The 54,998-nt window shown below is 72.0% G+C and carries 53 protein-coding genes and 1 pseudogene (2 of these 54 only partly in view); 23 read left to right on the plus strand and 31 right to left on the minus strand.

What is annotated here, in order from left to right; genetic code table 11:
- The 4 genes from LQ940_RS11660 to LQ940_RS11675 form a co-directional block, all read left to right on the plus strand.
- A protein-coding gene (locus LQ940_RS11660; protein WP_231243624.1) for an acyl-CoA dehydrogenase family protein crosses the window boundary here: on the plus strand, positions 1-767 show its 3' portion. 337 nt of this gene lie to the left of the window's left edge; 767 of the gene's 1,104 nt are visible here — the last part of the coding sequence; its start codon lies off the left edge, out of view; its stop codon occupies positions 765-767.
- Positions 768-778: 11 nt separating this feature from the next.
- Positions 779-2,338, plus strand: coding sequence for a long-chain-fatty-acid--CoA ligase (locus tag LQ940_RS11665; RefSeq protein ID WP_231243625.1), 1,560 nt, complete (start codon positions 779-781; stop codon positions 2,336-2,338).
- A gap of 803 nt (positions 2,339-3,141) precedes the next feature.
- On the plus strand, positions 3,142-4,443 hold the full coding sequence (locus tag LQ940_RS11670; protein WP_231243626.1) for an HNH endonuclease signature motif containing protein: 1,302 nt from the start codon (positions 3,142-3,144) through the stop codon (positions 4,441-4,443).
- A gap of 139 nt (positions 4,444-4,582) precedes the next feature.
- Complete coding sequence (locus LQ940_RS11675) at positions 4,583-5,650, plus strand: glycoside hydrolase family 6 protein (RefSeq protein ID WP_231243627.1); 1,068 nt, start codon at positions 4,583-4,585, stop codon at positions 5,648-5,650.
- 59 nt (positions 5,651-5,709) lie between these two features.
- On the opposite strand, the gene LQ940_RS11680 is transcribed toward LQ940_RS11675, so the two are convergent.
- Together LQ940_RS11680 and LQ940_RS11685 are read right to left on the minus strand one after the other, a co-directional pair.
- The gene (locus LQ940_RS11680; RefSeq protein ID WP_231243628.1) at positions 5,710-6,813 is read right to left on the minus strand and encodes an NAD(P)H-dependent flavin oxidoreductase; all 1,104 of its coding nucleotides are present in this window, start codon (positions 6,811-6,813) and stop codon (positions 5,710-5,712) included.
- A complete protein-coding gene (locus LQ940_RS11685) occupies positions 6,794-8,461 on the minus strand; it encodes an acyl-CoA synthetase (protein WP_231243629.1) in 1,668 nt (555 codons plus the stop codon). The genes LQ940_RS11680 and LQ940_RS11685 overlap by 20 nt, the downstream gene beginning before the upstream one ends.
- Before the next feature lie 45 nt (positions 8,462-8,506).
- On the opposite strand from LQ940_RS11685, the gene LQ940_RS11690 reads away from it, so the two are divergent.
- The gene (locus LQ940_RS11690) at positions 8,507-9,328 is read left to right on the plus strand and encodes a crotonase/enoyl-CoA hydratase family protein (protein ID WP_231243630.1); all 822 of its coding nucleotides are present in this window, start codon (positions 8,507-8,509) and stop codon (positions 9,326-9,328) included.
- Here LQ940_RS11690 and LQ940_RS11695 read toward each other — a convergent pair.
- Genes LQ940_RS11695 through LQ940_RS11715 form a run of 5 tightly spaced genes read right to left on the minus strand, consistent with a single transcriptional unit; the run spans position 9,315 to position 15,750 of the window.
- Positions 9,315-11,603 (minus strand): beta-glucosidase family protein, encoded by a 2,289-nt coding sequence (locus LQ940_RS11695; RefSeq protein WP_231243631.1) that lies wholly within the window; start codon positions 11,601-11,603, stop codon positions 9,315-9,317. The genes LQ940_RS11690 and LQ940_RS11695 overlap by 14 nt on opposite strands.
- Entirely contained in the window at positions 11,600-12,688 is a 1,089-nt protein-coding gene (locus LQ940_RS11700; RefSeq protein WP_231243632.1) for a LacI family DNA-binding transcriptional regulator, read from the minus strand. Before LQ940_RS11700 ends, LQ940_RS11695 begins: the two co-directional genes overlap by 4 nt.
- Entirely contained in the window at positions 12,685-13,524 is an 840-nt protein-coding gene (locus LQ940_RS11705) for a carbohydrate ABC transporter permease (RefSeq protein ID WP_231243633.1), read from the minus strand. Before LQ940_RS11705 ends, LQ940_RS11700 begins: the two co-directional genes overlap by 4 nt.
- Positions 13,525-13,559: 35 nt before the next feature.
- Positions 13,560-14,408 carry a carbohydrate ABC transporter permease gene (locus tag LQ940_RS11710; RefSeq protein WP_231243634.1) on the minus strand — a complete coding sequence of 283 codons (849 nt, stop codon included), beginning with the start codon at positions 14,406-14,408 and terminating at the stop codon, positions 13,560-13,562.
- Between the two features lie 52 nt (positions 14,409-14,460).
- The gene (locus LQ940_RS11715) at positions 14,461-15,750 is read right to left on the minus strand and encodes an ABC transporter substrate-binding protein (RefSeq protein WP_231243635.1); all 1,290 of its coding nucleotides are present in this window, start codon (positions 15,748-15,750) and stop codon (positions 14,461-14,463) included.
- A gap of 156 nt (positions 15,751-15,906) precedes the next feature.
- Here LQ940_RS11715 and LQ940_RS11720 point away from each other — a divergent pair, with 156 nt between their 5' ends.
- Both LQ940_RS11720 and LQ940_RS11725 read left to right on the plus strand, forming a co-directional pair.
- Entirely contained in the window at positions 15,907-16,602 is a 696-nt protein-coding gene (locus tag LQ940_RS11720; protein ID WP_231243636.1) for a DUF3137 domain-containing protein, read from the plus strand.
- Positions 16,602-17,159 (plus strand): LemA family protein, encoded by a 558-nt coding sequence (locus LQ940_RS11725; RefSeq protein ID WP_231243637.1) that lies wholly within the window; start codon positions 16,602-16,604, stop codon positions 17,157-17,159. The genes LQ940_RS11720 and LQ940_RS11725 overlap by 1 nt, the downstream gene beginning before the upstream one ends.
- A 10-nt stretch (positions 17,160-17,169) precedes the next feature.
- Here LQ940_RS11725 and LQ940_RS11730 read toward each other — a convergent pair whose 3' ends face one another.
- Both LQ940_RS11730 and fadD8 read right to left on the minus strand, forming a co-directional pair.
- On the minus strand, positions 17,170-18,393 hold the full coding sequence (locus tag LQ940_RS11730; protein ID WP_231243638.1) for a hypothetical protein: 1,224 nt from the start codon (positions 18,391-18,393) through the stop codon (positions 17,170-17,172).
- Complete coding sequence (gene fadD8, locus LQ940_RS11735) at positions 18,386-19,984, minus strand: fatty-acid--CoA ligase FadD8 (RefSeq protein ID WP_231243639.1); 1,599 nt, start codon at positions 19,982-19,984, stop codon at positions 18,386-18,388. Before fadD8 ends, LQ940_RS11730 begins: the two co-directional genes overlap by 8 nt.
- 76 nt (positions 19,985-20,060) lie before the next feature.
- Here fadD8 and LQ940_RS11740 point away from each other — a divergent pair, with 76 nt between their 5' ends.
- Positions 20,061-20,621: a hypothetical protein gene (locus tag LQ940_RS11740; protein WP_231243640.1), complete on the plus strand. Its 561-nt coding sequence runs from the start codon at positions 20,061-20,063 to the stop codon at positions 20,619-20,621.
- A gap of 170 nt (positions 20,622-20,791) precedes the next feature.
- On the opposite strand, the gene LQ940_RS11745 is transcribed toward LQ940_RS11740, so the two are convergent.
- On the minus strand, positions 20,792-21,595 hold the full coding sequence (locus LQ940_RS11745) for a hypothetical protein (RefSeq protein WP_231243641.1): 804 nt from the start codon (positions 21,593-21,595) through the stop codon (positions 20,792-20,794).
- Between the two features lie 131 nt (positions 21,596-21,726).
- Between LQ940_RS11745 and LQ940_RS11750 the strand changes: the two genes are divergently transcribed.
- Both LQ940_RS11750 and LQ940_RS11755 read left to right on the plus strand, forming a co-directional pair.
- The gene (locus LQ940_RS11750) at positions 21,727-22,860 is read left to right on the plus strand and encodes an SPFH domain-containing protein (RefSeq protein WP_231243642.1); all 1,134 of its coding nucleotides are present in this window, start codon (positions 21,727-21,729) and stop codon (positions 22,858-22,860) included.
- 2 nt (positions 22,861-22,862) lie between these two features.
- On the plus strand, positions 22,863-24,032 hold the full coding sequence (locus LQ940_RS11755; protein WP_231243643.1) for a hypothetical protein: 1,170 nt from the start codon (positions 22,863-22,865) through the stop codon (positions 24,030-24,032).
- 22 nt (positions 24,033-24,054) lie between these two features.
- Here LQ940_RS11755 and LQ940_RS11760 read toward each other — a convergent pair whose 3' ends face one another.
- The 5 genes from LQ940_RS11760 to LQ940_RS11780 all read right to left on the minus strand — a co-directional run bounded on the left by LQ940_RS11760 (position 24,055) and on the right by LQ940_RS11780 (position 28,024).
- Positions 24,055-24,927 (minus strand): alpha/beta fold hydrolase, encoded by an 873-nt coding sequence (locus tag LQ940_RS11760; protein ID WP_231243644.1) that lies wholly within the window; start codon positions 24,925-24,927, stop codon positions 24,055-24,057.
- A gap of 29 nt (positions 24,928-24,956) precedes the next feature.
- Positions 24,957-25,304, minus strand: coding sequence for a hypothetical protein (locus LQ940_RS11765; protein ID WP_231243645.1), 348 nt, complete (start codon positions 25,302-25,304; stop codon positions 24,957-24,959).
- 63 nt (positions 25,305-25,367) lie between these two features.
- On the minus strand, positions 25,368-25,880 hold the full coding sequence (locus LQ940_RS11770; RefSeq protein ID WP_231243646.1) for a VanZ family protein: 513 nt from the start codon (positions 25,878-25,880) through the stop codon (positions 25,368-25,370).
- 73 nt (positions 25,881-25,953) lie between these two features.
- Positions 25,954-26,973: a hypothetical protein gene (locus LQ940_RS11775; protein WP_231243647.1), complete on the minus strand. Its 1,020-nt coding sequence runs from the start codon at positions 26,971-26,973 to the stop codon at positions 25,954-25,956.
- Between the two features lie 22 nt (positions 26,974-26,995).
- Entirely contained in the window at positions 26,996-28,024 is a 1,029-nt protein-coding gene (locus LQ940_RS11780; RefSeq protein WP_231243648.1) for an Atu2307/SP_0267 family LLM class monooxygenase, read from the minus strand.
- Positions 28,025-28,103: 79 nt separating this feature from the next.
- Between LQ940_RS11780 and LQ940_RS11785 the strand changes: the two genes are divergently transcribed.
- On the plus strand, positions 28,104-28,646 hold the full coding sequence (locus tag LQ940_RS11785) for a hypothetical protein (protein WP_231243649.1): 543 nt from the start codon (positions 28,104-28,106) through the stop codon (positions 28,644-28,646).
- Here LQ940_RS11785 and LQ940_RS11790 read toward each other — a convergent pair.
- The 3 genes from LQ940_RS11790 to LQ940_RS11800 form a co-directional block, all read right to left on the minus strand.
- The gene (locus tag LQ940_RS11790; protein WP_231243650.1) at positions 28,643-29,524 is read right to left on the minus strand and encodes a hypothetical protein; all 882 of its coding nucleotides are present in this window, start codon (positions 29,522-29,524) and stop codon (positions 28,643-28,645) included. The two genes, LQ940_RS11785 and LQ940_RS11790, sit on opposite strands and share 4 nt — an antisense overlap.
- Positions 29,521-30,036: a SigE family RNA polymerase sigma factor gene (locus LQ940_RS11795; RefSeq protein ID WP_231243651.1), complete on the minus strand. Its 516-nt coding sequence runs from the start codon at positions 30,034-30,036 to the stop codon at positions 29,521-29,523. Before LQ940_RS11795 ends, LQ940_RS11790 begins: the two co-directional genes overlap by 4 nt.
- Before the next feature lie 106 nt (positions 30,037-30,142).
- Positions 30,143-31,186 carry an LLM class F420-dependent oxidoreductase gene (locus LQ940_RS11800; RefSeq protein WP_231243652.1) on the minus strand — a complete coding sequence of 348 codons (1,044 nt, stop codon included), beginning with the start codon at positions 31,184-31,186 and terminating at the stop codon, positions 30,143-30,145.
- 58 nt (positions 31,187-31,244) lie between these two features.
- On the opposite strand from LQ940_RS11800, the gene LQ940_RS11805 reads away from it, so the two are divergent.
- The 4 genes from LQ940_RS11805 to LQ940_RS11820 are packed head-to-tail and all read left to right on the plus strand — an operon-like array spanning position 31,245 to position 34,918.
- The gene (locus LQ940_RS11805; protein WP_231243653.1) at positions 31,245-32,303 is read left to right on the plus strand and encodes a Zn-ribbon domain-containing OB-fold protein; all 1,059 of its coding nucleotides are present in this window, start codon (positions 31,245-31,247) and stop codon (positions 32,301-32,303) included.
- Between the two features lie 10 nt (positions 32,304-32,313).
- Positions 32,314-33,381 (plus strand): thiolase domain-containing protein, encoded by a 1,068-nt coding sequence (locus LQ940_RS11810; RefSeq protein ID WP_231243654.1) that lies wholly within the window; start codon positions 32,314-32,316, stop codon positions 33,379-33,381.
- On the plus strand, positions 33,381-34,544 hold the full coding sequence (locus tag LQ940_RS11815; RefSeq protein ID WP_231243667.1) for a thiolase domain-containing protein: 1,164 nt from the start codon (positions 33,381-33,383) through the stop codon (positions 34,542-34,544). The genes LQ940_RS11810 and LQ940_RS11815 overlap by 1 nt, the downstream gene beginning before the upstream one ends.
- A gap of 59 nt (positions 34,545-34,603) precedes the next feature.
- Positions 34,604-34,918, plus strand: coding sequence for a helix-turn-helix domain-containing protein (locus LQ940_RS11820; RefSeq protein WP_231243655.1), 315 nt, complete (start codon positions 34,604-34,606; stop codon positions 34,916-34,918).
- Between the two features lie 39 nt (positions 34,919-34,957).
- On the opposite strand, the gene LQ940_RS11825 is transcribed toward LQ940_RS11820, so the two are convergent.
- Together LQ940_RS11825 and LQ940_RS11830 are read right to left on the minus strand one after the other, a co-directional pair.
- Complete coding sequence (locus LQ940_RS11825) at positions 34,958-35,566, minus strand: ClpP family protease (RefSeq protein ID WP_231243656.1); 609 nt, start codon at positions 35,564-35,566, stop codon at positions 34,958-34,960.
- Positions 35,563-36,183 (minus strand): ClpP family protease, encoded by a 621-nt coding sequence (locus tag LQ940_RS11830; protein ID WP_231243657.1) that lies wholly within the window; start codon positions 36,181-36,183, stop codon positions 35,563-35,565. The genes LQ940_RS11825 and LQ940_RS11830 overlap by 4 nt, the downstream gene beginning before the upstream one ends.
- Positions 36,184-36,274: 91 nt before the next feature.
- On the opposite strand from LQ940_RS11830, the gene map reads away from it, so the two are divergent.
- A complete protein-coding gene (gene map / locus LQ940_RS11835; protein WP_231243658.1) occupies positions 36,275-37,042 on the plus strand; it encodes a type I methionyl aminopeptidase in 768 nt (255 codons plus the stop codon).
- A 10-nt stretch (positions 37,043-37,052) separates the two neighbouring features.
- On the opposite strand, the gene recQ is transcribed toward map, so the two are convergent.
- Both recQ and LQ940_RS11845 read right to left on the minus strand, forming a co-directional pair.
- A complete protein-coding gene (recQ, locus tag LQ940_RS11840) occupies positions 37,053-38,867 on the minus strand; it encodes a DNA helicase RecQ (protein ID WP_231243659.1) in 1,815 nt (604 codons plus the stop codon).
- A gap of 162 nt (positions 38,868-39,029) precedes the next feature.
- Positions 39,030-40,271: a cytochrome P450 gene (locus LQ940_RS11845; RefSeq protein WP_231243660.1), complete on the minus strand. Its 1,242-nt coding sequence runs from the start codon at positions 40,269-40,271 to the stop codon at positions 39,030-39,032.
- Between the two features lie 158 nt (positions 40,272-40,429).
- Between LQ940_RS11845 and LQ940_RS11850 the strand changes: the two genes are divergently transcribed.
- Positions 40,430-41,593 carry a steroid 3-ketoacyl-CoA thiolase gene (locus tag LQ940_RS11850; RefSeq protein WP_231243661.1) on the plus strand — a complete coding sequence of 388 codons (1,164 nt, stop codon included), beginning with the start codon at positions 40,430-40,432 and terminating at the stop codon, positions 41,591-41,593.
- A 99-nt stretch (positions 41,594-41,692) separates the two neighbouring features.
- Here the strand turns inward: LQ940_RS11850 and LQ940_RS11855 are convergent, their stop codons facing one another.
- The 4 genes and pseudogenes from LQ940_RS11855 to LQ940_RS11870 form a co-directional block, all read right to left on the minus strand.
- A complete protein-coding gene (locus tag LQ940_RS11855; RefSeq protein WP_231243662.1) occupies positions 41,693-42,376 on the minus strand; it encodes a hypothetical protein in 684 nt (227 codons plus the stop codon).
- Positions 42,377-42,588: 212 nt separating this feature from the next.
- Positions 42,589-43,823 (minus strand): annotated as a pseudogene (locus tag LQ940_RS11860) (IS256 family transposase).
- A 368-nt stretch (positions 43,824-44,191) separates the two neighbouring features.
- The gene (locus tag LQ940_RS11865; protein WP_231242807.1) at positions 44,192-45,088 is read right to left on the minus strand and encodes an SDR family oxidoreductase; all 897 of its coding nucleotides are present in this window, start codon (positions 45,086-45,088) and stop codon (positions 44,192-44,194) included.
- Complete coding sequence (locus LQ940_RS11870; RefSeq protein WP_231242805.1) at positions 45,085-45,849, minus strand: SDR family oxidoreductase; 765 nt, start codon at positions 45,847-45,849, stop codon at positions 45,085-45,087. The genes LQ940_RS11865 and LQ940_RS11870 overlap by 4 nt, the downstream gene beginning before the upstream one ends.
- 45 nt (positions 45,850-45,894) lie before the next feature.
- Here LQ940_RS11870 and LQ940_RS11875 point away from each other — a divergent pair, with 45 nt between their 5' ends.
- From LQ940_RS11875 to LQ940_RS11890, 4 genes are read left to right on the plus strand one after another with little or no spacing between them, the layout of a single operon-like run.
- A complete protein-coding gene (locus tag LQ940_RS11875; protein WP_231242803.1) occupies positions 45,895-46,653 on the plus strand; it encodes an enoyl-CoA hydratase family protein in 759 nt (252 codons plus the stop codon).
- Entirely contained in the window at positions 46,650-47,531 is an 882-nt protein-coding gene (locus tag LQ940_RS11880) for a CoA transferase subunit A (protein ID WP_231242801.1), read from the plus strand. Before LQ940_RS11875 ends, LQ940_RS11880 begins: the two co-directional genes overlap by 4 nt.
- Positions 47,528-48,298 (plus strand): CoA-transferase subunit beta, encoded by a 771-nt coding sequence (locus LQ940_RS11885; protein WP_231242799.1) that lies wholly within the window; start codon positions 47,528-47,530, stop codon positions 48,296-48,298. Before LQ940_RS11880 ends, LQ940_RS11885 begins: the two co-directional genes overlap by 4 nt.
- Complete coding sequence (locus LQ940_RS11890; protein ID WP_231242797.1) at positions 48,295-49,362, plus strand: NAD(P)H-dependent flavin oxidoreductase; 1,068 nt, start codon at positions 48,295-48,297, stop codon at positions 49,360-49,362. Before LQ940_RS11885 ends, LQ940_RS11890 begins: the two co-directional genes overlap by 4 nt.
- Here LQ940_RS11890 and LQ940_RS11895 read toward each other — a convergent pair.
- A complete protein-coding gene (locus tag LQ940_RS11895) occupies positions 49,359-50,018 on the minus strand; it encodes a hypothetical protein (RefSeq protein WP_231242795.1) in 660 nt (219 codons plus the stop codon). The two genes, LQ940_RS11890 and LQ940_RS11895, sit on opposite strands and share 4 nt — an antisense overlap.
- A gap of 90 nt (positions 50,019-50,108) precedes the next feature.
- On the opposite strand from LQ940_RS11895, the gene LQ940_RS11900 reads away from it, so the two are divergent.
- Positions 50,109-50,969, plus strand: a complete 861-nt coding sequence (locus LQ940_RS11900) for a hypothetical protein (protein ID WP_231242792.1) — start codon at positions 50,109-50,111, stop codon at positions 50,967-50,969.
- Positions 50,970-51,016: 47 nt separating this feature from the next.
- The gene (locus LQ940_RS11905) at positions 51,017-51,367 is read left to right on the plus strand and encodes a hypothetical protein (RefSeq protein ID WP_231242790.1); all 351 of its coding nucleotides are present in this window, start codon (positions 51,017-51,019) and stop codon (positions 51,365-51,367) included.
- 41 nt (positions 51,368-51,408) lie between these two features.
- Here LQ940_RS11905 and LQ940_RS11910 read toward each other — a convergent pair whose 3' ends face one another.
- The 4 genes in view from LQ940_RS11910 to hsaA are tightly spaced (at most 43 nt apart) and all read right to left on the minus strand, a layout consistent with a single transcriptional unit that may run on beyond the window.
- On the minus strand, positions 51,409-52,041 hold the full coding sequence (locus LQ940_RS11910; protein WP_231242788.1) for a flavin reductase family protein: 633 nt from the start codon (positions 52,039-52,041) through the stop codon (positions 51,409-51,411).
- A 43-nt stretch (positions 52,042-52,084) separates the two neighbouring features.
- Positions 52,085-52,984, minus strand: coding sequence for an iron-dependent extradiol dioxygenase HsaC (gene hsaC / locus LQ940_RS11915; RefSeq protein WP_231242786.1), 900 nt, complete (start codon positions 52,982-52,984; stop codon positions 52,085-52,087).
- Positions 52,981-53,925 carry a 4,5:9,10-diseco-3-hydroxy-5,9,17-trioxoandrosta-1(10),2-diene-4-oate hydrolase gene (gene hsaD / locus LQ940_RS11920; protein WP_231242784.1) on the minus strand — a complete coding sequence of 315 codons (945 nt, stop codon included), beginning with the start codon at positions 53,923-53,925 and terminating at the stop codon, positions 52,981-52,983. Before hsaD ends, hsaC begins: the two co-directional genes overlap by 4 nt.
- A 3-nt stretch (positions 53,926-53,928) precedes the next feature.
- Positions 53,929-54,998 carry the 3' portion of a 3-hydroxy-9,10-secoandrosta-1,3,5(10)-triene-9,17-dione monooxygenase oxygenase subunit gene (hsaA, locus tag LQ940_RS11925; RefSeq protein WP_231242782.1) on the minus strand. The gene runs 97 nt beyond the window's last position, so only the last 1,070 of its 1,167 coding nucleotides appear in the window; its start codon lies beyond the right edge, outside the window — the gene reads right to left on this strand; its stop codon occupies positions 53,929-53,931.

Raw genomic sequence — 54,998 nt, forward strand, 5'->3', positions numbered from 1 at the left:
CCGCCACCGGCGAGACCGTGCTGAGCGCGGCCGTCGCCGAGGAGCGCGCGCACCTGCCCGCCCGGCCGACGGTGACGGCCACGCTCGACGGTGACGGCTGGACCCTGTCGGGCTCCAAGGCGATCGTGCGGGCCGGTCTCGCCGCGGCGGCGGTCCTGGTCACGGCCACGACCCCCGACGGCGTCGGCGTCTTCCTGGTGGAGCCGGGGGCGGGCGGCGTCGACCTCGTCGAGCAGCACACGAGCGACGGCGACGCGGTCGCGCGGCTCGACCTGGCGCGTGCGCCCGGCGCGCCGGTCGGCAGGGTGGACGGCACCGCCGCGCAGCGTCTCGGTCTGCTGCTGACGGTGTGCTCGGCCGCCGAGCAGCTGGGCGTCACCGAGGGCGCGCTGGCCCTGACGGCGGCGTACGCGAAGACCCGCGAGCAGTTCGGCCGGCCGATCGGCAGCTTCCAGGCGGTGTCGCAGCGGCTGGCCGACGGCTACATCGACGTCCTGGCCCAGCGGCTCACCCTGTGGAGCGCAGCGTGGCGGCTCTCCGAGGGCCTGCCGGCCGAGACCGAGGTCGCGACCGCGAAGCTCTGGGCGGCCGACGCCGGCCACCGGCTCGCCCACACGACCGTCCACGTGCACGGGGGCGTCGGCATCGACCTCGACGGCGAGGCGCACCGCTACTTCACCAGCGCGAAGCGCTTCGAGTTCCTCTTCGGGGGTGCCACCGAGCAGGCCCTGACCATCGGCCGCGCGCTCGCGACCGAGCCCGTCTGAGGGCGCCGGCGATGACCGAGGAGCAGCTGACCGTCCGCAACCAGCTCCTGGCGCGGCGCGGCGACACGCGCGCGGGGCTGCTGTTCGGTGACGACTCCTGGACCTGGGACGAGGTGGTGGCCGCCTCGTGCGTGCGGTCCGCGGTCGTCGCCTCGCTGCTGCCGGCCGGCGAGCCGCCGCACGTGGGCGTGCTGCTCGACAACACCCCGGAGTTCGCGTTCCTGCTCGGCGGCGCCGCGCTGGGCGGGCAGGTGGTGGTCGGGTTGAACCCGACCCGCCGCGGCCCGGCCCTCGCGGCCGACGTCGCGCGCGCGGACTGCCAGGTCGTGGTCGCGGACTCGACCTACGCGGGCCTGCTGGGCGACGTCGACGTGCCCGTGCTCCTGACCGACGGACCGGCGTGGGCGGGGCTGCTCGCGGAGCACGCGGGCGCCGGCGTACCCGACGTCGAGGTCGGGCAGGACGACCTGATGATGCTGATCTTCACCTCCGGCACGTCGGGCGAGCCCAAGGCCGTCAACATCACCCAGGTGAAGGTGGCATTCCCCGGCCTCTTCCTCGCCGACCGGTTCGGCCTGGGCCCCGGTCACGTCGCGTATCTGTCGATGCCGATGTTCCACTCCAACGCGATCATGGCCGGCTGGGCGCCGGCGCTCGCGTCCGGCACGACGATGGCGTTGGCGCCGCGGTTCAGCGCCTCCGGCTTCCTGGCCGACGTACGGCGCTACGGAGCGACGTACGCCAACTACGTCGGCAAGCCGCTCACCTACGTCATGGCCACGCCCGAGCGACCCGACGACGCGGACAACCCGCTGCGCATCGTCTTCGGCAACGAGGCCAACGAGCGCGACATCGACGCCTTCGGCCGGCGCTTCGGCTGCGTCGTCGTCGACTCCTACTCCTCGACCGAGAACGCCGTGGTCGTGCAGCGGGTGCCGGAGATGCCGCAGGGCTCGCTCGGGAGGCCCCTGGACGGGGTGAAGGTGCTCGACCCGGTGACGATGGAGGAGACGCCGGACGCGGAGTTCGGGCCGCACGGCGAGCTGCTCAACGCCGACGCGGCGACCGGAGAGCTGGTCAACGCCCAGGGCGCCGGCGCCTTCGCCGGGTACTACAAGGACCCCGACGCGGAGTCGGAGCGGATGCGCGGCGGCATCTACTGGTCCGGCGACCTGGCCTACCGCGACGCCGACGGCTTCGTCTACTTCGCCGGTCGCACCGCCGACTGGCTGCGCGTCGACGGCGAGAACCTCGCCGCCGCCCCCATCGAGCGGATCCTGCTGCGCCACCCGGCGATCTCCGAGGCGGCCGTCTACGCCGTCCCCGACGAGTCCGTGGGCGACCAGGTCATGGCCTCGCTGATCACCCTCTCCCCGCTGGGCCCCGACGACCTGGAGTCCTTCCTCGCCGACCAGCCCGACCTGTCGCCCAAGGCCTGGCCGCGCTACGTGAGGCTCGTCGACTCCCTCCCCCGTACCGCCACCAACAAGGTCCTCAAGCGCCAGCTGTCCGCCGCCGGCGCCGCCGACCCCACCTGGACCCGCGACCCCCGCGGCACCACCTACCGCTGACCGCCCGCATCTCGTCGGTCATCGAGGTGGAGCGGCGGCAGCGGCCTACTTTCGGTGGTCGAGGTGCGAGGAGCGCCAGCGCTTGTCCTGAGGTGCGAGCGCAGCGAGCCTCGAAGGGACGAGCCTCGAGACCGAGTGAGCCGACAAGCAGCCTGGGGTACGGCGGTCGGGTCGCCGCGGGGGTCTCGAGGCTCAGGCGTTGCACGCCTTCGCACCTCGACCACCGAACGGGGCGCACCACCTCGGTGGTCGAGGTGCGAGGAACGCCAGCGCTCGTCCTGAGGTGCGAGCGCAGCGAGCCTCGAAGGGACGAGCCTCGAGACCCGCGTCCTCTCGGTGGTCGAGGTGCGAGGAGCGCCAGCGACGAGCCTCGAGACCCAGTGAGCCGACAAGCGGCCCGGGGTACGGCCGTCAGGCCGCGGGTCTCGAGGCTCAGGCGTTGCACGCCTTCGCACCTCGACCACCGAGGCCCTCCGGTGGTCGAGGTGCGAGGAACGCCAGCGCTCGTCCTGAGGTGCGAGCGCAGCGAGCCTCGAAGGGACGAGCCTCGAGACCTGGTGAGCCGACAAGCAGCATGGGGTACGGCGGTCGGGTCGCCGCGGGGGTCTCGAGGCTCAGGCGCTGCACGCCTTCGCACCTCGACCACCGAAGGGGCGTTGCGTGCCTGCGCACCTCGACCACCGAAGGGGCGCGTTGCACGCCTTCGCACCTCGACCACCGAGACGCAAAAAGTTCTCAGAACCCTGTGGACAAAGGGCATTCTCGGGCGCTCGACTGTCGGTGGCGGGTGCTTGAGTAGACCCATGAGCACCCCCGGACCCGACCAGAGCAGGCAGCTGCTCGACGGTGTCCGCGCCGAGACCCGAGCAGCCACCGACGCCGAGCTGCGACGCCTCCACCTCGTCCACGACTGGTGCGCCCTCCACGAGACCCACGACGATGCCGACGCCGCGTTCGGCGACCACGGCATCCCGCTCGCCGGCCCCGGGGCACCCATGATCAGCGAGTTCGCGGTCATGGAGCTCGGCGCCGCCCTGGGCATGTCGACCGACTCCGCCAAGCGCTACGTCGGCGCCGCCCTCGAGATCAAGTACCGCCTCCCCAGGATCTGGGCCCGCGTCGAAGCCGGTCAGCTCGGGTTCTGGAAAGCCCGCTGGATCGCCGAGCACACCAAGTGCCTACCCGCGGCCGGCGCCGCGTTCGTCGACGCCCGGGTCGCCTACTGCGCGCACAAGGTCTCCTACGCCGAGGTCGAACGACAGATCACCACCGCGATCGCCAGGTTCGACCCCGAGCAGGCCGAGAAGCTACGCCGCCAAGCCGCCGACGGCCGCAAGCTCGACATCCACACCGAGGCCATGTCCCTCGAAGGCACCATCGAGATCAACGGCACCCTGGACGCCCAGGACGCCCTCGACCTCGATGCCGCGATCAGCCGGCTCGCCGCCGACCGGAAGGCGGCGGGGTCGAGCGAGTCGTTGGATGTGCGACGCGCGCAGGCCGCCGGTGATCTGGCGCGGGGACAGGAGACGCTGTCCTTGGGTGATCAGGACGGTGGGGGTGGTTTCGAGGCTCGCTTCGCTCGCACCTCAACCACCGAGAAGAGCATCAAGATCACCCGGGTCATCGACCTGCACGTCCACGAAGCCGGCGTCTTCGGCGACCCGAACGCCACCCTCGGCAGATGCGGCCGCAAGCCGGTGCTCGTCGAGACGATCCGCGAGTGGTGCGCCGCACCCGACACCACGGTCATCAACGTCAAGCCCGTGCGCGACCTGGCCGAGCACGTCCACGTCGCCGGCTACGAGCACCCCGACCGCCTCATCGAGCAGGACGACCTGGTCGACCACCACTGCGTGTTCCCCTGGTGCACCCGACCCGCCGAACGCTGCGACCACGACCACGTCACCCCCTACAACAAGGGCGGACCAACGTGCTCCTGCAACTCAGCACCCCTGTGTCGCGGACACCATCGCCTGAAAACGCACGGCCGCTGGACCTACGACGTCCTGGACCGCGGCACGTATGTCTGGCACTCACCCCACGGCGACGCCTACCGCCGCGACCACACCGGCACCGAACCACTCCAACACCAGAGACCCTGACCGCCCCACACCCCGCCACCCGCGGGGCCACCGGCGTGTCCGCCCGGCGTCCGCGCTTGTGATGCGCGACCCCGGGTTGCCGGCTGTGCTCAGAGTCCAAACCCGAGACTGGCGCACGCCGAGCCCCTACCCTGATCCGGTGATCCGCCGCGCGCTCGTCGTCCTCGTGACGCTGGCGGCCGCCCTGACGCTGGCGGCGCCAGCACCAGCGCCGGCCTCCCCCCGCATCGAGGACACCAACCCGCTCGCCGGCCGCGCCTGGGGCGTGTACGGCGGTCGGGCCGAGCTGGCGTGGGAGCCGTACGTGCGCGCGACCGGCTGGCGCAAGAAGCTGCTCGCCAAGATCGCGCTCCGGCCTAAGGCCAAGTGGTTCGGCGGCTGGATCCCCGACGACAAGATCGCGGGCAAGGTGCGCGAGTACGTCGCCAACGCGACAGGGGGCGACCCCGAGGTCATGGTGTCGATGAGCGTCTTCCGGATGCGGCCGTGGGAGCGCACGGCGTGCCAGCGGCTGCCGACGAAGGAGGAGAAGGCCAGCTACCGGCGCTGGATCAACCGCTTCGCCCGCGCGCTCGGCGACACCCACACGATGCTGGTCCTGCAGCCCGACGGCCCCTTCGCGCTCTGTGCGCCGGGCGGCTCGAAGGTCCCCAGCCGGCTGATCGCGTGGAGCGCGCGGGTCCTCAGCGCGCTGCCCAACACCCACGTCTACCTCGAGGCGGGCGCCTCCGACTGGCTGCGCGTCGACGAGGCCGTGCAGCTGCTGGTCGACATGGGCGTGGGGCACACCCGCGGGCTCGCGCTCAACACCACCCACTACGACTCCCCCGAGGCCAACATCCGCTACGGCGCCGAGGTCGCCGACCGGCTCGCGGCGCGCGGCATGCCTGGCAAGAAGGTCGTCGTGGACACCTCCCAGAGCGGCCGGCCGTTCACGTACCAGGACTGGAGGAGAAACCCCCAGGACCGCGACTACGCCAACGCCGCGCCGTGCCGCAACCGCACCCAGGTCCGCTGCGTCACCCTCGGCATCCCGCCGACCGCCGACGTCACCGACCCGGCGACCGGTCTCTCCGCCGAGGTGCGCGAGCTCGCGGGTCACTACGTCGACGCGTTCGTGTGGTCGGGCCGGCCGTGGCTGTTCATGCAGACCGAGCCGTTCCTGCTCAGGCGCGCGCTCAACATCGCCCGCACGACGCCGTACTGAAGGTTGCGGGGTCTCGAGGCTCGGGCCTGGCGGCCCTCACACCTCGACCACCGAAGGGGTCAGATCTCGCCGAGCCTGCGGACGGTCTCCTCGAACTCGGCCACCAGGTCGGCCATGACGTCGGCCACCGGGCGGACGTCGTTCATGCGGCCCACGATCTGGCCGATCGGCATCGAGATGACGTCGGGGTCGTTGGCGGCGCTGATCCGGTGGTGGGCCTGGGCGACGAGCAGGTTCTGCAGCGGCATCGGGAGCGGCGCGGGCGCGCCCTCCTCCTCCCAGGCCTGAGTCCACTTGGTCTTGAGCAGGCGGGCCGGCTTGCCGGTGTAGACCCGGGTGCGCACGGTGTCGCTGCTGGTGGCGCGCGTGAACGCCGTCTCCCAGGCCTCGCTGTTGGCGGCGCCCATGAGCTGGTACTCCTGGGTGCCGAGCCAGATCGAGCCCATCCAGACGCCCTGCGACCCCAGCGCGAGCGAGGCGGCGACCTGGCGCCCGGAGCCGATGCCGCCGGCGCCGAGCACGGGTACGTCGGGCCCGACGGCGTCGACGATGTCGGGCTGCAGCACCATGCTGGCGACCTCGCCGGTGTGGCCGCCCGCCTCGTAGCCCTGCGCGACGATGATGTCGACGCCGTTGGCGACGTGGCTGAGCGCGTGCTTGGCGGCGCCGGCGAGCGCGGCGACCTTGATGCCGTGCTCGTGGCACTTCTCGATGACGTCGACCGGCGGCGAGCCCAGCGCGTTGGCGATCAGCACCGGCCGGTGCTGCAGCGCGACGTCGAGGTGCGAGCGGGCCACGGAGTGCAGCCAGCCGAGCACGCCCTCGCGGTCCTCGCCCTCGGGCAGCGGCGGCACGCCGAGCTTGAGCAGCGTCTGGTCGACGAACTGCCGGTGCTCCTCGGGGATCATCGCCCCGAGGTCCATCGAGGTGCCCTCGGTCGGGATCGTCATCGGCATGACGATGTCGACGCCGTACGGCTTGCCTTCGGTGTGGTCGTCGAGCCAGGTGAGGACCCGCTCGAGATCCTCGGCGTCGTTGAAGCGCACGCAGCCCAGCACGCCCAAGCCGCCCGCGCGAGAGACCGCGGCGGCGACGTGCTCGGAGGGCGTGAAGGCGAAGATCGGGTACTCGATCCCGAACTCCTCACACAGCGGCGTCCGCATCAGGCACCTCCGCCGTCTGCCCCGACCGGGTAGCCAGGGCCATCTGCTTCGCCTTGGGGTACTGCGCCTTGCCCGTCGCGTTGCGGGGGATCTCGGGCACCAGCGTCAGTGCCCGCGGCAGCTTGTAGCCCGACAGCGACGCGCGCAGGAACGCGCGCAGGTCCTCCAGCTCGACCGTCTCGCCCTCACGCGGCTGCACGACGGCGGCGACCGCCTGGCCGTACTTGTCGTCGGGGATGCCCACCACGAGGCAGTCGTAGACGGCGGGGTGGCCCTTGATCGCCATCTCCACCTCCTCGGGGTAGACCTTCTCGCCGCCGGTGTTGACGCAGTTGGAGCCGCGACCGAGCAGCGTGACCCGGCCGTCGGTCTCGATGCGCGCGAAGTCGCCCGGCACGGAGTAGCGCTCGCCGTCGATCTCCAGGAAGGTCTTGGCCGACTTCTCGGGGTCCTTGTAGTAGCCCACGGGCACCGACCCGCCGCGGCCGAGGCGCCCGATCCGGCCCACGTTCGTCGCCAGGTCCAGCACGTGGTCGTCGTCGCCGATGACCACGCTGGCCGGCCCGAGGCCGACGACCGGGCCGTCGTGGCTGATCGCGTTCCGGTCCTGCATCCCCATGCCCTGGAAGCCGGTCTCCGAGGCCCCCACCGAGTCGGTGAAGACGCTGTTCGGGAACGCCGCCATCCACCGCTCCTTCACCGGCGGGCTGAAGATCGCGGCACTGCTGGAGATCGCGAACAGGCTGGACCCGTCGTACGGCGTACCGGTCGCGGCCTTGCGCTCGTACTCCTCGATCAACGGGCGGGCCATCGCGTCGCCGGTCATGAAGATCAGCTGCACCTGCTCGCGCTCGATGATCTCCCAGGTACGCCGCGCGTCGAACTTCGGCTCGAGCACCGTCAGGTGCCCGGCGAAGAGGTGCATGAGCAGCCCGGCCTGCGCGCCGCCGTGCATCAGCGGGCTGAGCGGGAAGGTCACCATCCGGGGCTCGGTGGCCTGCTTCGACTGGTCGTACTCCGCCAGCGGCTCACCGGTGTAGAAGTCGATGCCGCCGCCGAGCACCCGCCAGAAGTCCTCGTGGCGCCACATGACGCCCTTGGGGAAGCCTGTGGTGCCGCCGGTGTAGATGATGTGGAGGTCGTCGGGGCTGCGCTCGCCGAAGTCGCGCTCCTCGCTCTGCCCCTCCAGGGCGGCCTCGATGGTCACGCCGCCGAACGGCGAGAGGTCGGCGACGTTGTCGGGGTCGAGCGCGTCGGGGATGGCGACGAAGGTCGTGAGCTTCTCGTGGTTCGGCGCGCAAGCGGCCACCAGCGGCGCGTAGGTGCGCTCGTGGATCAGCGCCACGACGTCGGCGTTGTCGAAGAGGTAGTTGAGCTCGCCCTCGACGTAGCGGTAGTTGACGTTGATGTTGACCGCGCGCACCTTGACCACGGCCAGGACCGCGACGACGTGCTCGACACTGTTCTTCGCGTAGACGGCGACGTGGTCGCCGGCCCCGATGCCTCGCGAAGCCAGGTAGTGCGCCAGCCTGTTGGCGTCGCGCTCCAGCTCGCCGTACGTGACGACTCGCTCCCCCACCTTCAGGGCGCGGTTGTCGGGCGCGGCGTCGACGGCGTGCTCGAAGAGGTCGGCGATGTTCAGGGCCACGCCGCGAGACTAGAACACGTTCTTGTTTTTCGCTAGCCTCGCGTCATGAGCAGCCAGGACGTCACCCGCGAGTCCACCGAGCCCGCCCCGCACTGCCTCGTCGAGCAGGTCGGCCACACCCTGGTGGTCACGATGAACCGCCCCGAGGCCCGCAACGCGCTGTCCGGCGAGATGCTCGCGATCATGGGTGAGGCGTGGGACCGGGTGAACTCCGACGACTCGGTGCGCGTCTGCATCCTCACCGGAGCCGGCGGCTACTTCTGCGCCGGCGCCGACCTCAAGGCCATGGACTCCCGACCCCCGTCGGCCAGCTTCGACTCCGGCGACTTCGACCCCTCGGTGATCAAGCCCCTGCTCAAGGGGTTCCGCCTCACCAAGCCGCTCATCGCCGCGGTCGAGGGCCCGGCCGTCGCCGGTGGCACCGAGATCCTCCAGGGCACCGACATCCGCGTGGCCGGCGCGTCCGCCAGGTTCGGCGTCACCGAGGCCCGCTGGAGCCTCTACCCGCTGGGCGGCTCCGCCGTGCGCCTGATCCGGCAGCTGCCCTACACCGTCGCCGCCGAGCTGCTCCTCACCGGCCGCACCATGACCGCTTCCGAGGCCAAGGAGGTCGGCCTGATCGGCCACGTCGTCCCCGACGGCACCGCCCTAGCCAAGGCGCACGAGCTCGCCGACCTCATCGCCGCCAACGGCCCGCTCGCCGTCCAGGCGATCCTGCGGACCATGCGCGACTCCGAGGGCAAACACGAGGACGACTGCTGGGCCGACGACGCCCGCGTCGGCGCCGCCGTCTTCGCCTCGAACGACGCCAAGGAGGGCCCCCGCGCGTTCGCCGAGAAGCGCGCGCCGCAGTTCACTGGGACCTGAGGCTCACCGTCGGCTCGAGCACCCGGTCGTGGCCGACCTGGCGCGAGGAGCCGACGAGGTCGAGGGCGACGACGCCGCGGATGTCCTCACTGGACGCACCGACCCGCAGCTCGACCGCTCCCGGCTCGACCACCCGCACGAGGTCGCGGCCGGTGAGGGAGGTGAGGTCCGCGTGGAGATCGAGGCGCACCCGGGCCCGCTCCCCCGGCGCCAGGTCGACCCGGACGGCCCCGATCAGCTGCTGGACGGGGCGGACCACCGACGAGACCGGATCGTGCAGGTAGACCTGGACGACCTCGGAGACGTCACGGTCGGCGTCGTTGGCCAGCTCGACCTCGACGGCGGTGGTGCCGTCGGTGTCCCAGCGCGATCCGGACGTGCCGCTGACGGAGACCCAGGTGGCGCAGGCGTAGGACAGGCCGTGACCGAAGGGGTAGAGCGGCGTGGGGTCGACGCTGCTCACGTCGGTGAGGCGGGCCAGGGTCGGCGAGAGGTAGGTCCACGGCTGGGTCGAGCCGGCGTCGGGGAAGCTCACGGGCAGCCGGCCGGACGGGTTGACCCGGCCGGACAGCACGTCCGCGATCGCCTGGGCGCCCTCCTCGCCGGGGAAGAAGCCGCACACCAGCCCCGCCAGCCGCGGCGCGAACGCGCTGACGTCGTACGGGCGGCCGACCAGCAGCACCGCCACGACGGGGGTGCCGGTCTCCAGCAGCGCCCCGAGCAGCTCCTCCTGGCGGCCCGGGAGCCGCAGGTCGGGTACGTCGCAGCCCTCGCCGGAGGTGCCGCGGCCGAAGAGCCCGGCCTGGTCACCCAGGACGACGACGCAGACATCGGCCGCCGCCGCCGTCGCCGCGGCCGCCGCCAGGTCGGCGTCGTCGCCGCCGAGCACCGGGCAGCCGAGCTCGTAGGAGATGTCGTAGGTGTCGGCCAGCGCCTCGCGCACCGTCCGGATGACGACACCGTCCTCGACCTCGGGGTGGTGCACGAGCACGTGCATCGGGAAGGCGTAGCAGCCTTGCATCGCCTGCGGGGTGTCCGCGCGCGGGCCGACGACGGCGACCCGGACGCCGTCGCGCAACGGCAGCACGCCGTCGTTGGCGAGCAGCACGACCGAGCGCTGCGCGACCTCGAGCGCCACCGCGCGGGACTCGGGCCGGTCGAGGTCCACGTCGGCCGGCTCGGGCGGCGCCCAGCCGGGGTCGAGGAGCCCGAGCTCGCACTTCTGCCGCAGCACCCGCGACAGCGCGCGGTCGACGACCTTCTCGTCCACCTGCCCCTCGGTGACCGCCGCCCGGAGCGGCTCGTCGTAGGCCTTGGGCGAGGGCAGCTCGATGTCGATTCCCGCCTCCAGCGCGAGGCGAGCGGCCTCGCCGAGGTCGCCGGCGACGCGGTGCAGGCTCTCGAGGAACGCGACCGAGAAGTAGTCGGCGGCGACCGTGCCCTCGAAGCCCAGCTGGTCGCGCAGCAGGGTCGTGAACAGCTCGGGGTCGGCGGCGGCGGGCACGCCGTCGATGTCGGTGTAGGAGTTCATCACCGAGCGGGCCCCGGCGCGCAGGGCCATCTCGAAGGGCGGCAGGAACACGTCGGCCAGCTCGCGCGGGCCCGCGGACACGGGCGCCAGGTTGCGTGCGGCGCGGGAGGCGGAGTAGCTCAGGAAGTGCTTGAGCGTGGCCACCACTCCCCCGGACTCGAGCCCGCGCACGTAGGCGCTGCCGACGAGCCCCACCAGGAACGGATCCTCGCCCAGCGTCTCCTCCACGCGCCCCCAGCGCGCGTCACGCACGACGTCGAGCACCGGAGCCAGGCCCTGGTGCACCCCGAGGTCGCGCATGGACGCGGCGATCTGCCCGGCCATGCGCTCGACGAGCGGGGGGTCGAAGGTCGCCGCCCAGCACAGAGGCGAGGGGTAGATGGTCGCGCCCCAGACGGCCAGGCCGGTCAGGCACTCCTCGTGCGCCTGGGCCGGGATGCCGAAGCGGTTGGCGGCGACGACGTCACGCTGGCGCTGGGCCAGCAGCTCCAGCCCCTCACGGGGGGCCAGGGGCCCGGTGCCGAAGGTGCGGGTCAGCTGGCCCAGGCCGTCCTCGATCAGCTCGTCCCAGTCGGGCTGGGGCCCCAAGGTCTCGCGCAGCATCGGCGCCATCCCGCCGGCCTCGGGGTCGAGCCACCAGATGCCGGAGAGCTGGCTCACCTTCTCGCGCAGGGTCATCCGCGGCATCAGGTCCGCGACGCGGGCGTCGGTGCTCGCGGTCGGGTCGCGCCAGAGCTCGGTCATGAAGTGCCTCCCGGGGCGGCGGTGGAGTGACGTCGGACGAGCGTCGTCTCGAGGGTCACGTGCGTGTGGGCGAGCTCCTCACCGGCGACCAGCGCCACCAGCATCTCGACCGCGTCGTGGCCCATCTGTCGGATCGGCTGCTGCACCGTCGTGAGCGGCGGGCGCGACAGCGCGGAGTCGGGGATGTTGTCGAACCCCACGACCGAGAGCCGCTCCGGCACCTCTATCCCGAGCTGCGCGGCGACCTCCAGGGTGGCCAAGGCGGAGGCGTCGTTGGCCGCGAAGATCGCGGTGGGCGGCTGCGGCAGTGCCAGCAGCTCGCGGGCCGCGTCGCCGGCCTGGTCGGCCTCGAACGCGCCCAGGCGCAGCAGCGACTCGTCGACGGGCACGCCGGCGGCCGCGTGCGCCTCGCGGTAGCCGCGCTCGCGCAGGCGGGCCGAGATCAGGTCGGGGCGGCCGGTGACCATGCCGATGCGCCGGTGCCCCAGCTGCAGGAGGTGGTCGACGCCGAGCCGCGCGCCCTGCAGGTTGTCCGCGGTGACGGTCGGCAGGCTGGAGCGCCCGGTGTGCGGGTCGACCGCGACGATCGGCCCGTCGTACTGCACGTCGGTGACGGTGGGCGTCACCAGCACCGCGCCGTCGACCAGGGTGCCCATGACCCGCGACAGGTAGCGCCGCTCCCAGCCGACGTGCTCGTCGACCCGGCCGCCGGCGGAGTAGGCGACCAGCTCGAAGCCGGTGCCGCGGATGGCGTCGGCGGCCCCCTTGAGCACCTCGGTGCTGAACGGCTCGAAGTCGGCGACCAGCACGCCGAGCACGTTGGTGCGGCTGTTGCGCAGGCTGCGGGCGACCAGGCTGGCCTCGTAGCCGAGGCGGTTGACGACCTCGAACACCTGGGCCGAGGTGCCGCTCGCGACGCCGTAGCGGCCGTTGATCACCTTGGAGACCGTCGACACCGAGACGCCCGCCTCCGATGCCACCTGCTGCATCGTGACCCGACCGTTGCTCGAGCGGCGCTCCGTCATCTCGTCCTCTCCGCGGCCGTCCGTCTGGCCGTTCGTCTGGCCGTTCGTCTGGCCGGTCATCCCTTCACCGCGCCCTGCAGACCGCCGACGATCCGCCGCTGCAGCGCCAGGAACAGCACCAGGGCGGGGATCATCGCGATCGAGGTGAAGGCCAGGACGCCGGCCGTGTCCGCCGAGTGCTCGGTGGAGTAGTCGGCGACGCCGAGGGGCAGCGTACGCATGTCCTGCTGCAGGAGCAGGAGCGGCAGCAGGTAGGCGTTCCATGAGCCGACGAAGGCCAGGACGGCCACGGTCACGAGCCCGGGCCGGGACAGGGGCAGCATCAGCCACCAGAAGATGCCGACCCGCGAGGCGCCGTCCATCAGGGCGGCCTCCTCGAGCTCCTTGGGGATCGCCATCAGGAACGGGCGCAGGATCACCACGGTGATCGGCAGCCAGAAGGCCGCCTGCGGCAGCGCCACGCCCCACCAGGTGTTGCCCATCTCCAGGTCGCGGGTGACCAGGATGAACAGCGGGATGATCGCCACCGCCGCCGGGAACAGCAGCCCCAGCACGAACACCATGAACAGCGGCTCGCGCAGCCGGAACTGATAGCGCGCCAGCGGGTAGGCCGCCATCACCCCGCAGACAACGGCGACGACGGTGGTGATGACCGCGATGGCCGTGGAGTTGAGGGCGTAGCGCCAGAAGTCGGGGTTGGCGAAGACGCCGTTGTAGTTCTTCAGCAGCCAGGGGTCCGGCAGCCCGGCGGGGTCGGTGGCCAGCTGCTCGTTGCTGCGGAAGCCGCCCAGGGCGCCGTAGACGACCGGTCCCAGCGTCAGGGCGACGACCACCAGCGCGATGCCGTAGGTCAGCGGCCCACCGGCACCGAAGGGGCGCATCCGACGAGTCGACATCTTCTCCCTGTCCGTTGCGGGCCTGAACGCCGGGCTCATCGTTCGACCACCGTGTCCCGCCGCAGGATCAGCAGCTGGTAGGCCAGCGCCATCACGAAGCTCACCAGGAACAGCACGACCGAGGCCGCCCCGGCGATCCCGTAGTTGTGGCGCTGGGTGCCCTGGTTGATCAGGTACGTCGCCATCGTCGTCGTCGCGTTGGCCGGGCCGCCGCCGGTCAGCACCCACACCATGTCGAACTGCTGCAGCGAGCCGATCATCGACAAGAACAGCCAGGTGCGGATGGTCGGCCCGAGCAGGGGCAGCGCCACCCGGAGCTGGGTCCGCCACCAGCTGGCCCCGTCGAGCTGCGCCGCCTCGTACAGCTCGTCGGGCACTCCCTGCAGCCCGGCGAGGAAGAGCAGCACCGCCAGTCCGAGGTACTTCCACGTGAGGACGACGAAGAGGGTCGGCAGCGCCAGCTCCGGCGTGCCCAGGAACCCCTGCTCCGGTGGGGTGAGACCGACGAGCTCGATCAAGCCGTCGACGACGCCGTACTCGGGCTGGAGGAGCTGGAACCAGATCACGGCCGCGATGACCTCGGCCATGACGTAGGGGACGAAGACGACGGTGCGCAGCAGCCCGCGTAACCGGATGTTGCGGTTGAGCAGCATCGCGATCGCCAGGCCCAGGGGCAGCTGCACCACGACGGAGGCGATGACGATGACGAAGTTGTGCGCGACCGCGTCGCGGAACACGTCGTCGCCGAGGACCCGCCCGTAGTTGCGCAGGCCGACGAAGTCCTCCATCGGGCCGAAGCCCTTCCAGCGGTAGAAGGACATGCGCACCGCGGACACGATCGGCCACACGACGAACACGCCCATGAGAGCGAGGGCCGGCGTCACGAAGAGGAGGATCTCCAGTCGTTGACGCCAGCCCCCGCGAGTCACGCTCAGCTCAACCCTCGTCGTCGGCGGCCGACTGCGTGGCGGACACGACGTCCTCCGGCGTGGCCTGACCGGCGAACAGCAGGGCGATCTCGTCGTTCATCGCGCCTCCGATGGACTCTCCGAACGCCGTGTCGAAGTAGAGCTGGACGTACGGCGCCTCGTCGCGCACCTTGAGGAGCTCGGCGAGGGACGGGTTGGCCAGGGAGTCGAAGGCGGCCGGGTTGGTCGGCAGCCCCATGTCCTTCTCGGCGAAGCCCTGCTGCACCTCGTCGGAGAGCAGGTACTTGGCGAGGTCGACCGCGACGTCGGGGGCACCCTCCGGCACCGCCCACGCGTCGCCGCCACCGAGCTGGGCAGCCGGGTCGCCCTCGCCGCCCTCGACGGCCGGGAAGGGGAACCAGCCGGTCTTGTCGCCCAGCCCCAAGCCGTCGTCGGTGAGCCCCTGCATGACACCGGGCTCCCACTGTCCCTGCATCTCCATCGCCACCTTGCCCGTGGCCAGGAGGCCGGACGCCGAGCTCGCGCCCTCCTGCGCGGGGGTGCTCAGGAAGCCCGCGTGGAACGGCTCGGTCTCGAGGATGTCCTCGACGACCTCGCCCGCCTTCACGAAGCAGGGGTCGGAGAAGTCGCGGCTGGAGACGGCCTCGGTGATGGTGTCCGGGGAGCATGCGCGCACCGCGGTGTAGTACCAGTAGTGCGCAGCCGGCCACTTGTCACCGGCGCCCACGGACAGGGGCGTGAGGTCGGCGGCCTTGAGCTTGTCGATCACGTCGTAGAGCCCGTCCATGGTGGTCGGGGTCTCGGTGATGCCGGCCTGCTCGAACAGCTCGGTGTTGTACCAGAAGCCCACGACGCCCAGCGAGAACGGCAGCGCGTAGCTGGTGTCGTCGACCTGCCAGCCGGCCATCGCGACGTCGCCGATCTTCTCGATCTCCTCCGACGCGTCCTCGCTGAGGTCACGGACTAGTCCGGCCTCGACGTGGTCGGCCAGCTCGCCGCCTCCGCGCTCCATGTAGACGTCGGGCAGGTCGCCGCTCTGGAAGGCGGCGGCCAGCTTGTCGACCATGTCCTCGTGGGCCATGGCGCTGATCTCGACGTTGACGCCGGGGTTGTCGGCCTCGAAGTCCTTGGCGACCTGCTCGTAGTAGGCCTTGCCGGGGTCGTTGTTCGAGTTGTGCCACCAGGTGATGGTGTCCTCGTCCGCCTCGGACGAGTCGTCGCCGCCGCAGGCCGCTGCGAGCAGCAGCACTCCGGCGCTGAGCGCGGCGAGGGCCGCGCGTCGGGTCTTCGACCTCATGGGGTTCCTCCGTCCCGCCCCAACGCTCGTTGAGACGTTCGTCACACGGCAAGGTGTCACCGGAGACGGCACTTGTCAATCGTTGTCGATAACGTTTTCCAGATCGGCATTCCGGAAGTCCGGGTGGTCTGGTCCGGGCTCCTCTAGCCTGCTCCCGTGCTCACGTCAGTCTTCGGCGGCAGCTTCGGGCTGCTCTTCCTCGGCTTCATCGCGCTGGTCGTGGTGGTGTTCGTCGTCAGCATGGTTCAGGCCAAGCGGCGGCGCGAGGGGATGACGGCGTTCGCGGCGGCGCGCGGCTGGACCTACCGGGAGTCCGACGGCTCCCTGGTCACCCGCTTCAGCGGCGACCCGTTCGGGACCGGCAGCAGCCGGCGGGCGACCAACTGCCTGTACGGCGCCCACGACGGGCGCCCGATGGTGGCGTTCGACTACCGCTACACGACCAGCAGCGGCAGCGGCGAGAACAGCTCCACGGAGACCCACACCTACTCGGTCGTCGCCATGTCGCTCGGCCTGCCCGTGCCGCCGCTCGCGGTGTCGCCCGAGGGGCCCGTGGGTCGCTTCTTCGGGCGCCTGACCAACCGCGACATCGAGCTGGAGTCGGAGGACTTCAACCGGGCGTTCACGGTGCTCGCCCACGACCGGAGGTTCGCCTCCGACGTGCTGCACCCGCAGATGATGCAGATGCTGCTGCAGTGGCCGGCGCTCGGGTGGCGCTTCGAGGGCGACTCGATGCTCATGGTGCGCGCCGGACACCACGAGCCGCACGAGGTCGACGCCACGCTGGCCGTGATGGACGCGATCCTCGACCGGGTGCCCGAGCACGTGTGGCGCACCCTGCGGGGGCAGTGATGGTCGTCCTCGTCCTGGCGTGCCTGGCCGTGGCGCTGGTCCTCCTGCTGTCCGTGGTGGTGATGTACAACCGCTTCGTGCGCCAGCGCACCCTCGTGGACGAGTCCTGGGGCGGCATCGACGTCGAGCTGACCCGCCGCCACGACCTGATCCCCAACCTGGTCGAGACGGTGCGCGGGTACGCCGCCCACGAGCAGGCGCTGCTGCAGCAGCTCGTCGTCGCCCGCGAGGCCGCCACGGCGCACTCGCGCGACCAGCCCGCGCAGCGTGAGTCCTACGAGGACACCCTCGGCGGCGCGATCGCCTCCGTGCTCGTGCGCGCCGAGGCCTACCCCGACCTCAAGGCCCACAACGGCTTCCTGCAGCTGCAGCGCGAGCTCACCCACACCGAGGACCGGATCGCGGCGGCGAGGCGCTTCTACAACGGCAACGTCCGCGCCTACAACACCCGCATCCGCACCTTCCCCTCCAACCTGGTCGCGGGGATGTTCGGCTTCACCGCTCGCGACTTCTTCGAGCTGCACGACCCGGCCGCCAGGGCCGTGCCACAGGTCTGAGGCCTCCGGCTCAGACCGGGGTGATCGGCAGCGACCGGCGCGGCTGGAAGGCGAAGGTCGCACCCGTGCTGAAGCGGGTGACCGCGACCTCGCCCGCCTCCGGGGCGGCGACCTCACGCCGTACGACGTGGGCGGTGAAGGCCTCGTCGCCGCCGACGACCTCGACGTCCAGACAGGGGTCGACGGCGCGCACGATCGCCTGGAGCGACTCGGGGCTCTCGGGCCCGAGAAGCGCGGCCCAACCCCCGTCGGCGGAGGCCGGGGAGGGGCCGACGGTCACGGACGCCTCCCCCACGACCGCGTCGTGGTAGGCCGCCGGGTTGAGCAGCGGGTGCAGCTCGAGGACCCGCATCGCGCCGGGGATCCCCTCGGGCAGCCGCAGCGCGCGGTGCAGGCGCTCGGCCGCGAGCCCGGCGATGCCGATGAGCTGCTTGGTGCAGATCTCGCGCGCCATCGCCTCGCTGGTGGCACGCTTTCGCACCGCCACTTCGAACGACAGGTTCAGCAGGTGCATCTGCAGGCACACCTCGTCGGCGATGCGCACCATCGCGGAGTGCGAGAACGCGGCGAAGTCGAGGTCGGAGAGCAGCGGCCCGGAGTAGTCGGAGAGGCCCGCGTCGGCGGGGTCGATCGGGTCGAGCGCGACCGTGGCGGCGTACGTGAGCGCCACCTCGTCGTAGGCCGGCAGTGGCGCGACGGGCGGGAACGACTCGTCGATGGTGACCGTCCAGCGGCAGTGCGGGTGCTCCTGGGGCGAGGACCGGGGCGGACGGTGCACGGGGCGCACCTGCGCCCGGGGGTTGGTCGCGACCGCGGTGGCGTCGAAGGTGGGGTCCTCGATGTCGTGGCACATCGACACGACGTACGGCTCCCCCATCGGCTCCACGTCTATCAGCGCGCCGCAGTGGTCGAGGTGGAACTCGCCGTGCCAGGGATCGTGCACGGTGTAGCGGAAGTCCATGAACTGCGGCGGCGCTCCGATGTCGAGCTGCAGTCCCTTGAAGATCGTGACCACGTCGGTGCCCCGGTAGCCGAGCGCGTCCTGCATGCGGCGCGTGTAGACGGGCGAGGCGCCGGACCACTCCTCGATGGCGACCTGCGCCATCTCCTCGCGTCCCCAGGCCGAGATGCACCAGGCCATGCCGGAGCGGTCGATCAGCTGCCCGATGAGCAGCAGCTCGGGCACCAGCGTCGCGAGCTCCTGCCGGGACAGCGAGGCGTAGCGGCTAGCCAACGGAGCGCTCGCCCGTCCAGTACTGCGCCCGCAGGGCCTTCTTGTCCAGCTTGCCGAGCCCGGTGAGCGGCAGCGCGTCGGCGATAATGATCTGCTTGGGGGCGTGGACGGCGCCCTTGCGCTCCTTGACCAGCTGCGTGATCTCGGCCCGGACCTCGCCGGTCAGCTCCGCTCCCGGACGGAGCACGACGACGGCCGTGACGGCCTCACCCCACTTCTCGTCCGGCGTCCCGATGACGCCCACCTGGGCGACCGCGGGGTGCTCGGCGACGACGTCCTCAACCTCGCGGGGGAACACGTTGAACCCGCCGGTGACGATCATGTCCTTGGTGCGGTCGACGATGTACCAGAAGCCGTCCTCGTCCTCGCGTGCCACGTCGCCGGTGTGCATCCAGCCGTCGCGGAAGGTCTCGGCGGTCTCGTCGGGGAGGTTCCAGTAGCCGCCGGCCAGCAGCGACCCGGACACGCAGATCTCGCCGGGCTCCCCCACCGGCACCGGTCGGCCGTCCTCGCCCAGCAGCGCCGTACGCAGGAAGGCCGACGGCCGCCCGCACGACGACAGCCGGCGGTCGTCGCCGGTCGCGTGGTCGGACTTCGACAGGTAGCTGATCACCATGGGTGCCTCGGACTGGCCGTAGTACTGGGCGAAGATCGGCCCGAACCGCTCGATCGCCTCCTTGAGCCGCACCGGGTTGATCGCCGAGGCGCCGTAGTAGACGGTCTCCAGCGACGACAGGTCGCGGGTGTGCGAGTCCGGGTGGTCCATGAGCGCGTAGAGCATCGACGGCACCAGCATCGTGGCCGTGATCCGCTGCTCCTCGATCGTCCGGAGCACCTCGGCCGGGTCGAATCGCGAGAGCACGTGCAGCGACCCGCCCTTGATCACGGTCGGCACGAAGAACGCCGCGCCGGCGTGGCTCAGCGGCGTGCACATCAAGAAGCGGGGGCGCTGCGGCCACTCCCACTCGGCGAGCTGGACCTGCGTCATCGTCGCCATCGCCGCCGCCGTCCCGATGACGCCCTTGGGCTTGCCGGTCGTGCCCCCGGTGTAGGTGATCGAGACGATGTGGTCGGGCGGCAGCACCGGGGACTGGAGCGGCTGCGCGTCGAACGTGGCGGCCGCCGCCACCAGGTCGGTACCGACGTGCTCGAGCTCCTGCGGCACCGGGCCGATGGTGAGCACCCGGGTGAGGCCCGGGCACTTCTCGAGCAGCGCCAGCGCACGCTCGGTGAAGTAGGGGTCGATGACCAAGGTCGTGATGCCCGCGTCGTTGATGACGTAGGCGTGGTCGTCGGCGGAGCCCAGCGGGTGCAGCGACGTACGCCGGTAGCCCTGCGTCTGGCCGGCGCCCAGGACGAACAGCACCTCCGGCCGGTTCAGCGCCAGCAACGCGGCCGACGTACCCGCCCCGGCGCCGAGCGCCTCGAACGCCTGCACGTAGCGCGACATCTGCTCGGCCACCTCGCCGCCCGTGAGCGTCGTGTCGCCGAGGTGCATGACGTCCTGGTCGCGGTGGCGCTTGAGCGCGGCCACCATCAGGTTGCCGTTGTGGGTCCCGGTGCGCAGGCTGTCCGTCGCGGTGGAGGTCACCGGAGCAGACTAGAACGCGTTCTAGATTGGGGCAACGGGGGTTGTGCCGGGTGCGGGCGACACCGAGGCTCTCCCCATGACCCGCTACGTCGACCTGGCGCCCGAGGGCGCGTCCGTCGGCCGCTGCGTGGTGCTGCCCGGGCGGCAGTACACCGCCGACGGCCCGCTGCTCTTCTTCGCCACCCAGGTCGCGCTCGACCGTGGCTGGGACGTGCGCCAGGTGTGGTGGGAGGCGCCGGCCCGGGGCGGCGGCGCCGACGAGATCACGTGGGTCGGCGACCAGCTCGACGCGGCCGTCGGCGGCTACGACGGACGGGTGCTCGTCGTCGGCAAGTCGCTGGGCACCCTGGCCGCCGCACGCGCGGCAGCACGCGGGTACGACGCCGCGTGGCTCACCCCGCTGCTCAACGAGCCCGACGCCGCCGCACCGCTGCTCACCTACCCGGCCGCGCAGCTCGTCGTCATCGGTTCGGAGGACCCGTACCTCAGCCGGGACGTGCTCGACGCCCTTCCGGGCGAGCGCCGCGTCGTCGCGGGCGACCACGTCCTCCGGGTCCCCGGCGACGTCGCGGCTTCGGTGGCGAGCCACGGGCTCGTCGCCCGGATGTTCGACGCCTGGCTGGCGGGCCTGGGGTGACCGACGATCGCTCCGGCGCGTTGCCGGTCCTCGCTGGCGAAGGGGCGAGCCGGCCGAGCCGCGGACGCCGTACTCCGCGGGCGATCCTGGCGCTTGTCAGGGGTTGCAACCCCTGACAAGCGACGGGATACCCGGCTGACCGGGTATCCATCCCGGGTCAGCCGCCTCGGCTAGAACCCGCCGAAGTCGAAGCCGCCGCCGTCGAAGCCGCCCGCGTCGCCACCGCCGTCGAAGCCCCCGCCGGAGTCACCGCCGTCGCCCCCGCCACCGTCACCGCCGCCGTCACCACCGTCACCACCGCCGTACCCGCCGTCGCCGAAGCCGCCGAACATCATGCCGCCCATGAACATCCAGGTCAGGGGGCCGAAGGCGCCGAAGTAGCCGGCGGCATAGGGCTCGTAGGCGCGGCCGCCCTGGTAGTACGGCACCCGCTGGGCGCCGACCATCACCTTGCGGGTGTCGGGGTCGGCGCCGGCGCGCACCCGCTCGGCGTCCAGGGCGCACGCGGGGACGTCCCGCTCCACCCCGTCGGGCGGGACGTAGGGCACGTCGGTCACCGACGGCCCGTGGCGCGGGTCGAAGAAGCACGGCGCGCGGCGCGTCGGCAGCGGCGCGCCGACGACCCGGGCGCGCACGCAGGAGATCGCGTAGCGGCCGTCCTCGATGATCTCGGTGACGTGGCGGACGTCCTCGGGCCGGGTCAGCGCGTCGCCGGCCGCCTTGGCCGACTCGTAGGAGTCGAGGGCCCGCTGGTAGTCGGCGTTGGCGCCGGCGTCCAGCTCGTGCCCGGCCATCTCCGCATCGAGCTGGCGCAGGTCCTCGCCCAGCGCGGTGATGTCCTCGAAGGCGAGCTTGCGGACCGGGGCGAGCTCCGTCTCGCGGCGGGTGAGCTCACCGGACTGCTTGCGCCGCTCGGCCACGAGCCACACCGCGGCGACCGCCGCGACCACCAGCAACAACAGGATCAGGTCCATCCCCGGATCCTACGTCGGCGTGCCAGCGCGTCCGGGTCCTGCCGACGCTCGCGACGCGCCGAGCGGGTGCACCGAAGGCCGTACGCGGGTCCGGCGCCGACGGTAGCGTGGGGCCGCCGACGGCACACCAGGTGTCGCAGACGAAGGAGCACGACCGGATGAGCTTCATGGACAAGGTGCGCGGTCAGTTCATCGACATCGTCGAGTTCCTCGACGACAGTCGCGACACGATCGTGTGGCGGTTCCCCCGCCAGGGCAACGAGATCAAGAACGGTGCCCAGCTGATCGTCCGCGAGGGTCAGACGGCGGTGTTCGTGAGCGAGGGCCAGATCGCCGACGTCTTCACCCCGGGCACCTTCGAGCTCACCACCCAGAACCTGCCCATCCTCAGCACGCTCAAGGGCTGGAAGTACGGCTTCAACTCGCCGTTCAAGGCCGAGGTCTACTTCGTCGGCACTCGGCAGTACACCGACCTGAAGTGGGGCACCCAGAACCCCTTCACCGTGCGCGACGCGGAGTTCGGCATGGTGCGCCTGCGCGCCTTCGGCACGTACGCGCTGCGGGTCACCGACGCCGCGGTCCTGCTGCGGCAGCTCGTGGGGACCGACCCGGACTTCCGCACCGACGAGGTGTCGGAGTTCCTGCGCCAGAACATCGTCGCGGCGGTCACCTCGGCGCTCGCCACGGCCAACGTCCCGATGCTGGACCTGGCCGCGAACCAGCAGGCGATCTCGCAGCAGCTCGTCGGGACGTTGAGCGCCAGCCTGGCGGAGTTCGGCATCGCGCTGCCGCGCTTCGTCATCGAGAACATCTCGGTGCCGCCCGAGGTCGAGGAGGCGCTGGACAAGCGCAGCCAGATGGGCATCCTCGGCAACCTCGACCAGTACACGAAGTTCCAGGCCGCCAACGCGCTGGAGGACGCCGCCAACAACCCGGGGGCCGCCGGGCAGGGCACCGGCATGGTCGTGGGGATGGGTCTGGGACAGGCGGCGGCCGGTGCCGTCGCCGGCGCCCAGCAGGCCGCCCCGGCCAGCCCCCCGCCGCTCCCGGGCGGGGGTGGTACGCAGTGGTACATCGCCGTCAACGGTCAGCAGGCAGGCCCCTTCGCGGCCTCCGCGCTGCCCGCCAAGGTCGCCGCCGAGCAGCTGAGCCGCGAGACGCTGGTGTGGTGTGAGGCGATGTCCTCCTGGCAGCCCGCCGGCGAGGTGCCGGAGCTGGCCGGGCTCTTCGCGAGCACCCCGCCGCCGCTTCCCCCGGAGGCATGAGCATGTCCAGCACGCCTCCCCCGCTCACGCCGAGCGAGGCGCTGTTCGCGTCCTGCCCGACGTGTGGCTCCCAGGTGACCTACGCCCCGGGCACGACGCTCCTTCGCTGTGGCGCGTGCGGTGCCGAGCACAGCATCGAGGCCGGCGCCGACACCACCGTCGACGAGCACTCCTTCGACGAGTGGATGGCGCGCAACTCCCACGCCAAGGTGGCACTGCTCGGCAAGCAGGTCCTGCGCTGCCAGGGATGCGGGGCGCAGGTCGAGACCTTCGACCTGGCCGAGACCTGCCAGTTCTGCAGTGGCCACCTGATCGCGCTCTCGACGCCCGACGGGGTGGTGGCCCCCGAGGCGGTGGTCCCGTTCGAGGTCGACAGCGGCGCCGCCCAGAAGGCCTTCAAGGGCTGGATCGGCTCGCGGTGGTTCGCACCCAACGCACTGAAGAAGATCGGCTCGACCGAGTCGCTGGTCGGCACCTACGTCCCCCACTGGACCTTCGACGCTCGGACCGCGACGGACTACCGGGGCGAGCGTGGGGAGCACTACTACGTCACCAAGACCCGGCAGGTCTCCGACGGCAAGGGCGGCACCCGCACCGAGACCTACCAGGAGCGGCACACCCGGTGGTACGACGCCCAGGGGCACGTCACGCGCGCCTTCGACGACGTGCTCGTCCCGGCGACCGAGCGCCTACCGCAGAAGCGCCTCGACGAGATGGGGCCCTGGCGCCTCGAGACGGCCGTCGCCTACCAGCCCGAGTACCTCTCGGGCTACTCCGCACTGCGCTACGACGTCGAGCCGCAGGACGGCTCGACCCAGGCTCGGGAGGAGATGCGCGGCACCATCGAGCAGGACGTGCGCAGCGACATCGGCGGCGACGAGCAGCGCGTGCACCACCTGGACGTGACCTACGCCCAGGTGCTGTTCAAGCTGGTGCTGCTGCCGCTGTGGCTGGCGACGTACCTGCACGCGGGCAAGCAGTGGCAGGTGATGGTCAACGCCCACACCGGCAAGGTCACCGGCGACCGCCCCTACTCCGCGGTGAAGATCACCCTCGCGGTCCTGGTCGCCCTGGTCGTGATCGCCCTGGTGGTGCTCCTGGTGATGAACGCCCGGGACTCCTCGGCCACCGGGGCGATCGGCGCAGCGATCGGCGGCCTGTCACCGGGGTAGCGCCGGCCCGTCAGCCGGCCCGTCAGCCAGCACCGTCCAAGACGGCTCGCAGCCTGGCGGCGAAGGCCTCCGGCTGTCCGGCGTACCCGTGCTCGCCGCCGAGGAACCCGCCGTGGTGGCTGGGGAACACGGTCGCCTCCTGGCCGAGCAGCGCGGCGGTCGCGAGGGACGTGCGTCCGGTGAAGGTGCCGGCCGACTCCTCCCCCACGGCGACCACGACCCGGGTGGGCGCGGCCGCCAGGGCTGCCGCGTCCGGCCGGTACCCGCTGACGGCCCACGAGCGGTCCGAGAGCAGGGGGTCGTCACGGGTGCCGTCGTCCTCGCTCGGCAGCCCGAAGGACGCCGGGTCCGGCGCGGGGCGCGCGAAGTACTCGTCGGTGTACTCCCCCTGCCAGGAGGTCATCGCGATGAAGGTCGCCATGCCCGCGCCCATCCCGCTGGCCTCGTAGGCGTCGCGCACGGCCGCGCGGGCGCGCTCGGCGGCCTCGGCGTCGGGCAGCACCGGGATCAGCGGCGGCTCGTGCGCGACCAGCGCGAGCACGTCGCCGGGGTACGCCGTGACGAGCGCGAGGCCGGTCACCGCGCCGCCGCTGCTGCCGAACAGGTCCACGGGGCCGGCTCCGAGCGCCTCCACGAGCGCGTGCAGGTCCTCGGCCTGCGACTCCGGCGTGTGGTCGAGCCGTCCGTCCTTGCGGGTGCTGCGGCCCAGGCCGCGGGGGTCGTAGGTGACCACCGTGCGGTCCGGGAGCAGCGAGGCCAGCGTGGCGAACCCGCCGGCGTCCATCGGCTGGCCGACGAGGAGCAGCGGGGGTCGTCCGTCGGCGCTGGGCAGCGGGCCGTAGACGTCGTAGGCGAGGTCGACCTCGGGGGTCTCGAGCACGTGGGTGGTGGGCATGCACGATGGACCGGGGCCGCCTGGCAAACTCATCGCTCCCGGGCGCGGACCAACCAGGCGCACAGGCCCCACAGCGCGACGAACATGGCGTTGACGCCCAGGACGTCGACGACCGAGGAACCCTCCGGCGGCAGGCCTGTGGCGAGGGCCGCGGCGGTGACCGCGGCCTGGGTGGCGGCGGTGGCGAGCAGCGTGAGCGCCATCCCGGGCGACCGGAGCCGGGAGAGGGCGGCGCCGAGCACCAGGACGGCGAGGACGGCGGCGTAGACCCGGTCGGGGCGTCCCCCGGGCCCCAGAATGCCGAGGGCGCCCGAGGCGAGCACCAGGAAGAGCGCCGTCGCGCCGGTGAGGGCGAGACCGAGCCGGTGGCGGGTCATCGGTCCACGTTCGCTGCGAAGGTCATGCGTCCGACGCTAGGGACGGCGCCGGTGAGGAGGTGGTCAGGACGTGTGGAGGTCCTGTGCAGGTTGCCGCACGTGGCGCCACTCGCGGGCGAGGTGGAGTGCCAGCAGTCCGAGTACGGCACCGATCACCGACCCGACGCTGTTGGCCAGCCAGTCGTTGGTCGAGCACGAGCGCCCCAACGCGGGCAGCAGCGCCTGGACGGCCTCCACCGCCGCCGAGAGGCCGGTGCCGAAGGCCAGGGCCAGCGCCGGGCTCCGCGTCGCCACCGCAGCGAGCAGCACCGGCGCGACGAAGAGGACGACGTTGGCGGCCAGCTCGACCCGCGCGATCGTGGGCACGCTCCAGGCCACCTCGCAGCGTGAGTACAGCTGCCGGTCCACCGGCACCAGGGTCAGCAGCGCCACCGGGACGAGCGAGGCGCAGGTGAGCGCCCAGGCCAGCCCCCGCCGGGTGCTCAGCCAGGCCCCCGCGAACGGTCCGACGACCAGCAGCAGCGTGAGCGCCGCCGGGGACAGCCACGGGTGCTCGATGAGGATGGTGGTGATCACGAGTCGAGCCTAGGATCCGCCTCCGGGCGCGGCCTCCACCCTGGGTACCGACGCGTGGCCCGCAGGTGCCTGCTCAGCCCAGGAGCCGGCGCACCTCGGGCGAGGAGTAGAACGGCTCGAGCCGGGCGCGCACCAGCCGCTCGAGGTCGCCGGCCTCCCGCAGCGCGTCCACGACGCCGGGCGCGAGCCGCACCAGGTCGGCGACCAGCTCGTCCCGGTCCAGGTCGAGCTCGTCGAGCAGCTCCGGTGCCGTGTAGCCGCCGAAGCGCTCCAGGAGGGCGTCCACGACGGCGTCGCCGAGGCGCGCGACCTCCTCGTGGGCGAGGGTGGAGACGACGAGCTCGTGCACGGCGTCGACCAGCCCGGCGAGCTCCTTGCGCGTCGCCGGGTCCTCGACCCCGACGACCGGTCGCTCGGCCGCGAGGTCCCAGACCTGCAGGACCGCCGCGCGGGTCGTCGGGTCGCGCAGCGTCTCGATCACGATCCGGTTGAGGCGGCCCACGGCGAAGGAGCCGCCCTTGCCGACGGTGTCGCCGATCAGGCCCTCGAACTGCTTGTCGGCGGCGCCCATCATCCGCGACGCCGCGCTCGTCCCGAACGACATCAGGCTGCCCAGGCCCGGCACCTTGTCGGCGACGGCCTTGTTGGCCTGCAGCACCTCGCCGACGATGCGGCCCATGAAGCGCGAGGCCATCGTCCCCACCAGAGGGCTGGCCGTCAGCCGTGCCAGGCCGCGCTCCAACGCCGGCGTGAGCGCCAGGAGCTCGTCGAGCACGGCCGCGACCTGGTCGCGGTCGACGAGGTCGCCGAGCGGGTACGCCGCCGCCGGTCCGTCGTACACGACCTGGGCGGCGAGCTCGACGAAGCCGCCGACGGCCGCGCTGCCGGGCACCGTCGCGAGCGAGCGCGCGACGATCTCCTTGACGGCGTCGGCGTCGACCAGGTCCCCGATCGGGTGCCGGCCGGCGGCCTCGAGGGCATCCTGCGCCAGCCGGGTGACGGTCTCGGCCAGCCGGTCACCGCTCAGGTGCTCGAGGTGGAAGGCGACCTGGGCGTCGAGGAGCTGCTGCGCGAGGGACTCACTGGTGGGCACGGCATGACCGTACGGGAGCGGGTCAGACGTCGGCGACCAGCGGGACCACCTCGGTGCCGAGGAGCTCGATGCCGCGCAGCAGGTCCGCGTGGGCCAGTCGCGGGTTGGTCATCTGCAGCGAGAGCCGGTCCACGCCGCCCAGCTGGTCGGCGACGCGCCGGATCTTGTCCGCCACGGTCTGCGGGTCACCCATGAAGAACGCGCCGTCGGGGCCCGACGTCGCGTCGAACTGCGCGCGCGTGGGGCGCGGGAACCCGCGCTCGCGAGAGACCTTGGTGAACATCTCCTCCCAGCCCGGGTAGATGGTGTCGGCGGCCGCCCGGGTGCTCTCGGCCACGAAGCCGAACACGTGCAGCCCGACCTGGAGCCGCTCGGGCGGGTGGCCGGCCTGCGCGCCCGCACGCCGGTAGAGGTCGACGAGCGGGGCGAACTGGCGCGGCTCCCCACCGATGATCGCGACCATCAGCGGCAGGCCGAGCAGCCCCGCCCTGGCGAACGACTCCGGGGTGCCGCCGACACCGACCCAGATCGGGAGCGGGTCCTGGAGCGGTCGCGGATAGACCCGCTGCCGGTCCAGGGCCGGGCGGTGCCGCCCGGACCAGGTGACCTCCTCGTCGTCGCGCAGGCGCAGCAGCAGCTCGAGCTTCTCGGTGAAGAGCGAGTCGTAGTCGGCCAGGTCCAGCCCGAACAGGGGGAACGCCTCGGTGAACGAGCCGCGGCCCACAACCAGGTCGATCCGGCCCTTCGAGAGCAGGTCGAGGGTGGCGAACTGCTGGAAGACCCGCACCGGGTCGGCCGCGCTCAGCACGGTCACGGCGCTGCCGAGCCGGATCCGCTCGGTGCGGGCGGCCGCGGCGGCGAGGATCACCGGGGGCGCGGAGTCGTAGTACTCGCTGCGGTGGTGCTCCCCGATCCCGAACGAGTACAGGCCGACCCGGTCGGCGAGCGCGATCTCCTCGAGGAGGTGCTCCAGGCGCTCCGCGGGGCCGACGACGTGGCCCGTCCTCGGGTCGGTGACCGTGGACACGAAGCTGTCGACGCCGAGATGCATGCTGCGATTCAACCAGCATGCAACGATTCGGGCCGCCCGAGCGTCGTAGCGGGTAGACCTGGGGAGGGGCTCGATGCACGTGAGGTGTGCCGCACTCGCGGCGACGCTGGTCCTGGCGCTGTCCGCGTGCACCGGCCACGAGAACGGGCCGCCGTCACCCGCGGCCGCCGACCGGGCGGCCGCCGCGGCCGACGCCGCCGCCGCGTTCGTCGCCTTCGCCCAGGGCGAGGAGTCGCAGGTGCGGTGGGCGGGCGTCGTCCGCTACTACGTGCACGGCGCCCTGGTGGCGGAGTTCGTGCCCTCCTTCGCCGACGACCCCGACACCTGGGACGGCTGCCACGCCGGCGATACGACGTACGAGGGACGCGACTGCCCGGTCTCCCCGCTCTCGACCATCGGCCAGGACGAGGCGCCCGGCGCCGGACCGGTGGTGGAGGAGGCGGCCCCGCAGACGGTGGGGTGCACAGCCGACCTGCCGCGAGCCGACGTGGACGCGACCCCGCTGGCGTGGATCCGGCCGGACCCGGACCTGCGCGACTGCTTCAGCGACTACGCGGTGACGCTGTACCTCGACGACGACGAGCGGGTGAGCGCCGTCGACCTCGTGCTCAGCGGGCCCTAGCAGCATCCCGGCTCGGGTCCCTCGCCCGCGGACAGTCGGGTGACCACGGCGCCCGCAGGCGCCGACCTCGGGCGGGTGCCGTCCGAGGTGCCGGACAGGCGCCAGGCGCCCACCCCGTCGAAGATGCCGGGCCAGGGGGTCTCGTCGACCACCACGGAGGCTCCCTCCCCGCCACCCACGACCGTGCCGGGGTAGGCGGCGTGCAGCCGCTGCCAGCTGTCGCCGAGGCGGAGCCCAGAGCCGGCCAGGCTCACGTCGAGGCGGGTGGCGGCCTTCGCGGAGTCCTCGGTGGCCGCCCATCGCCGCCTGTCCGACAGCTCCCAGCCGCGCAACGCCAGCGCGCCCGCCTCGTCCCCGCCGAAGACCAGGCACAGCTGCCCCCAGCAGGCCACCGAGACCACGGGGTACCCCCAGCTCAGGGAGGTCGGGTCGTCGGCCTGCTCGAACCAGCCGTCGCTGCCCGGGATCTTGGCGTAGGAGATCGGGCCGACCGTGAGGTCGGGCTCGCCGAGCCGGGTCGTGACCGCGGCCAGCACGCCCTCGGCGGGGGCGCCGAACGCCTGGTCCCCGACGCCGTTGCCCGAGACGCGGACCGGGCGCTGGACCACGCTCTGGTCCGAGGTCGGCGCGGAGGTGGGCGCCGAGGTGGCCCGATCGGCGGGGTCCGGAGCCCCACCCCGCCCCTCGTCGCCGAGCCGGGAGGCGACGCCGATCCCTCCGATCGCCACCGCCACGGACGCCGCCACCGCGAGCACGCCTCGGGTGCGGTGGGAGCGGCGGCGGCGCCGGCCGTCCTGGAGGATCGCGTGGACGGGGGGCAGTGGGACATCGAGGTGCTGAGCCTCGTCGCGGAGCAGGTGCCGGAGCTGGTCGGTCATGACGGCGTCCCTTCGGTGCTGAAGTCGATGGAGTCGCCGAGGAGCGCCCGGAGCCTGCCGAGCCCCGCGGAGGTCTGGCTCTTGACGGTGCCCTCGCTGCACCCCAGGACCCGGGCGGCCTCGGCGACGCTCAGGTCCTCGTAGAAGCGGAGCACCACGACCGCGCGCTGCCGGGGCGGCAGGTCGCCCAGCGCGGCCATCAACGCCGGCCGCACCGAGTGGTCGGGTGAGTACGGCGTCTCCGGGAGGACGTCGGTCAGGTGCTCGGGGCGACGGGCCCGGCTGCGGAACCAGGACATGGCGGCGCGCACGACCGCGGTCCGCGCGTAGGCCCGGGCCGCGCCCAGGTCCCGCACCCGGTGCCACGAGACGTAGGTGTTGGTCAGCGCGGTCTGCACGAGGTCCTCGGCCAGGGCATGGTTGCCGACCAGGAGGTACGCCGTGCGGTACAGCGGCCCCCACGCCGCCGTCACGAGCGCGGCGTACTCCTCGTCCGTGCGCCGGCTGCTCACGGCGTCTCCCTCATGTTCACACCACTGAGGACGCCGGCGGAGCGGGTCCGGTTGGGCGGCGCACCCCAGGAGATCTCCGAGACGGCATCCCCATGGGCCACGGGCGTCAGGCCAGCACCTCGGCGATGGCGCGGACCTCTGCGGCGTCGCGGCAGCTGAGCAGCAGCGTGGTCACGCCGGTCTCCTCCCACTGCGCGGCGCGCTCCCTGACCTCGGAGGCGGTGCCGATGATGTGCATGTCGTCGACGAGGTCGTCGGGGATCAGCGCGACCGCTCGGTCCTTCTCCCCCTCGAGGTAGAGCCGCTGCACCTCGTCGGCGAGCGCCTCGTGGCCCATCCGCTCGAAGACCTGCTTGTGGAAGTTCTGGGCCTTGGCGCCCATGCCTCCCATGTAGAGGGCGACCACCGGCTTCATCCCCGCGAGCACCGCGGCCTTCTCCTCGGACCCGGAGACGATCTGTACGTGGCAGGTGGCGGCGATCTCGAAGTCGTCGCGCGTACGACGGGCGCCCGGCCGCGCGAAGCCCTCGTCGAGCCAGGGCTGGTACATCGCCGCGGAGCCGGGTGTGTAGAAGATCGGGATCCAGCCGTCGGCGATCTCGGCCGTCTGCGCGACGTTCTTGGGCCCCTCGGCGCCGAGCCAGATCGGGATGTCGGCGCGCAGCGGGTGCACGATCGGCTTGAGCGGCTTGCCCAGGCCGACCGAGCCGGGGCCGGCGTACGGCAGCGGGTAGTGCGGCCCGTCGTTGGTGACCTTCTCCTCACGGGCCAGGACCTGCCGGATGATGTCGACGACCTCGCGGGTGCGCGCCAGCGGCTTGGAGAACGGCTGGCCGTACCAGCCCTCGACGACCTGGGGCCCGCTCACGCCCATGCCCAGCACGACCCGCCCGCCACTGAGGTGGTCGAGGGTCAGCGCATGCATCGCGATGGAGGTCGGAGTGCGGCCGGACATCTGGACGATCGAGGTCCCGAGGCGCAGCCTCGAGGTCTCGCGACCCCACCAGGCCAGGGGCGTGAACGCGTCGGAGCCCCACGCCTCGGCGGTGAAGATCGCGTCGAAACCGGCGTCCTCGGCCGCCGCGACCAGCTCCGCGGTCCCCGTCGGGGGCTGCGCGCCCCAGTAGCCGAGCTGCAGTCCGAGTTTCATGGCGCCCACCCTTCCAAACGCTTGCCCCGAAATCTAGAACGTGTTTCACTTTCGAACCATGTCCCGCACTCTGTCCGCGCCGGTCACGGTCGCCTTCGACTACACCAGATCCACCGGGCCGGTGCTCGGCCGGTTCCTCACCGGGCTGCGCGACGGGGTGCTCGTGGGCGCTCGCACCTCGCAGGGCGAGGTGGTCGTCCCACCGCTGGAGTACGACCCCGTGACCCACGAGCAGACGGCCGACTTCGTGGAGGTCGAGCCGGTCGGGACGGTCACGTCGTGGTCCTGGGTCCCGGAGCCGGTCGCGGGACAGCCCTTCGACCGGCCGTTCGCCTTCGCGCTGGTCACCCTCGACGGCGCGACGAGGCCGATGCTGCACGCCGTCGACGTCGCCTCCCCCGCCGAGATCCGCACCGGGATGCGGGTGCAGGTGCGCTGGGCCGAGGAGCGGGTCGGGCACATCACCGACATCGCATGCTTTGAGCCCGAAGCCGGCCGCGACGAAGGAGCGGACGGCGCCACGGAGCTGTCGAGACCCGGTGAGGCGGACGCGGACGGTGGTTTCGAGGCTCCCTTCGAGGCTCGCGGGCTCGCACCTCAGGACGAGCGCTCCGCTCGCACCTCAACCACCGAGGGCGACGTGACCGGGGTGGTCACCCCGGTCTCGCTCGACTACGTGTACGCCGCCTCGCCTGAGGAGTCGACGTTCTACCGCGGTCTCGACGAGGGCCGGATCCTGGCCCAGCGCTGCCCGACCTGCGACAAGGTCTACGTGCCGCCGCGCAGCGCCTGCCCCACCGACGGGACGCCGACCGAGGGCGAGGTCGAGCTCAGTGGGCTGGGCACGATCACGACGTTCTGCATCGTCAACGTGCCGTTCCTGGGCCAGAAGATCGCGCCACCGTACGTCTCGGCGTACGTGCTGCTCGACGGCGCCGACATCGCCCTGCTCCACCTGATCCTGGGCGTGCCGGCCGACGAGGTCCGGATGGGCATGCGCGTCGAGGCGGTGTGGAAGCCCCGCGAGGAGTGGGCGTACTCGCTCGAGAACATTGACCACTTCGCGCCCACCGGCGACCCGGACGCGGACTACGACACCTACCAGCGCCACCTCTGAGGACGAGAACATGAGAGACGTCGCCGTCGTCGGGTTCGCCCAGCGACAGATGCCGGACTTCGACGGGTCCCCGACCTGTGTGGAGATGCTGGTCCCGATCCTGGCCGAGTGCTACGAGCAGACGGGGTGGACGCGGCGCGACGTCGGCTTCTGGTGCTCCGGCTCCTCCGACTACCTCGCCGGGCGCTCGTTCTCGTTCGTGCAGGCGGTCGACGCGATCGGCGTGACCCCGCCGATCAACGAGTCGCACGTCGAGATGGACCTGGCCTGGGCGATGTACGAGGCCTGGATCAAGATCCAGACCGGCGAGGTCAACACCGCCCTGGTCTACGCGTTCGGCAAGAGCTCGGCCGGGGTCCTGCGCCGGACTCTGGCGCTCCAGCTCGACCCCTACACGATGACCCCGCTGTGGCCCGACACCGTGTCGCTGGCCGGGCTGCAGGCCCGTGCCGGCATCGACGCGGGGCTCTGGGACGAGCGGGCGATGGCCGAGGTCGCGCACCGCTCGCTCACCGACGCGGAGAAGAACGACCACGCGATCCGCAAAGGCGGCTCGTCGGTCGCGGACCTGCTCGCCCGGCCGATGTACGCCGACCCGCTGCGCAAGCACGACTGCGCGCCCGTCACCGACGGCGCGGCGGCGCTGGTGCTCGCCGCCGGCGACCGGGCGCGCGACGTACGGGATCGGCCGGCCTGGATCACCGGCCTGTCCCACTTCGTCGACTCCCCCGGGCTCGGCACTCGAGACCTCACCCGCGCCCCCAGCGCGGCCAACGCCGCGGCCAGGCTCGACCTCGACGGCGTCGAGGTGGCCGAGCTGCACGCGCCGTTCAGCCACCAGGAGCTGGTGCTGCGCCGCGAGCTCGGCCTGGCCGACGACGTGCGCATCAACCCGTCCGGCGGCGCGCTGGCCGGCAACCCGATGTTCTCCGGCGGCGGCATCCGCATCGGCGAGACCGCGCAGCGGATCTGGTCGGGAGAGATCGGCAAGGGGGTCGGCCACGCCACCTCGGGCGCAGCCCTGCAGCAGAACCTCCTGTGCGTCCTGGACGCCGACAACGGAAGGGTCGGTGCGTGATGGGCAAGCAGCTCGCCGCCGTGGTCGGCATCGGCCAGACCCACCACCGCGCCAAGCGCCAGGACGTCTCGATGGCGGGCCTGTGCCGCGAGGCCATCGATCGGGCCCTGCTCGACGCGAACCTCACCCTCGACGACATCGACGCGATCGTCGTGGGCAAGGCGCCGGACCTGTTCGAGGGCGTGATGATGCCCGAGCTGTTTCTGGCCGAGTCGCTCGGAGCGGCGGGCAAGCCGCTGCTGCGCGTGCACACCGCGGGCTCGGTCGGCGGCTCGACCGCGATCGTGGCGGCCTCGCTCGTGCAGTCCGGCGTGCACCGGCGAGTGCTGACCGTGGCCTACGAGAAGCAGTCGGAGTCGAACGCGATGTGGGCGCTGTCGGTGCCGCTGCCGTTCAACATGCCGGTGCACGCGGGAGCCGGCGGCTACTTCGCGCCGCACGTGCGCTCCTACATCCGCCGCTCCGGGGCGCCCACCCACGTGGGTGCGGTCGTCGCCGCCAAGGACCGCACCAACGCGCTGAAGAACCCCTACGCCCACCTGCGGCACGAGGGGACGACCGTGGAGTCGGTGCTGGCCTCGACGATGCTGTGGGACCCGATCCGCTACGACGAGACGTGCCCGTCCTCCGACGGCGCCTGCGCGCTGGTCGTCGTCGACGAGGACACCGCCGCCGCCTCGCCCAACCCGGCCTGGATCCATGGGACGGTGATGCGCTCGGAGTCGACCTCGGCTGCCGAGCGCGACCAGGTCAACCCGTTGGCCTCCCGTGACGCCGCGGCGTACCTGTGGAAGCAGGCCGGGATCACCGATCCGTTCGCGCAGATCGACGCCGCCGAGATCTACGTGCCGTTCTCGTGGTTCGAGCCGATGTGGCTGGAGAGCCTCGGCTTCGCCGGCGAGGGCGAGGGCTGGAAGCTCACCGAGTCGGGCGAGACGGCCATGACGGGGCGGCTGCCGGTCAACTGCTCCGGCGGCGTGCTGTCGTCCAACCCGATCGGCGCGTCCGGGATGCTGCGCTTCGGCGAGGCCGCACTGCAGGTGCGCGGTGCCGCCGGCGAGCACCAGGTCGACGGCGCGCGGCGGGCGCTGGGCCATGCGTACGGCGGCGGCTCGCAGTTCTTCGCGATGTGGGTCGTGGGCGCGGACAAGCCGACGAGCTGAGCGTTCGCCCACCGCGAAAGGCGCGGACGCGGGCGCGGCGGCGAGCCTAGGCTCCGTCCATGGGTGAGCTGATCTCGTTCCCGAAGCCGGCCGCGGCCCCCGAGCCGACGGCCGAGCCGCTCTGGCGCGTGGCCGTGGGCCGCGAGCTGCGAGAGGCGCGCACCGCCGAGGGCCGGACCCTGGCCGACGTGGCGGGCGACGCCGGCGTGTCCACGCAGTACCTCTCCGAGGTCGAGCGCGGCCGCAAGGAGCCGAGCTCGGAGGTGCTCTCCGCCGTGAGCGGAGCCCTCGGCCTGCGGCTGGTCGACCTCACCGCGCGGGTGACCCGCCGGCTCGCTGCCCGGCCGAGCGGCCCGGTCTGCCTCGCCGCCTGATCACGGCAGCGGCAGCCGGCCCCAGGTTCCGCGCGGAGGTCAGGCTGGGAGCGTCGACGGCTTGCGGCTGCCCAGGACGGCGTCCGCCAGCCCGTAGGCGACGGCCTCCTGCGCGCTCAGGATGAGGTCGCGCTCGGTGTCCTCGCGCAGCCGCTCGACGCTCTGGCCGGTGTGCCGCGCCAACACCTGCTCCATCTCGGCGCGCAGCCGGACGATCTCCTTGGCCTGCAGCGCCAGGTCCGGGAGCGTGCCCTGTCCCCCGCCCGAGGGCTGGTGCAGGACCACGCGCGAGCGCGGCAGGACGGTACGCCGACCGGCCGCTCCGCCCGCGAGCAGGAGCGCCGCCGACGACGCGGCCTGCCCGACGCAGGTCGTCCCGACCGGGGAGTGGATGAACTGCATCGTGTCGTAGATCGCCAGCGTCGCGGTCACCGAGCCGCCCGGGGAGTTCAGGTACAGGTCGATCTGGGTGTCGGGGCGCTCCGACTCGAGGTGCAGCAGCTGGGCGATGACGACGTTGGCCACGCCGTCGTCGATCTCGGTCCCGACGTAGACGATGCGGTCGCTCAGCAGCCGGCTGTAGATGTCGACGGCCCGCTCGCCGCGCGGGGTCTTCTCGACGACGCTGGGGATCGGGTAGCTGCTCATCGGTGGATCCCGAAGCTCGCGCTGCCACGGGCCGGCGTGACGGCCTCGAGGTCGGTCAGGACTTCGTCGACGAAGCCGTAGGCGCGCGCCCCCTCGGCGGTGAACCACCGGTCGCGCAGGGCGTCCTGCTCGACCTTCTCCACCGGCTGGCCGGTGTGCTCGGCGATGAGCCCCATCACCACGTTCTTGGTGTGCTCGAGGTTCTCTGCCTGGATCTCGATGTCGATGGCGGTGCCGCCGATGCCGGCGGAGCCCTGGTGCATCAGCACCCGGGAGTGCGGCAGCGCGTAGCGCTTGCCGGGCGCGCCGGCCGAGAGCAGGAACTGGCCCATGCTCGCCGCGAGGCCCAGCGCCAGCGTGCTGACGTCGTTGGGGATGAGTCGCATGGTGTCGTAGATCGCCAGCCCGGAGGAGACCGAGCCGCCGGGCGAGTTGATGTAGAGGCTGATGTCGCGGTGCGGGTCCTCGGCGGAGAGCAGGAGCAGCTCGGCGCACAGGCGGTTGGCGATCGCGTCGTCGACCTCCTGGCCGAGGACGATGATCCGCTGCTGGAGCAGCCGGCCGGTCAGCTGGTCGTCGTAGGAGCCGGTCAGGGCCGGAGTGGCGGGAGTGGTCATGGCGCCAGCCTGTCCGGCGTACGCCGTGGGAGCCAGGGAATCTGCCGAGGGCGGTTCTGCCGTCAGCGGCAGGACTCCGTAGGCTCGTGACGTGATCGAGCTCCGTACCCCGACCCAGATCGAGCAGATGCGTCCCGCCGGCCGCTTCGTCGCCTCGGTCATCACCGCGCTGTCCGAGAAGGCCGACGTCGGGGTCAACCTGCTCGAGCTGGACGCGCTGGCCCACGACATGATCCGCGCCGCGGGAGCCGAGTCCTGCTACATCGACTACCACCCGTCCTTCGGCGCCATGCCGTTCGGCAAGGTGCTGTGCACCTCGGTCAACGACGCGGTCCTGCACGGCCTCCCCCACGACTACGTGCTGCAGGACGGCGACCTGCTCTCGGTCGACTTCGCCGCCAGCGTCGACGGGTGGGTGGCCGACTCCGCGCTGTCCGTCGTCGTCGGCACCCCGCGCCAGGAGGACCTCGACCTGATCGAGACCACCGGCCGCGCGCTCGACGCGGGCATCGCGGCCGCGACGGTCGGCAACCGGATCGGCGACATCTCCGCCGCGATCGGCGGGGTCGCGCACGACGCCGGCCTGCGGGTCAACCTGCAGTTCGGCGGCCACGGCGTCGGTCGCACCATGCACGGAGACCCGCACATCGCCAACGACGGGCGCGCCGGCCGCGGTCTCAAGCTCCGCCCCGGCCTCGTCATCGCGATCGAGCCGTGGTTCCTGCACACCACCGACGAGATCTACATCGACAAGGACGGCTGGACGATCCGCAGCCAGGACGGCTCCCGCGGGGCGCACATGGAGCACACCGTCGCCATCACCGCCGACGGCCCGCTCATCCTGACCGCCCGGGACTGACCCCTCCGCCTCAGCCGGCGACGACCTCGAGCAGCTGCTCGCCCCACTTGTCGAGCTTGCCCGCGCCGATGCCCGAGATCGTGGCGAGCTCGTCGAGCGAGGCCGGGGTCATCGCGGCGACGCTGCGCAGGGTGGCGTCGTGGAAGACGACGTACGCCGGGAGGCCGGCGTCCTTGGCGGTGGCGGCCCGCCAGGCGCGCAGCCGCTCGAACAGCTCCTCGCCGGGGGTGTCCAGGGGTACGGCGCCGGCGACCTTGCTCTTGGCGGCCCGCCGCCGGCTCGGCGCCCGGGTCTCGGTGCGCAGGGAGACCGCCCGCTCCCCGCGCAGCACGGCGTGGGACTCCTCGGTCAGCTCGAGGGTGCCGTAGCCGTCGGTGCCGACCGCGAGCAGGCGCTGGGCCAGGAGCTGGCGGACGACGCCGCGCCAGCCCGCCTCGTCGAGCTCGGTCCCGATGCCGAACACTGTGAGCGAGTCGTGCCCCAGCGAGGTGACGCGCTCGGTGGCCCGGCCGAGCAGGATGTCGATGACGTGCCCGGCGCCGTAGCGCTGCCGGCGCTGCGCGAGGCGCACCACGGCCGAGAGCAGCTTCTGTGCGGGGACCGTCCCGTCGAAGGTCGCCGGCGGGGTGAGGCAGGTGTCGCAGTTGCCGCAGGGCTCGCCGTCCTGACCGAAGTAGGCCAGAAGCTGCCGGCGGCGGCACTCCGCGGTCTCGCACAGCGCGAGCATGGCGTCGAGGTGCTGGCCCAGGCGCCGGCGGTGGGCGGTGTCGCCCTCGGAGGTGTCGATCATCTTGCGCTGCTGGACCACGTCGGCCAGGCCGTAGGCCAGCCACGCGGTCGCCGGCAGCCCGTCGCGGCCCGCGCGGCCGGTCTCCTGGTAGTAGCCCTCGACCGACTTGGGCAGGTCCAGGTGCGCCACGAACCGCACGTCCGGCTTGTCGATGCCCATGCCGAACGCGATCGTGGCCGTGATGACGAGCCCGGGCTCGCGCAGGAAGCGGCGCTGGTGGTCCGCGCGCACGCGGGCGTCCAGGCCGGCGTGGTACGGCAGCGCCGGGATGCCCTGGGCGGTGAGGTACTGCGCGGTCTGCTCCACGGACTTGCGGGAGAGGCAGTAGACGATGCCCGAGTCGCCGGCGTGCTCGGTGCGCAGCAGGTGCAGGAGCTGGGCGCGCGGGTTGTCCTTGCCGACGATGCGGTACTCGATGTTGGGGCGGTCGAAGCTCGACACGAACTGCGCGGCGTCGGTGAGGCCGAGCCGCGTGACGATCTCGCGCCGCGTCGCGTCGGTGGCCGTGGCGGTCAGAGCCACGCGCGGCACCTCCGGCCACCGCTCGCCCAGCACGCTGAGCGTGAGGTAGTCGGGCCGGAAGTCGTGGCCCCACGAGGAGACGCAGTGGGCCTCGTCGATGGCGAACAGCGCGACCCTGCCGCGGCCGAGCAGCGCGAGCGTGTCGGGCACCGAGAGTCGCTCGGGGGCGAGGTAGAGCAGGTCGAGCTCCCCGGCGACGTACGCCTCCTCGACGGCGCGCCGCTCCGGCAGCGTCTGGGTGGAGTTGAGGTACGCCGCCCGGACGCCGAGCGCGTCGAGGGCGTCGACCTGGTCGGCCATGAGCGCGATCAGAGGTGAGATCACCACCCCCGTGCCCTCACGGACCAGCGCCGGGACCTGGTAGCACAGCGACTTCCCGCCGCCGGTCGGCATCAGCACCAGCGCGTCGTCACCGCGGACCAGGGTGTCGATGATCGCGGCCTGCTCGCCCCGGAACGACTCGTAGCCGAAGACCGTGCTCAGCACCTCGGCCGGCGTCCGCACAGAACTCATGGCGACCATCGTGCCGTGTCCCGCCGACGTCACCCGCATCCCACCCCGGCTTGCGGTACATCGTCGGCTCACCGGGCCTCGACAGGCTCCGTCACGACCTCGCAAGCTCGGTCGTGGTCGCCGCTCGACCACCGACGATCGGGTCTGCTGGCGCGGCCCCGATCAGGCGTACCTGACCTGGAGCTCCTTGAGACCGTTGACCCAGGAGTGGCGCAGGCGGACGGGGTCGGCGAGCTTGGTGATGTCGGGGGCGTGGTCGGCGAGCGCATCGAAGATGACCCGGATCTCCTGGCGGGCCAGGTTGGCGCCCAGACAGTAGTGCGCGCCGTGCCCGCCGAAGCCGAGCTGGGGGTTGTCCTGGCGGGTGATGTCGAACCGGAACGGGTCCTCGAACACCTCGGGGTCGAAGTTGGCGGCGGCGTAGAAGAGGGCCGCGCGCTGGCCCTTCCTGATCGTGACGCCCTCGACCTCCACGTCGGCGAGTGCGGTGCGCTGGAAGACGTTGACCGGCGTCGCCCACCGCACGACCTCGTCGACCATGGTGCTCGGCCGGTCGCGCTTCCAGATCTCCCACTGCTCGGGGTTGTCCAGGAAGGCGTTCATGCCGTGGGAGATGGCGTTGCGGGTGGTCTCGTTGCCGGCGACGGCCAGCAGGATCACGAAGTAGCCGAACTCGTCGTCGTTGAGCCCCCGCTCGCCCTTGTGGGCGTTGATCAGCTTGGTGATCAGGTCGTCGCGGGGGTTGGCCTGCCGGTCGGCGGCCAGCATCATGGCGTAGCCGAGGATCTCGGCGGCGGCGACGTCGTTGTTGCCGGCGTAGTCCGGGTCCTCGCCCGCGAGCATCTGGTTGGACCAGTCGAAGAGCTTGTGCCGGTCCTCCTGCGGTACGCCGATCAGGTCCGCGATCGCCTGGAGCGGCAGCTCAGCCGCGATCTCCTCGACGAAGTTGCCGGTGCCGCGCTCCACGGCGGCCTGCACGATGCTCTTCCCGCGGGCGACCATCGTCGCCTCGAGCTCGCCGATCGAGCGCGGCGTGAAGCCACGCGAGATGATGGCGCGGGTGGCGGTGTGCTCCGGCGGGTCCTGGTTGATCAGGATCACCCGCTGCAGCTCGATCTGCTCGCGCTCCATCGCGCCGGGGAAGCGGATGATGGCCCCGTTCTCGTAGGTCGACCAGCTCTTGCTGTCCTTGGAGATCGCCGAGACGTCGGCATGCCGGGTGATGGCGTAGTAGCCGGTCCCCGACTCCGGCGAGAACCCGCTCCTGCTCGCCTCGTCCTGCTCCACCCACAGCACCGGGGCCGTACGGCGGGCGGCGGCGAACTCGTCGTACGGGACACCCTCGAGGTTGACGTCCGGGTCGGTGAAGTCGAACCCCTCGGGGATGACGTCGGATGCGGTCACGGCGGGTCGCCTCTCATTTCTGGAACACGTTCTACCTGAACGAGACTACATACTCTCGGTATATCCGCAAAGGCTTCCGTGCCCGTTTCGGGCGCAGGCCCGCCTCGGGGCGCCCGCCCCCTTGTCGATCAATGAGAACCTGTTCTAGTTTTGTCACCATGGGCACCCCGGTGATCGTCGACGCTGTCCGCACCCCTCTGGGCAAGAGGAACGGCTGGCTCGCCGGCGTCCACCCCGCGGTGCTGTTGGGGCTCGTGCAGGCGGAGGTGCTGCGCCGGGCCGGCATCGACTCAGAGCTCGTCGACCAGGTGGTCGGCGGCTGCGTCACCCAGGCCGGGGAGCAGTCCAACGACATGGTGCGCCGCGCCTGGCTCCACGCCGGCCTCGCCCAGCGCACCGGCGCCACCGCCATCGACGCACAGTGCGGGTCCGGGCAGCAGGCCGCGCACCTGGTCCACGACATGGTCGCGGCCGGCACCATCGACGTCGGGATCGCGTGCGGGGTCGAGTCCATGTCCCGCATCCCCCTCGGAGCCAACGTCCCGCCGGGTATGGGCGACCCCCGGCCCGACGACTGGACGATCGACCTGCCCAACCAGTTCGAGGCGGCGGACCGGATCGCCCGCCACCGCGAACTGACCCGCGCCGACCTGGAGGCCTTCGGACTGGCCTCGCAGGAGAAGGCCCGCACCGCCACGGACGAGGGCCGCTTCAAGCGCGAGATCGCACCGCTCGAGGCTCCCGTGCTCGACGGCCAGGGAGCCGCGAGCGGCGAGACCCGGACGGTGGACAGCGACCAGGGCCTGCGCGAGACCACGCTCGAGGGCCTGGCCCAGCTGCGCGCCGTACTCCCCGAGGGGCTGCACACCGCGGGCACGTCCTCGCAGATCTCCGACGGCGCCTCGGCGGTGCTGATCATGGACGAGGACCGGGCCCGCGAGCTCGGGGTGAGGCCCCGAGCCCGGATCGTCAGCCACTGCCTGGTCGGCGCCGACCCCTATTTCCACCTCGACGGGCCGATCCAGGCGACCCAGCGCGTCCTCGACCGGACCGGCATGAGCATCTCGGACTTCGATCTGTTCGAGGTCAACGAGGCCTTCGCGTCGGTCGTGCTCTCGTGGGCCGGGCAGCACCGGGTCGACCTGGACCGCGTGAACGTCAACGGCGGTGCCATCGCGATCGGCCACCCCGTCGGCTCCACCGGCACCCGGCTCCTCACCACCGCCCTGCACGAGCTCGAGCGCCGCGACCAGTCGACCGCGCTCATCTCGATGTGCGCCGGCGGCGCCATGGCGACCGGCACCGTCATCGAGCGGGTCTGAGGTCCGCGCGGCGCGAGATTCACCGGCTAGGCGGTGAAACTCGTGCCTACGACATGCAGTTGCATGAAAGGAGCGCGAGTTTCCTACCTGAAGTAGCCGTCACGCGGCGTGGACGAGCAGCCGCCGGACCCGTGCCTCCGTCTGGGCGGGACGATCCAGGTCACTCCAGACCGGCCGGATCATCCGGAAGCCGGTGAGCTCACGCAGCTCGTCCTCGCGCTGCTTCTCCGCGAACACCACGTCGGCCGCAGAAGCCCCCGGCTTGAGCAGCCTCCCGTACTTGACGAACCCGTCGAACTCCGCCATGAGCCCGTGCTCGGGCCACGCGAAGTCCACGATGCCGACGAGCCGGTCGCCATCCCAGACCGGCCACTGCAGCACCGGCCGCGGGAGTCCCGCTCGCCACAGCAGGTAGAGAAACCGACTCTCCCCGACGCTCTCGAGCCGTCCATCGGCGAGCAGTACGACCAGGCGGACCGCGATCATGTGCGGCCACCGCTGCATCTCGGTGTAGCGCTCCATGAGCAGCTCAGGGGTGGTGAGGCCCTGGTGGAGATACCAGCTGGTGAGCACCAGTCCCGGCTCCGTCGCGATCCGCGAGCACGTGTCCAGGACCGTCCGCGTGGGCGTGGTCGCCCACGAGCCCCCGTCGCGACGCAGGTCCCCGACACGGAGGTCACCACCGTGGTGCACCACTCCGGCTGAGCGGCGGCCACCACCGACCAGGTGCGTGAGGTGCACCGAGCTCAGGTCGAGCCCCCAGTCGGGGGCGCCGTCCAGCATTGCCTGACTGGCATGCGAGAGGGCGACGTGCTGGCCGTACTGATCGAGGACCGCCCGACTCAGGACGACGTGCCGCTCGCGCCGGCCCAGGGTGGCCCACTGATCGCACGGCGCGTAGGCCCCTTGACGAATACGGCAGATGACTCCGGCGCGCACCAGGCGCCGCAGACAGAGCCCCGCGGGGTGGTGGGCTTTGAGGTGATCCTCAGTGCCTACACGTCGCTGCTCTCGATGGCGGCGACGGAGTCAGTATCGCTGGTGTCGTAGAGCTTGGCCATAGACCCCTCGGACAGGTAGCGGCGGTCGCCGGCGATCCACTCGTCGTGCATGTCGATCAGCACCGCCCCGACAAGGCGGATGACCGCGGCGGCGTTGGGGAAGATGCCCACGACCCGGGAGCGGCGCTTGATCTCCTTGTTGACCCGCTCGAGGGGGTTGGTGGACCAGATCTTGCGCCAGTGCTCGCGCGGGAACGCAGTGAACGCGGCACCTCGGCCTTCGCGTCGTCCATCAGGGGCCCGAGCTTGGGAAACCGGGCGGCGAGCTCGTCGCGGGTTCTGTCCCACGCCGCGTGACGTCCTCGGCGGTGGGTTGGGCAAAGATCATCCGGAACGCAGTCGCCACCAGCTCGGCCATTGGCCCTTGGGCACGTGCGCGAGCAGGTTGCGGGCGAAGTGGACCCGACACCATCTGTGCGCGACACCTGGAAGGCCCGCTTCCAACGCCTTGACCGGCCGGAGTGCTGGTCGCTGATCACCAGCCGCACCCCGGCCAGGCCGCGTTGCTTGAGGCTGAGCAGGAAGCTGCGCCAGAAGATCTCGTCCTCGCTGTCACCGACGTCCAGGCCGAGGATCTCTCGCTCGCCGGTCGCGGTGACGCCAGTGGCGACGATGACGGCCATCGACACGACCTGGCCGCCCTTGCCGGGGCGTTGCGGACGTGGAGGTAGGTCGCATCCAGGTAGATGTAGGGGAACTCGACGTGATCCAGAGTCCGGGTGCGGAACGCGCCGACGGTCTCGTCCAGGCCGGCGCAGATCCGCGAGACCTCGGACTTGCTGATCCCGGCCCCGCCCATCGCTTCGACCAGGTCGTCGACGCTGCGGGTGCTGATGCCGTGGACGTAGGCCTCCATCACCACCGCGTACAACGCTTGGTCGATGCGGCGGCGGGGCGAGGATGATCGGGAAGAACGACCCCTTGCGCAGCTTCGGGATCCGCAGCTCGACGTCGCCGGCCTTGGTGGTCAGCATCCGCGGCCGGTGGCCGTTGCGCTCAGTGACGCGGCCATCGGTGCGCTCATACGGTGCGGCACCGATCCGTTCGGCGGCTTCGAGCTCAATCAACTCCTGAAGCGCGACCCGGACCGAGTCGCGGACCAGATCGGCGCCATCACCGGCACGGAACGCCTCGAGGAGTTCGGACAGGGCAGACTGTGGCAAGGCCATCGGTGGCTCTCCTTCAATGTGTCTCTTGGTCGATACACACCGAAGATCCCGCCGATGGCCGTCTACGTCTTCACGCCTCGCCGCCAGCCCTCAAACCCCACCACTCCCCGGGACTCTCCTGCGCCGCAACGCATCATCGTCGACGCCGAGCCTCACGGCATCCCGTCGCAGCAGGTATCCATGGGGCTCCGCAAGGCCCATCAGCACGTCGAGCATGAGATGAGGATTCCCAGCCCGGCAGGCACTCCAATCCCGCGGCCTCCAGGCTGTGGATAGACCTTGCTGGTCGTACGAAACTCGCGCTGGTGTCATGCAGTTGCACGCCTCAAGCACGAGATTCACCGGGTAGGCGGTGAAACTCGCGCCCCTCAAACGCCGTAGACCGGCTCGGGGGCGGGGGCGGCGGCGAGCAGGTCGCGCAGGGCGGGGCCGACCGCGGCGGCGTCCCAGCGCCGGCCGAGGTCGCGGGCCGGGCCGTGGGACCAGGCGTTCTCGACGGTGATCCGTCCGCCGTCGACCTCGATGACCCGGCCGGTGACGTCCGCGGAGTCGACCGAGGCGAGCCAGGCCACGATCGGCGAGTTGTCCTCGGGCAGCGCCATGGCGGAGGTGTCGAAGGCCCCCTCGGTCATCCGGGTGCGCGCGACCGGCGCGATGGCGTTGACGGTGACGCCATAGCGTCCCAGCTCCTGCGCCGCGACGAGGGTGAGACCGGCGATGCCGGCCTTGGCGGCGGAGTACGTCGCCTGGCCGACGGAGCCCTGGAGTCCGGCGCCCGACGACGTGTTGACCACGCGGGCGGCGCGCTGGCGGCCCGCCTTGGCCTCGGCGCGCCAGTAGGCGCCGGCGTGCCGCAACGGCGCGAAGTGCCCCTTCAGGTGCACCCGGATGACCGCGTCCCAGTCCTCCTCCGAGGTGTTGACCAGCATCCGGTCGCGCACGAAGCCGGCGTTGTTGACCAGGACGTCCAATCCGCCGAAGGTGTCGAGGGCCTGCTGCACCATGGCCTGCGCCTGGGCGAAGTCGGCGACGTCCGCGCCGTTGGCGACCGCCCGCCCGCCGGCCGCCTCGATCTCGGCGACGACCTGGTCGGCCGGTGACTCCCCCGCGCCCTCCCCCGGACCCCTCTGGCCGGCGAGCGAGACGCCGTAGTCGTTGACCACCACGGCGGCGCCGTGCGAGGCCAGCTCGAGGGCGTGCGCCCGGCCGATCCCGCGCCCCGCGCCGGTGACGATCGCGACGCGACCCTCGAGAAGACTGCTCACTGCTGCTCCTTGGTCGCTGCGGAGAGGAAGGCCGGCGGCTCGCCGCCGCCGTGACACTCGATGCTCGCGCCCGAGACGTACGACGCCAGGTCGCTGGCCAGGAACACCGCGACGTGGCCGACCTCCTCGGGCCGGGCCATGCGACCGAGCGGGATCGTCGCCTCGATCGCGGCCACCTGGGAGTCGTCGCCGTAGTGGTCGCCGGTGTGCTCGGTGCGGCACAGGCCCACGTCGATTGCGTTGACCCGCACCCGCGGCGCCCACTCGACCGCCAGGGAGCGGGTCAGCGAGTCGAGCCCGGCCTTCGCGGCGCCGTAGGCCGCCGTGCCCGGCGAGGGGCGCAGCGCCGAGACCGACGAGACGTTGACGATCGCCCCGCCGCAGGGCTGCCGCTGCATGACCGCGTTGGCGGCCTGGGCGCAGATCAGCGGCGCCAGCAGGTTGAGACCGACCACCTTGTCGTGGAAGTGCGGCGACGCCTCGGCCGCCCGCGCGTACGGCGCACCGCCGGCGTTGTTGACGAGCACGTCCAGCCGGCCGTGCTCCGCGACGACCGCGTCGACGAGGGCGCGCACGGACTCCGGCTCCCGCACGTCGCACACGCGGTGGGCGGCGCCCGGCACCGGCGAGGCGTCCGAGCGCGAGCAGGTCACGACCGTGGCGCCGGCGGCCAGGAACGTCCGGGTGATGCCCAGCCCGATGCCCTGCGTCCCGCCGGTGACGAGGACGGCCCGTCCGGACAGGTCCAGCGAGAGCGACATGCTGCTAGGCTACCAAGCAAGCGTTAGGTTGCACAGGGAGGACCCATGACCATCGCCTCGGAGCTGCGCGACGACCACGTCCGCGTCGTCACAATGAGCCATCCGCCCGTCAACGCGCTGCCCGTCCAGGGCTGGTTCGACCTCGCCGCCGCGCTCGACGAGGCCAGCCGCGACCGCGACACCCACGTCGTGGTGCTCCGCGCCGAGGGCCGCGGCTTCAACGCCGGGGTCGACATCAAGGAGATGCAGCGCAGCTCCGGCTTCGACCTGCTGCTCGGCGCCAACAAGGGCTGCTTCGCGGCGTTCAAGGCCGTCTACGAGTGCGCGGTGCCGGTCGTCGCGGCGGTCCACGGCTTCTGCCTCGGGGGCGGGGTCGGCCTGGTCGGCAACGCCGACTGCGTGGTCGCCAGCGACGACGCCTACTTCGGGGTTCCCGAGGTCGACCAGGGGGCGCTCGGGGCCGCCACCCACCTGGCTCGGCTGGTGCCACAGCACCTCATGCGGACCCTGTACTTCACCGCCCGCACGATCACGGCCGCCGAACTCGTCCCGCACGGCAGCGTCCTCGAGGTGGTCCCCCGAGACCGCCTGGACGACGCCGCGCTCGCGGTCGCCGGCGAGATCGCCGCCAAGGACGCCCGGGTCATCCGCGCCGCCAAGGAGGCGCTCAACGGCATCGACCCGATCGACGTCAACAAGAGCTACCGCTTCGAGCAGGGCTTCACGATGGAGCTCAACCTCGCCGGCGTGGCCGACGAGCTTCGCGACGCCTTCGCCGGCACCGACAAGGCGGGCAGGACGTGACAGCGGCGCCCCGCGACAAGCGCATGAGCATCGGCGAGGTCGTCGCCGAGCTCGAGGACGGGATGACGATCGGCATCGGCGGGTGGGGGTCGCGCCGCAAGCCGATGGCGCTGGTGCGAGCGATCCTGCGCTCCGAGCTGCGCGACCTCACCCTCGTCAGCTGGGGTGGCGCGGACGTCGGTCTCCTCGTGCGGGCCGGCAAGGTACGCCGACTGGTCTATGCGTTCGTGTCCCTCGACTCGGTCCCCCTCGAGCCGAACTTCCAGCGCGCCCGCCAGGACGGCACGATCCCCGAGGTCGTCGAGCTCGACGAGGGCATGTTCCAGACCGGGCTGCGCGCGGCCGCGCAGCGGCTGCCCTTCCTGCCGATGCGAGCGGGTCTGGGCTCCGACGTGCTGGTCAACAACGCCTGGATCAAGACCGTCCACAGCCCCTACGACGACGGCGAGGAGCTCGTCGCCGTAGCGGCGCTGCGCCTCGACGTGGCGCTGGTGCACCTCAACCGCGCCGACCGGCATGGAAACGCCACCTACCTCGGCCCGGACCCCTACTTCGACGACCTGTTCTGCATGGCCGCCGACCGGGCCTACGTCAGCGTCGAGCAGGTCGTCGACACGGCCGGCCTCACCGTCAACACGCCCGTCCAGAGGCTGCTGTTGAGCCGAATGATGGTCAGCGGCGTGGTCGAGGCTCCGAACGGCGCGCACTTCACCACGTGCGCGCCCGACTATGAGCGCGACGAGCGCTTCCAGAAGGCGTACGCCGCAGCGGCCGGCGGGTCCGAGGAGGACTGGTCGGTGTTCGAGGAGCGCTTCCTCTCCGGCGACGAGTCCGACTACCAGGCCGCGGTGCGGGCGTTCGGCGAGGAGCAGGCATGAGCACGAGCGACCCGGGCGCGACCCGCGCGGACGTCTGCGCCGTCGCCATCGCCGACGCCTTCAAGGACGACGGTGAGATCTTCGGCAGCCCGATGGGCCTGCTGCCGATGCTGGGCGCGCGCCTGGCCCGCCTCACCTCCAACCCCGACCTGGTGATCTCCGACGGGGAGTCGCTGTTCCTGGCCGGCACTCCCCCGCTGTTCGCCACGGGCGACGTGGTCGAGGGCTGGATCCCGTTCCGCAAGGTCTTCGACGTCGTCGCCTACGGCAAGCGGCACGTGATGATGGGCGCGACCCAGGTCGACCGGCACGGGAACCAGAACATCTCGGCCATCGGCGACTTCTCCCAGCCCAAGCGCCAGCTCCTCGGGTCGCGCGGCGCCCCGGGCAACACCGTCAACAACCGCACCTCCTACTGGGTGCCGAAGCACTCGCCCCGCGTGTTCGTCGAGCGGGTCGACATCGTCTCGGGCGTCGGACCGGCGCTCGCCAAGAGGACCGGGCCCGCGGCCGCGCGCTTCAACGACATCCACCGCATCGTCAGCAACCTGGCGGTGTTCGACGTCCGGGGCGAGGGCGACACCGTGCGCCTGCTCAGCGTGCATCCGGGCGTGACGGTGGACGAGGTGCGACAGGCGACGGGGTTCCACCTGGACGCCGTCGACGACGTGCCCGTCACCCGGTCGCCCACCACCGAGGAGCTCGTCCTCATCCGTGAGGTGCTCGACCCCACGTCGCTGCGGCACCGCGAGGTGCCTGTCGCATGATCGCGCAGCTCATCCGGACGCCGTTCACCGAGCTCACCGGGGTCCGGCATCCCGTCGTCCAGACCGGCATGGGCTGGGTCTCCGGGCCCCGCCTGGTCAGCGGTACGGCGAACGCCGGCGGGCTCGGGATCCTGGCCTCGGCGACCATGACCCTCGAGGAGCTCGAACGCGCCATCGTCGAGGTCAAGGCCCGCACCGACCAGCCGTTCGGGGTCAACCTGCGCGCCGACGCCGGCGACGCCGCCGACCGCTGCGACCTGCTGATCCGCCTCGGCGTGAAGGTCGCCTCGTTCGCACTCGCGCCCACACGCGACCTGATCGCCAGGCTCAAGGACCACGGCGTCGTCGTCCTGCCGTCGGTGGGCGCCGCGCGCCACGCCGAGAAGGTCGCGGCCTGGGGCGCGGACGCGGTGATGGTGCAGGGCGGCGAGGGCGGCGGCCACACCGGCCCGGTGCCCACGACCCTGCTGCTGCCGACCGTGCTGGACGCGGTCGACATCCCGGTCGTCGCGGCGGGCGGCTTCTTCGACGGGCGGGGCCTGGCCGCGGCGCTGTCCTACGGCGCGGCCGGCGTCGGCATGGGGACGCGGTTCCTGCTGACCCAGGACAGCGCGGTCCCGCAGGCCGTCAAGGACCTCTACCTGCAGCAGGATCTCACCGGCACGGTCGTCACCGCGAAGGTCGACGGCATGCCGCACCGGATGCTGCGCACCGCCTTCGTCGAGGAGCTCGAGGAGAGCGGCAGCCTCCGGCGTCTCGGCCCGACCCTGCGGCGGACTCTGGAGTTCAAGCGCACCAGCGCGATGTCGTGGCGCGAGCTCGCCCAGGACGGTCGCGCGATGCGCAGGAGCCAGGGCCGCACGCTCGCCCAGATGACGCTGGCGGCCAACACCCCCGTGATGCTGCGCGCCGGTCTGGTCGAGGGCGACACCGGCGCGGGGGTCCTCGCGTCCGGCCAGGTCGTGGGGGTCATCGACGACCTGCCGACCTGCGAGGAGCTGGTCGACCGGATCGTCACCCGCGCGGACGCCGAGCTGCGGCGCTCGAGGGACTACCTCCTCTAGGAGCGGCCCGGGACGTAGCCCCGGGGCGGCGCCCAGACGCCGGTGTCGCGCAGCCGCGCGTGGATCTCGTACTCGGGGCGGAAGTACTCCGTCAGGGCGGCCCGGGTCGTGGCGCTCAGCTCGGGCTCGCGGCGCTCGCTGGACACGTTGGCCGTGCGGATCCGCACGGCGTCGCCCATCCGCTCCTCCAGCCACGACTGCCAGGCATCGGGACGGTCGAGCGCGAAGACCCGGTCCACGCCGAGGTCCAGGTCGTCGCTCATCGCCAGGAACCGCGCCGGGCGGCCGACGTTGCGAGTCACCGTCCTGTCGCCCGCGACGTACGCCGCCGCGAACCGCTCGAAGCTGACGTCGCCGGTGTAGCGGTGGGGCCGCTCCTCGAGGATCGCCGGGCGGGAGCGGTAGCGCCACCACGACTCCAGCCACTCGATCGGCTCGCGGAACAGCGAGACCAGCTCGTAGTCCTTCCGCGGATAGCCCGCGTGCCGCAGGATCGGCATCATCCGCGCGTGGAACTGCCGGCAGTTCATGTGCTTGAGCTTGGGGTTTCCGCGAAGGACGACCTCGGCCTTGCCGCTCAGCGACCTCACGATCGAGGTGGACGCGCACTTCGGCATCGACAGCATCACGAAACCGTGGCTGGGCAGCGCGATCATGCGCCCAACCTACTGGCTGCGTGTTCTCCGAGGACGGCGCCCGTCAGTCGGTACTGTCGCTCGGTCGGAACCCGTCTCGGAGGAGCCCCCATGCACGCACGCGCCACCCTGCCGGCCCTCGGGCTGGCGCTCGCGCTGGCCGCAGCCGTGCCCGGTGCGGCGACGGCCGACTCCCCACGCCGTACGGCGGCCGGGGCCGCGCCGTCCTGCGGCACCGGGGTCGTGGGCCAGGACTCCTCCGGGCGCATCCTCGAGCACTTCGTCCGCAACGGGCGCCAGGTCCGCACCCGCCGGGGCCCCCGGCTGCCCCAGCGGATCACCGGCCTGGGCTACGTCGACGTCCGCGGCAAGGTCACCCGGCTGGCCGCCACGACCGTCGGCGGCGTACCCCGCATGCTCACCCTGAGGGCGACCGGCCGCCACCGGATGACGGCCTCGACCACCCCCTTCGCGCAGCGCGGCTTCGCCCCCGTCCTGTTCACCGACGCCTACGGCTACTTCGCCTACTCGGTCGACCGGGCCGGGGTGCTCCACCGGTGGGTGCTCGAGCGCGGGCGAGGCGGCGAGGTCCGCTACTCCGGGCGCACCCGCCTCGGCGCCGGCTTCGCGGGGCTCACCGCGCTCGGCACCGCCGGCCGCCGCGCGAAGCCGGCGGCCGACCTGCTCTACGCCGTGACCGCGGGCGGGGCCCTGCGGCTCCTCACCGTCCCCCTCGCGCGGCCCCGCGCCCATACGGCGCAGACCCTCCTGCGCCGCGGGTACGCCGGCGTCACGGAGCTGTCGGCCGGCTACTGCGTCGCCGAGGGCCAGGACGTCGTCATCGCGCTCGATCCGAGCGCCGGCAAGGCGACCTGGACCCTGATCAGCGGACTGACGACGCGGTCCCCGAGCGCCCACCAGCGCGGCGCCGTCAGGGGCCGGGCCGACTGGGCCCTCCACGCCGTCATGTGAGCGGCCCCGGGCGTGGGCCACGCTGCCGGGAGCGCTATTTTGGGGTCATGTCCGAGGAGCCGCCCGTCCGCCGTGCCCGGCACCTGATGGACCCCTCGAAGCCACGTCCGCCGGTGCGCCAGGAGGACATCCAGCGGCTCGAGCGCGTGCAGAAGTGGGTCCTCTCGATCCTGATCGTCACCACGATCCTGCACCTCTCGGTCGGGGTCGGGCTCGCCGCGCAGTACGTCGAGGAGGACGCGGTCGTCGCGGGCATCGGCCTGAGCGTGCTGGCGAGCGCGTTCGGGGTCATCGCCGTGGCGTCCGGCCTCGCGGTCCACAAGCGCAACATCGCCTCGCCATGGCTGCTGCTCGGGGTGGTCCCCGGCCTCGTCTCGCTCTACCTCGTCCTGCGCTGACCCCGTAGCACCCGGGACGCCGCCACCCGCACCTCGGCCGCTCAGTCGGTCGTGGTGTAGGCGCCGCGATAGAACAGCAGGGGCCGCTCCGGTCCCCCCAGCGCCAGGTCGAGCACTCGGCCGATGACGACGTAGTGGTCGCCGGCCTCGTGAACGGCGTGGATCGCGCAGTCGACGTACCCCAGGGCGCCGTGCAGCAGCGGCGAGCCGGTCTGCTCGGTGGGCTCCCAGTCGACGCTGGCGAACTTGTCGGTGCCGCGGCTGGCCATCGTGTTGGAGAGCTCCGCCTGGTCGTGGGCCAGGAAGTTGACGCAGAACCGGCCGGCTCGCTGCATCAGCGGCCACGCCCGAGAGGTCTTGGCCGGGATGAAGAGCACCAGCGGCGGGTCCAGCGAGACGCTCGAGAACGACTGGCAGGTCATGCCGACGGGCTCGCCGTTGCTGACCGCGGTCACGACGGTCACGCCCGAGGCGAAGCTGCCGAGCACGTCGCGGAAGGTGCGGGCGCGCGCGACGGCGTCCGGGTCGTCGGCGTGGACCTCCGACACCTCGCCCGGTCGCCACTCGACGTCGAGGTCGACGTCGCCCAGCCAGGAGCTGATCAGCTCCGCGCTCGGCCAGGTCTCCCGCGCGTCCGCGCTCATCCCCTCGGGGATCTCGGCACCGGAGCTCATGGACCCCATGGTTCCACCGGGGCGGGCGCCGTCGGCGCCGGTCTCACTGACCGCCGCCGAAGTCGTGGCCCCAGTAGGACACCGCGGTGGACTCGCGCGCGACCCAGCGCGCGTCGTCCACCTGGAGGCCGTCGGTGCCGAACTCGACGTCGAAGCCGCCGGGCGAGCGGACGTAGAAGGAGACCATCTCGTCGTTCATGTGCCGCCCGAGCGTCGCCGACAGCGGCGCCTGGTGCTTGCGGACCCGCTCCAGCGCGCGACCGACGTGGTCGAGCTGGTCGACCTCCAGCATGATGTGGACGCACTTGGCGGGGTTGGGCATCGGGAGGAACGCCAGCGAGTGGTGACGCGGGTTGACCCCGAGGAAGCGCAGCCAGACCTTGGATCCCGGCTCCTTGCCGACGAACTCCCCCGGCATGCTCATCGAGTCGCGCAGCCGGAAGCCCAGCACCTCGGTGTAGAAGCGCAGCGCCTCGACGTCGTCGAGGACGGGCAGCACGATGTGGCCCATCCCCTGGTCGCCGGTCACGAACGTCGCGGCGTACGGCGTGACGACCGGGCGCGACTCGTAGCTGATGCCGTGGAAGAGCTCGAAGACGTTGTCCCAGGGGTCGCAGAACCGGACCAGCTCCTGGACGCGCCGCTCGTCGAGCTCCTCGCGGGTGCCCTCCTCGAACGGGACGCCGGCCTTCTGCAGGTGCTCGCGCGCCTCCTGCAGCGCCCGGTGGTCGGCGACCTCCCAGCCGGTCGCCGACAGCTCGTCGACGTCGGCGGGGAACACCACCAGCCGGGCCGACACCTGGTCGATGCGCCAGTACTGGTGGGCGAGGTCGGGCCCGCGACCCGGAGCCAGGCCGAGGACCTTGCCGGCGAACGACGCCCACTGCGCGAGGTCGGTGCTCGCCACCCGGACGTAGCCCATCGACCTGATGTCGATGGTCATGCGCGCCTCCTCTCCCCCTCTGATGCGCGCCCTCGGTCGCTCGCTCGTCCCTCGCTCGACTCGGTCGGGCGCGAGTGGCGGGCGTAGAACGCGGTGGCGACCTCGCGGAACTCCTCGGCGGCCTCGATCTGGGCCCAGTGCCCGCAGTGGGGGAAGACATGCAGCGACGCCCTGGGGATCAGCTTGAGGGCGACCATGGCGCCGTCCAGCGGGTTGACCCGGTCCTCGCGTCCCCAGGTGAGCAGGGTGGGCGCGCGCAGGCGGTGGGCCTCGCGCCAGAGCATGCCGTCCTCGGCGGTCTCAGGGCTCCAGAACGACATGCCCATGGAGCGCATCGCCTCCTGGGCGCCCGGCGCGGTCGCGTCGGCGAAGCGCTCCTCGACCAACTCGTCGGTGACCAGCGACTGGTCGACGACCATGGTGGAGATGAACGCGCGCAGCGCCTCGCGGGTGGGGCTCGCGCCGAACTCCATGAGCCGCTGGACGCCTTCGGTGGGGTCGGCGTGGAAGAGGTTGAGAGAGAGGCCGCCCGGGCCCATCAGCACCAGACGCCCGACCCGGTCGGGGTAGGCGAGCGCGAGCCGCATCGCCGTACCGCCGCCGAGGCTGTTGCCCAGCAGGTGCACGCGCTCGATGCCCAGCTCGTCGAGCAGCGCGACCACGTGGTCGGCGGCGTGACGGTAGTAGTTGCCGACCACGGGCGGCTTGTCGGAGCCGCCGAAGCCAGGCTGGTCGACCAGCAGCGTGCGGAACGTCGCCGCGAAGCCCGGCAGCGCGCGGCCGAAGTTGGACCAGGCGCTCGCGCCCGGCCCCCCGCCGTGCAGCATGACCAGCGGCAGGCCGCCGCCGACCGCTGTGGGATCGCCGGCCTCGTAGTAATTGAGGGTGATCTCGCGGGCCTTCGCCGAGCGGCGGGTGGCCTCCTGGGAGAGGTCGCTCATGGGTCAGTACATCCCCGGGTCGACCTGGTGGCCGAACTCGTGGGCCCCGAACATCTGCAGCGCGCGCTCGGGGTCGTTGGCGGCGTGCACCCGGCCGGCGTGCGCGTCGCGCCAGGCCCGCTGCAGGTAGGTGCCCTGGGCCAGGGCTCGTCCGCCCGAGGCCTCGAAGAGCGCGTCGATCGCGTCGAGCGCCCGCTGACTGCCGATCACCTGGTCGCGGCGTACCTTCAGGCGCAGGCCGAGCGGGATCCTCTCCCCCCGCTCGACGTGGGCCATCTCCTCGCGGATGTTGTGGATGAGCAGCGCCCACGCGGCGTCGATCTCCGAGGAGGCGCGGGCGATGCGGACCATCGCGAACGGGTCCTTGGACGCCTTCTCCCCGAGGTACGCCGCCCGGCTGCGGGCCCGCTGCATCTCCACGTGCTCGGCGTAGGCCCCCCTCGCCATGCCGATGATCGGGGTGGTGATCGTGCCGGTGAAGATCGAGTGGAACGGCAGCTTGTAGAGGTCCGCGGTGTTCTGCTCCTGACCGGGACCCCGGCACTGGCCGGTGTCGCTCATGCTGAGCGTGAACGCCTCGGGGACGACCTGGTCGTCGACGAGGATGTCGTTGGAGCCCGTGCCGCTGAGCCCGACCATGTGCCACACGTCGACGATCGTGTACTTCTCGCGCGGCACCAGGAAGGTCTTGAAGTCGATGACGTCGCCCTGCTCGTTGTAGACCAGGCCGCCCAGCAGCACCCAGGAGCAGTGGTCGCAGCCCGACGAGAAGCTCCACTTGCCCGACAGGCGGTAGCCGCCGTCGGTGACGGTCGCCTTGCCTGTGGGCGCGTACGACGAGCTCAGCCGGGTGCTCGTGTCTTCGCCCCAGACGGCCTGCTGGGCCTCGTCGGCGAACAGCGCGACCTGCCAGGGGTGGACGCCGACGACGCTGGCGACCCAGCCGGTCGACCCGCAGGCGCTGGCGATGTCGCGCACCGCCGTGTAGAAGGTGACGGGGTCCGCCTCGAAGCCGTCGAAGCGCTGCGGCTGCAGCAGCCGGAAGAACCCGGTCTCCTCCAGCTCCTTGATCG

The organism is Nocardioides sp. cx-173 (genome assembly GCF_021117365.1).
Taxonomy (GTDB): Bacteria; Actinomycetota; Actinomycetes; order Propionibacteriales; family Nocardioidaceae; genus Nocardioides.

What these genes read in the sequence shown, in the direction of transcription:
- LQ940_RS11890 (WP_231242797.1), top strand. Translation starts at nt 48,295, where the DNA reads ATGATCGCGCAGCTCATCCGGACGCCGTTCACCGAGCTCACCGGGGTC.
- LQ940_RS11725 (WP_231243637.1), top strand. Translation starts at nt 16,602, where the DNA reads ATGGTCGTCCTCGTCCTGGCGTGCCTGGCCGTGGCGCTGGTCCTCCTG.
- LQ940_RS11895 (WP_231242795.1), bottom strand. Translation starts at nt 50,018, where the DNA reads ATGATCGCGCTGCCCAGCCACGGTTTCGTGATGCTGTCGATGCCGAAG.
- LQ940_RS11830 (WP_231243657.1), bottom strand. Translation starts at nt 36,183, where the DNA reads ATGACCACTCCCGCCACTCCGGCCCTGACCGGCTCCTACGACGACCAG.
- LQ940_RS11870 (WP_231242805.1), bottom strand. Translation starts at nt 45,849, where the DNA reads ATGTCGCTCTCGCTGGACCTGTCCGGACGGGCCGTCCTCGTCACCGGC.
- LQ940_RS11875 (WP_231242803.1), top strand. Translation starts at nt 45,895, where the DNA reads ATGACCATCGCCTCGGAGCTGCGCGACGACCACGTCCGCGTCGTCACA.
- LQ940_RS11900 (WP_231242792.1), top strand. Translation starts at nt 50,109, where the DNA reads ATGCACGCACGCGCCACCCTGCCGGCCCTCGGGCTGGCGCTCGCGCTG.
- LQ940_RS11695 (WP_231243631.1), bottom strand. Translation starts at nt 11,603, where the DNA reads ATGACCGAGCTCTGGCGCGACCCGACCGCGAGCACCGACGCCCGCGTC.
- LQ940_RS11805 (WP_231243653.1), top strand. Translation starts at nt 31,245, where the DNA reads ATGTCCCGCACTCTGTCCGCGCCGGTCACGGTCGCCTTCGACTACACC.
- LQ940_RS11760 (WP_231243644.1), bottom strand. Translation starts at nt 24,927, where the DNA reads ATGCCCACCACCCACGTGCTCGAGACCCCCGAGGTCGACCTCGCCTAC.
- LQ940_RS11855 (WP_231243662.1), bottom strand. Translation starts at nt 42,376, where the DNA reads ATGCTGGACGGCGCCCCCGACTGGGGGCTCGACCTGAGCTCGGTGCAC.
- LQ940_RS11800 (WP_231243652.1), bottom strand. Translation starts at nt 31,186, where the DNA reads ATGAAACTCGGACTGCAGCTCGGCTACTGGGGCGCGCAGCCCCCGACG.
- LQ940_RS11680 (WP_231243628.1), bottom strand. Translation starts at nt 6,813, where the DNA reads ATGCGGACGCCGCTGTGTGAGGAGTTCGGGATCGAGTACCCGATCTTC.
- recQ (WP_231243659.1), bottom strand. Translation starts at nt 38,867, where the DNA reads ATGAGTTCTGTGCGGACGCCGGCCGAGGTGCTGAGCACGGTCTTCGGC.
- LQ940_RS11665 (WP_231243625.1), top strand. Translation starts at nt 779, where the DNA reads ATGACCGAGGAGCAGCTGACCGTCCGCAACCAGCTCCTGGCGCGGCGC.
- LQ940_RS11910 (WP_231242788.1), bottom strand. Translation starts at nt 52,041, where the DNA reads ATGAGCTCCGGTGCCGAGATCCCCGAGGGGATGAGCGCGGACGCGCGG.
- LQ940_RS11715 (WP_231243635.1), bottom strand. Translation starts at nt 15,750, where the DNA reads ATGAGGTCGAAGACCCGACGCGCGGCCCTCGCCGCGCTCAGCGCCGGA.
- LQ940_RS11765 (WP_231243645.1), bottom strand. Translation starts at nt 25,304, where the DNA reads ATGACCCGCCACCGGCTCGGTCTCGCCCTCACCGGCGCGACGGCGCTC.
- LQ940_RS11740 (WP_231243640.1), top strand. Translation starts at nt 20,061, where the DNA reads ATGACCCGCTACGTCGACCTGGCGCCCGAGGGCGCGTCCGTCGGCCGC.
- LQ940_RS11690 (WP_231243630.1), top strand. Translation starts at nt 8,507, where the DNA reads ATGAGCAGCCAGGACGTCACCCGCGAGTCCACCGAGCCCGCCCCGCAC.
- LQ940_RS11700 (WP_231243632.1), bottom strand. Translation starts at nt 12,688, where the DNA reads ATGACCGGCCAGACGAACGGCCAGACGAACGGCCAGACGGACGGCCGC.
- LQ940_RS11810 (WP_231243654.1), top strand. Translation starts at nt 32,314, where the DNA reads ATGAGAGACGTCGCCGTCGTCGGGTTCGCCCAGCGACAGATGCCGGAC.
- LQ940_RS11850 (WP_231243661.1), top strand. Translation starts at nt 40,430, where the DNA reads ATGGGCACCCCGGTGATCGTCGACGCTGTCCGCACCCCTCTGGGCAAG.
- LQ940_RS11755 (WP_231243643.1), top strand. Translation starts at nt 22,863, where the DNA reads ATGTCCAGCACGCCTCCCCCGCTCACGCCGAGCGAGGCGCTGTTCGCG.
- LQ940_RS11745 (WP_231243641.1), bottom strand. Translation starts at nt 21,595, where the DNA reads ATGGACCTGATCCTGTTGTTGCTGGTGGTCGCGGCGGTCGCCGCGGTG.
- LQ940_RS11885 (WP_231242799.1), top strand. Translation starts at nt 47,528, where the DNA reads ATGAGCACGAGCGACCCGGGCGCGACCCGCGCGGACGTCTGCGCCGTC.
- LQ940_RS11705 (WP_231243633.1), bottom strand. Translation starts at nt 13,524, where the DNA reads ATGTCGACTCGTCGGATGCGCCCCTTCGGTGCCGGTGGGCCGCTGACC.
- LQ940_RS11780 (WP_231243648.1), bottom strand. Translation starts at nt 28,024, where the DNA reads ATGCATCTCGGCGTCGACAGCTTCGTGTCCACGGTCACCGACCCGAGG.
- LQ940_RS11820 (WP_231243655.1), top strand. Translation starts at nt 34,604, where the DNA reads ATGGGTGAGCTGATCTCGTTCCCGAAGCCGGCCGCGGCCCCCGAGCCG.
- hsaC (WP_231242786.1), bottom strand. Translation starts at nt 52,984, where the DNA reads ATGACCATCGACATCAGGTCGATGGGCTACGTCCGGGTGGCGAGCACC.
- LQ940_RS11905 (WP_231242790.1), top strand. Translation starts at nt 51,017, where the DNA reads ATGTCCGAGGAGCCGCCCGTCCGCCGTGCCCGGCACCTGATGGACCCC.
- LQ940_RS11825 (WP_231243656.1), bottom strand. Translation starts at nt 35,566, where the DNA reads ATGAGCAGCTACCCGATCCCCAGCGTCGTCGAGAAGACCCCGCGCGGC.
- LQ940_RS11790 (WP_231243650.1), bottom strand. Translation starts at nt 29,524, where the DNA reads ATGACCGACCAGCTCCGGCACCTGCTCCGCGACGAGGCTCAGCACCTC.
- LQ940_RS11815 (WP_231243667.1), top strand. Translation starts at nt 33,381, where the DNA reads ATGGGCAAGCAGCTCGCCGCCGTGGTCGGCATCGGCCAGACCCACCAC.
- LQ940_RS11670 (WP_231243626.1), top strand. Translation starts at nt 3,142, where the DNA reads ATGAGCACCCCCGGACCCGACCAGAGCAGGCAGCTGCTCGACGGTGTC.
- hsaD (WP_231242784.1), bottom strand. Translation starts at nt 53,925, where the DNA reads ATGAGCGACCTCTCCCAGGAGGCCACCCGCCGCTCGGCGAAGGCCCGC.